General features: G+C 56.1%; 59 protein-coding genes (2 of these 59 cut by a window edge). 20 read left to right on the top strand and 39 right to left on the bottom strand.

Annotated elements, in window-relative coordinates; genetic code table 11:
- A protein-coding gene (gene cfa / locus M2422_RS05110) for a cyclopropane fatty acyl phospholipid synthase (RefSeq protein ID WP_023335428.1) crosses the window boundary here: on the bottom strand, nt 1–244 show its start. The gene continues 905 nt to the left of window position 1, outside the view; only the first 244 of its 1149 coding nucleotides appear in the window; its start codon is at nt 242–244; its stop codon lies beyond the left edge, outside the window.
- Nucleotides 245–542: 298 nt separating this feature from the next.
- Entirely contained in the window at nt 543–1742 is a 1200-nt protein-coding gene (gene punC, locus M2422_RS05105) for a purine nucleoside transporter PunC (protein WP_064672346.1), read from the bottom strand.
- A gap of 114 nt (nt 1743–1856) precedes the next feature.
- Here punC and punR point away from each other — a divergent pair, with 114 nt between their 5' ends.
- The gene (gene punR, locus M2422_RS05100) at nt 1857–2768 is read left to right on the top strand and encodes a DNA-binding transcriptional activator PunR (protein ID WP_064672347.1); all 912 of its coding nucleotides are present in this window, start codon (nt 1857–1859) and stop codon (nt 2766–2768) included.
- Nucleotides 2769–2785: 17 nt separating this feature from the next.
- Here punR and purR read toward each other — a convergent pair whose 3' ends face one another.
- Nucleotides 2786–3811 carry an HTH-type transcriptional repressor PurR gene (gene purR / locus M2422_RS05095; RefSeq protein ID WP_023335431.1) on the bottom strand — a complete coding sequence of 342 codons (1026 nt, stop codon included), beginning with the start codon at nt 3809–3811 and terminating at the stop codon, nt 2786–2788.
- Between the two features lie 297 nt (nt 3812–4108).
- On the opposite strand from purR, the gene M2422_RS05090 reads away from it, so the two are divergent.
- Together M2422_RS05090 and M2422_RS05085 are read left to right on the top strand one after the other, a co-directional pair.
- The gene (locus M2422_RS05090) at nt 4109–4198 is read left to right on the top strand and encodes a YnhF family membrane protein (protein ID WP_014883553.1); all 90 of its coding nucleotides are present in this window, start codon (nt 4109–4111) and stop codon (nt 4196–4198) included.
- Nucleotides 4199–4362: 164 nt separating this feature from the next.
- Complete coding sequence (locus tag M2422_RS05085; protein WP_047061656.1) at nt 4363–5529, top strand: MFS transporter; 1167 nt, start codon at nt 4363–4365, stop codon at nt 5527–5529.
- Between the two features lie 38 nt (nt 5530–5567).
- On the opposite strand, the gene sodB is transcribed toward M2422_RS05085, so the two are convergent.
- Both sodB and M2422_RS05075 read right to left on the bottom strand, forming a co-directional pair.
- Entirely contained in the window at nt 5568–6149 is a 582-nt protein-coding gene (gene sodB / locus M2422_RS05080) for a superoxide dismutase [Fe] (protein WP_064672348.1), read from the bottom strand.
- A gap of 122 nt (nt 6150–6271) precedes the next feature.
- On the bottom strand, nt 6272–7045 hold the full coding sequence (locus M2422_RS05075) for a C40 family peptidase (RefSeq protein WP_023311354.1): 774 nt from the start codon (nt 7043–7045) through the stop codon (nt 6272–6274).
- Between the two features lie 338 nt (nt 7046–7383).
- Here M2422_RS05075 and grxD point away from each other — a divergent pair, with 338 nt between their 5' ends.
- Nucleotides 7384–7731, top strand: coding sequence for a monothiol glutaredoxin 4 (gene grxD / locus M2422_RS05070; RefSeq protein ID WP_003832760.1), 348 nt, complete (start codon nt 7384–7386; stop codon nt 7729–7731).
- A 44-nt stretch (nt 7732–7775) separates the two neighbouring features.
- Here grxD and rnt read toward each other — a convergent pair whose 3' ends face one another.
- The 5 genes from rnt to eptA form a co-directional block, all read right to left on the bottom strand.
- The gene (gene rnt, locus M2422_RS05065) at nt 7776–8426 is read right to left on the bottom strand and encodes a ribonuclease T (protein WP_023311355.1); all 651 of its coding nucleotides are present in this window, start codon (nt 8424–8426) and stop codon (nt 7776–7778) included.
- A 95-nt stretch (nt 8427–8521) separates the two neighbouring features.
- Complete coding sequence (gene gloA, locus M2422_RS05060; RefSeq protein ID WP_013096923.1) at nt 8522–8929, bottom strand: lactoylglutathione lyase; 408 nt, start codon at nt 8927–8929, stop codon at nt 8522–8524.
- A 99-nt stretch (nt 8930–9028) separates the two neighbouring features.
- The gene (locus tag M2422_RS05055) at nt 9029–10126 is read right to left on the bottom strand and encodes an alkene reductase (RefSeq protein ID WP_064672349.1); all 1098 of its coding nucleotides are present in this window, start codon (nt 10124–10126) and stop codon (nt 9029–9031) included.
- Between the two features lie 53 nt (nt 10127–10179).
- Nucleotides 10180–10779, bottom strand: coding sequence for a TetR/AcrR family transcriptional regulator (locus M2422_RS05050; protein ID WP_047061657.1), 600 nt, complete (start codon nt 10777–10779; stop codon nt 10180–10182).
- Nucleotides 10780–10820: 41 nt separating this feature from the next.
- Nucleotides 10821–12446 (bottom strand): phosphoethanolamine transferase EptA, encoded by a 1626-nt coding sequence (eptA, locus tag M2422_RS05045; RefSeq protein WP_064672350.1) that lies wholly within the window; start codon nt 12444–12446, stop codon nt 10821–10823.
- Between the two features lie 148 nt (nt 12447–12594).
- Here eptA and M2422_RS05040 point away from each other — a divergent pair, with 148 nt between their 5' ends.
- From M2422_RS05040 to sodC, 3 genes are all read left to right on the top strand, one after another.
- On the top strand, nt 12595–12834 hold the full coding sequence (locus tag M2422_RS05040) for a DUF1289 domain-containing protein (RefSeq protein WP_064672351.1): 240 nt from the start codon (nt 12595–12597) through the stop codon (nt 12832–12834).
- A gap of 48 nt (nt 12835–12882) precedes the next feature.
- On the top strand, nt 12883–13779 hold the full coding sequence (locus tag M2422_RS05035) for an aldo/keto reductase family oxidoreductase (RefSeq protein ID WP_032657749.1): 897 nt from the start codon (nt 12883–12885) through the stop codon (nt 13777–13779).
- A gap of 81 nt (nt 13780–13860) precedes the next feature.
- A complete protein-coding gene (sodC, locus tag M2422_RS05030; protein WP_047061660.1) occupies nt 13861–14379 on the top strand; it encodes a superoxide dismutase [Cu-Zn] SodC in 519 nt (172 codons plus the stop codon).
- On the opposite strand, the gene M2422_RS05025 is transcribed toward sodC, so the two are convergent.
- The 3 genes from M2422_RS05025 to M2422_RS05015 are packed head-to-tail and all read right to left on the bottom strand — an operon-like array spanning nt 14358 to nt 17490.
- On the bottom strand, nt 14358–16391 hold the full coding sequence (locus tag M2422_RS05025) for an FUSC family protein (protein ID WP_064672352.1): 2034 nt from the start codon (nt 16389–16391) through the stop codon (nt 14358–14360). The genes sodC and M2422_RS05025 overlap by 22 nt on opposite strands.
- Nucleotides 16391–17251 (bottom strand): HlyD family secretion protein, encoded by an 861-nt coding sequence (locus M2422_RS05020; protein WP_064672353.1) that lies wholly within the window; start codon nt 17249–17251, stop codon nt 16391–16393. The genes M2422_RS05025 and M2422_RS05020 overlap by 1 nt, the downstream gene beginning before the upstream one ends.
- Nucleotides 17252–17253: 2 nt before the next feature.
- The gene (locus tag M2422_RS05015; RefSeq protein WP_032657739.1) at nt 17254–17490 is read right to left on the bottom strand and encodes a DUF1656 domain-containing protein; all 237 of its coding nucleotides are present in this window, start codon (nt 17488–17490) and stop codon (nt 17254–17256) included.
- Between the two features lie 186 nt (nt 17491–17676).
- On the opposite strand from M2422_RS05015, the gene slyA reads away from it, so the two are divergent.
- Nucleotides 17677–18117, top strand: a complete 441-nt coding sequence (gene slyA, locus M2422_RS05010; protein ID WP_033145325.1) for a transcriptional regulator SlyA — start codon at nt 17677–17679, stop codon at nt 18115–18117.
- A gap of 35 nt (nt 18118–18152) precedes the next feature.
- On the opposite strand, the gene M2422_RS05005 is transcribed toward slyA, so the two are convergent.
- Together M2422_RS05005 and slyB are read right to left on the bottom strand one after the other, a co-directional pair.
- Complete coding sequence (locus M2422_RS05005; RefSeq protein ID WP_064672354.1) at nt 18153–19514, bottom strand: GGDEF domain-containing protein; 1362 nt, start codon at nt 19512–19514, stop codon at nt 18153–18155.
- Nucleotides 19515–19713: 199 nt separating this feature from the next.
- The gene (gene slyB / locus M2422_RS05000) at nt 19714–20181 is read right to left on the bottom strand and encodes an outer membrane lipoprotein SlyB (RefSeq protein ID WP_023311367.1); all 468 of its coding nucleotides are present in this window, start codon (nt 20179–20181) and stop codon (nt 19714–19716) included.
- A gap of 255 nt (nt 20182–20436) precedes the next feature.
- Between slyB and anmK the strand changes: the two genes are divergently transcribed.
- The 5 genes from anmK to pdxY all read left to right on the top strand — a co-directional run bounded on the left by anmK (nt 20437) and on the right by pdxY (nt 25019).
- Nucleotides 20437–21561 (top strand): anhydro-N-acetylmuramic acid kinase, encoded by a 1125-nt coding sequence (anmK, locus tag M2422_RS04995; protein WP_064672355.1) that lies wholly within the window; start codon nt 20437–20439, stop codon nt 21559–21561.
- A gap of 93 nt (nt 21562–21654) precedes the next feature.
- Nucleotides 21655–21978, top strand: a complete 324-nt coding sequence (gene mliC, locus M2422_RS04990; protein WP_064672356.1) for a C-type lysozyme inhibitor — start codon at nt 21655–21657, stop codon at nt 21976–21978.
- A 57-nt stretch (nt 21979–22035) separates the two neighbouring features.
- A complete protein-coding gene (pdxH, locus tag M2422_RS04985; RefSeq protein WP_024909355.1) occupies nt 22036–22692 on the top strand; it encodes a pyridoxamine 5'-phosphate oxidase in 657 nt (218 codons plus the stop codon).
- A 125-nt stretch (nt 22693–22817) separates the two neighbouring features.
- Entirely contained in the window at nt 22818–24092 is a 1275-nt protein-coding gene (gene tyrS, locus M2422_RS04980; RefSeq protein WP_048977462.1) for a tyrosine--tRNA ligase, read from the top strand.
- Between the two features lie 66 nt (nt 24093–24158).
- Nucleotides 24159–25019: a pyridoxal kinase PdxY gene (gene pdxY / locus M2422_RS04975; protein WP_039262324.1), complete on the top strand. Its 861-nt coding sequence runs from the start codon at nt 24159–24161 to the stop codon at nt 25017–25019.
- 60 nt (nt 25020–25079) lie between these two features.
- On the opposite strand, the gene gstA is transcribed toward pdxY, so the two are convergent.
- The 12 genes from gstA to blr all read right to left on the bottom strand — a co-directional run bounded on the left by gstA (nt 25080) and on the right by blr (nt 35371).
- The gene (gene gstA, locus M2422_RS04970; RefSeq protein WP_048977464.1) at nt 25080–25685 is read right to left on the bottom strand and encodes a glutathione transferase GstA; all 606 of its coding nucleotides are present in this window, start codon (nt 25683–25685) and stop codon (nt 25080–25082) included.
- A gap of 105 nt (nt 25686–25790) precedes the next feature.
- On the bottom strand, nt 25791–27299 hold the full coding sequence (gene dtpA, locus M2422_RS04965) for a dipeptide/tripeptide permease DtpA (protein WP_033145330.1): 1509 nt from the start codon (nt 27297–27299) through the stop codon (nt 25791–25793).
- Nucleotides 27300–27890: 591 nt separating this feature from the next.
- Complete coding sequence (gene nth / locus M2422_RS04960; protein WP_008500570.1) at nt 27891–28526, bottom strand: endonuclease III; 636 nt, start codon at nt 28524–28526, stop codon at nt 27891–27893.
- Nucleotides 28523–29209 carry an electron transport complex subunit E gene (locus M2422_RS04955; protein ID WP_023617347.1) on the bottom strand — a complete coding sequence of 229 codons (687 nt, stop codon included), beginning with the start codon at nt 29207–29209 and terminating at the stop codon, nt 28523–28525. The genes nth and M2422_RS04955 overlap by 4 nt, the downstream gene beginning before the upstream one ends.
- A 2-nt stretch (nt 29210–29211) precedes the next feature.
- Nucleotides 29212–29832: an electron transport complex subunit RsxG gene (gene rsxG / locus M2422_RS04950; protein ID WP_064672357.1), complete on the bottom strand. Its 621-nt coding sequence runs from the start codon at nt 29830–29832 to the stop codon at nt 29212–29214.
- A 10-nt stretch (nt 29833–29842) separates the two neighbouring features.
- A complete protein-coding gene (gene rsxD, locus M2422_RS04945) occupies nt 29843–30895 on the bottom strand; it encodes an electron transport complex subunit RsxD (RefSeq protein ID WP_064672358.1) in 1053 nt (350 codons plus the stop codon).
- A complete protein-coding gene (gene rsxC / locus M2422_RS04940; RefSeq protein WP_064672359.1) occupies nt 30896–33043 on the bottom strand; it encodes an electron transport complex subunit RsxC in 2148 nt (715 codons plus the stop codon).
- Complete coding sequence (gene rsxB, locus M2422_RS04935; RefSeq protein ID WP_259140148.1) at nt 33036–33614, bottom strand: electron transport complex subunit RsxB; 579 nt, start codon at nt 33612–33614, stop codon at nt 33036–33038. The genes rsxC and rsxB overlap by 8 nt, the downstream gene beginning before the upstream one ends.
- The gene (gene rsxA, locus M2422_RS04930) at nt 33614–34195 is read right to left on the bottom strand and encodes an electron transport complex subunit RsxA (RefSeq protein ID WP_014883581.1); all 582 of its coding nucleotides are present in this window, start codon (nt 34193–34195) and stop codon (nt 33614–33616) included. The genes rsxB and rsxA overlap by 1 nt, the downstream gene beginning before the upstream one ends.
- A 76-nt stretch (nt 34196–34271) precedes the next feature.
- Complete coding sequence (locus M2422_RS04925) at nt 34272–34712, bottom strand: DUF2569 domain-containing protein (RefSeq protein WP_048977467.1); 441 nt, start codon at nt 34710–34712, stop codon at nt 34272–34274.
- An 86-nt stretch (nt 34713–34798) separates the two neighbouring features.
- Entirely contained in the window at nt 34799–35014 is a 216-nt protein-coding gene (ydgT, locus tag M2422_RS04920) for a transcription modulator YdgT (protein WP_013096896.1), read from the bottom strand.
- 231 nt (nt 35015–35245) lie between these two features.
- A complete protein-coding gene (gene blr / locus M2422_RS04915; RefSeq protein WP_170864498.1) occupies nt 35246–35371 on the bottom strand; it encodes a division septum protein Blr in 126 nt (41 codons plus the stop codon).
- 243 nt (nt 35372–35614) lie between these two features.
- Between blr and M2422_RS04910 the strand changes: the two genes are divergently transcribed.
- On the top strand, nt 35615–36655 hold the full coding sequence (locus M2422_RS04910) for an oxidoreductase (protein WP_033145336.1): 1041 nt from the start codon (nt 35615–35617) through the stop codon (nt 36653–36655).
- A gap of 53 nt (nt 36656–36708) precedes the next feature.
- Here M2422_RS04910 and add read toward each other — a convergent pair whose 3' ends face one another.
- The 3 genes from add to malX all read right to left on the bottom strand — a co-directional run bounded on the left by add (nt 36709) and on the right by malX (nt 40620).
- Nucleotides 36709–37710, bottom strand: coding sequence for an adenosine deaminase (gene add, locus M2422_RS04905; RefSeq protein WP_033145337.1), 1002 nt, complete (start codon nt 37708–37710; stop codon nt 36709–36711).
- A gap of 96 nt (nt 37711–37806) precedes the next feature.
- Nucleotides 37807–38979, bottom strand: coding sequence for a MalY/PatB family protein (locus M2422_RS04900; RefSeq protein ID WP_064672360.1), 1173 nt, complete (start codon nt 38977–38979; stop codon nt 37807–37809).
- A gap of 48 nt (nt 38980–39027) precedes the next feature.
- The gene (gene malX / locus M2422_RS04895) at nt 39028–40620 is read right to left on the bottom strand and encodes a maltose/glucose-specific PTS transporter subunit IIBC (RefSeq protein ID WP_029740306.1); all 1593 of its coding nucleotides are present in this window, start codon (nt 40618–40620) and stop codon (nt 39028–39030) included.
- A 177-nt stretch (nt 40621–40797) separates the two neighbouring features.
- Between malX and M2422_RS04890 the strand changes: the two genes are divergently transcribed.
- Nucleotides 40798–41826 (top strand): Mal regulon transcriptional regulator MalI, encoded by a 1029-nt coding sequence (locus tag M2422_RS04890; protein ID WP_259140140.1) that lies wholly within the window; start codon nt 40798–40800, stop codon nt 41824–41826.
- A 2-nt stretch (nt 41827–41828) separates the two neighbouring features.
- Here M2422_RS04890 and M2422_RS04885 read toward each other — a convergent pair whose 3' ends face one another.
- On the bottom strand, nt 41829–42725 hold the full coding sequence (locus M2422_RS04885) for a LysR family transcriptional regulator (protein ID WP_064672361.1): 897 nt from the start codon (nt 42723–42725) through the stop codon (nt 41829–41831).
- A 107-nt stretch (nt 42726–42832) separates the two neighbouring features.
- On the opposite strand from M2422_RS04885, the gene M2422_RS04880 reads away from it, so the two are divergent.
- On the top strand, nt 42833–43813 hold the full coding sequence (locus M2422_RS04880) for an MBL fold metallo-hydrolase (RefSeq protein ID WP_064672362.1): 981 nt from the start codon (nt 42833–42835) through the stop codon (nt 43811–43813).
- Between the two features lie 15 nt (nt 43814–43828).
- Nucleotides 43829–44683: an alpha/beta fold hydrolase gene (locus M2422_RS04875; protein ID WP_064672363.1), complete on the top strand. Its 855-nt coding sequence runs from the start codon at nt 43829–43831 to the stop codon at nt 44681–44683.
- A gap of 39 nt (nt 44684–44722) precedes the next feature.
- Here the strand turns inward: M2422_RS04875 and M2422_RS04870 are convergent, their stop codons facing one another.
- Together M2422_RS04870 and manA are read right to left on the bottom strand one after the other, a co-directional pair.
- A complete protein-coding gene (locus M2422_RS04870; RefSeq protein WP_064672364.1) occupies nt 44723–46255 on the bottom strand; it encodes a YdgA family protein in 1533 nt (510 codons plus the stop codon).
- 214 nt (nt 46256–46469) lie between these two features.
- Nucleotides 46470–47654 carry a mannose-6-phosphate isomerase gene (gene manA, locus M2422_RS04865; RefSeq protein ID WP_039262310.1) on the bottom strand — a complete coding sequence of 395 codons (1185 nt, stop codon included), beginning with the start codon at nt 47652–47654 and terminating at the stop codon, nt 46470–46472.
- Nucleotides 47655–47853: 199 nt separating this feature from the next.
- Here manA and fumA point away from each other — a divergent pair, with 199 nt between their 5' ends.
- Together fumA and fumC are read left to right on the top strand one after the other, a co-directional pair.
- On the top strand, nt 47854–49500 hold the full coding sequence (fumA, locus tag M2422_RS04860; RefSeq protein WP_039262309.1) for a class I fumarate hydratase FumA: 1647 nt from the start codon (nt 47854–47856) through the stop codon (nt 49498–49500).
- A 182-nt stretch (nt 49501–49682) separates the two neighbouring features.
- Nucleotides 49683–51077 (top strand): class II fumarate hydratase, encoded by a 1395-nt coding sequence (gene fumC, locus M2422_RS04855; RefSeq protein ID WP_064672365.1) that lies wholly within the window; start codon nt 49683–49685, stop codon nt 51075–51077.
- On the opposite strand, the gene tus is transcribed toward fumC, so the two are convergent.
- From tus to rstA, 4 genes are all read right to left on the bottom strand, one after another.
- Nucleotides 51078–52007, bottom strand: coding sequence for a DNA replication terminus site-binding protein (tus, locus tag M2422_RS04850; protein WP_064672366.1), 930 nt, complete (start codon nt 52005–52007; stop codon nt 51078–51080).
- Between the two features lie 73 nt (nt 52008–52080).
- Entirely contained in the window at nt 52081–53379 is a 1299-nt protein-coding gene (rstB, locus tag M2422_RS04845; protein WP_033145344.1) for a two-component system sensor histidine kinase RstB, read from the bottom strand.
- 75 nt (nt 53380–53454) lie between these two features.
- The gene (locus tag M2422_RS04840) at nt 53455–53715 is read right to left on the bottom strand and encodes a hypothetical protein (protein WP_033145345.1); all 261 of its coding nucleotides are present in this window, start codon (nt 53713–53715) and stop codon (nt 53455–53457) included.
- 252 nt (nt 53716–53967) lie between these two features.
- On the bottom strand, nt 53968–54684 hold the full coding sequence (rstA, locus tag M2422_RS04835; protein WP_064672367.1) for a two-component system response regulator RstA: 717 nt from the start codon (nt 54682–54684) through the stop codon (nt 53968–53970).
- 128 nt (nt 54685–54812) lie between these two features.
- On the opposite strand from rstA, the gene M2422_RS04830 reads away from it, so the two are divergent.
- Nucleotides 54813–55148, top strand: a complete 336-nt coding sequence (locus tag M2422_RS04830) for a GlpM family protein (protein WP_028017326.1) — start codon at nt 54813–54815, stop codon at nt 55146–55148.
- Here M2422_RS04830 and folM read toward each other — a convergent pair.
- Entirely contained in the window at nt 55145–55867 is a 723-nt protein-coding gene (gene folM, locus M2422_RS04825; protein ID WP_064672368.1) for a dihydromonapterin reductase, read from the bottom strand. The two genes, M2422_RS04830 and folM, sit on opposite strands and share 4 nt — an antisense overlap.
- A gap of 39 nt (nt 55868–55906) precedes the next feature.
- Nucleotides 55907–55927 carry the end of an amino acid permease gene (locus tag M2422_RS04820; RefSeq protein ID WP_029740292.1) on the bottom strand. 1362 nt of this gene lie beyond the right edge of the window, so only the last 21 of its 1383 coding nucleotides appear in the window; its start codon lies beyond the right edge, outside the window — the gene reads right to left on this strand; its stop codon occupies nt 55907–55909.

Here is a 55927-nt window from a genome sequence, read left to right as displayed (position 1 = left end):
CACGCAGCACGCTGGCGAAAAAGGTATCCAGACGTTCGCACTCCCACCAGCCGTCCATGTAGCTTTCTCCCAGGCCTAACGATCCCTCTCGCAGCACGCGTTTAAAAAAGTCGGGATGTTTAACCTGAGGATCGGATGGCGATGATCCATTGATAGTGATGCCTGCTCGACCTAACAGTTCACTGACGATCCGGGACCAGTTATCGTCCGGAACGCTGACTTCTTCTATACACGATGAACTCATAGCTTCTCCATCACCCTACTGTGATCAGAACCTTAAAACAGCGTAGACGCTTTTTTTGGTTTGTGAGAAATCTCACGGTAAATACCGCGAGGCTAATATCCGACGTAGAACAGAGGAAGGGAGATAACCCTTGCCGAAATGCCTTCCATGGTAAAACGGGAGCACTCCGGCTCCCGTTAACACTTAATATTTATCGTATTTAATCGAACCAAATTTAGTATAGGCCTCAAAATTTGGTGATTCAATAGAAAATTCTTAGCAACCTAATCACTGAAAATTAACATGATTTCTGGCGCAATCAGGCATGTGACGTTTCAACCTGAGCACTCTTTTCATGCTCACGCTGCGCGGAGGCCTGCATGCGATAGCCCAACACCGCCAGCGCAACGGTCACCAGCATCACGCTGGTGGTGGTCAGGAGCGGCGTGGCAATCAGCGCCGATACAACCAGGCTTGCCAGGAAGCACAGCCCCAGCTGCAGGGTGTTCTGCAGCGCGGCGGCGCGGCCTGTTGCCTGCGGGAAGGGACGCAGCGCCTGCGCTACAACGATAGGGTAAATCGCCCCGTTCGCAACGGCCATCACGCAGAATGGGATCAAAATTTCGGCCAGACCGGCGCCAGGAATAAAGCCAACGGCCCAGGTCCCGATGACGCTCAGCGCATACAGCACCAGCAGCCACGGCAGCATCTGCTGACCTTCCCACTTTTGCAGCGCCGCGCGACAGCCGTACCCGCCCACCAGGAATGCGATGGTCTGCGGAACATAGCTCAGGCCGATGGCTGCCGGGCTGTAGCCCATATCGTGCAGAATGAACGGCGAGCCGGTGAGCCACGCGAAGAAGCTTGCCGAGCAGGCGGCATAGATCAGGACATTCCCGCGATACGCTTTGGCGCTGAGCAGGGAAGTGAAGGTAATCGGCTTCGCGTCTGCATGCGCTTCTTTTTTATGCGCGGGCTTAAGGGCGAACGCCGGCAGCATCAGGACCAGGGTAATGGCAAACAGCGTGGCGAAAATGGCCTGCCAGTCGAAATGAGCGAGGATCCAGCTGCCCAGCAGTGGGGCGAGGGCAGGTGAGAGACCTACCAGCGGCATAATGGTGGCGAAAATACGGTTTGTGCGGTTAGCCGGATAGTAGTCGGTGACCAGCGCCTGCCAGGTCACGGCCGCGGCACAGACGCCCACGGCCTGAATAAAACGCAGCACCAGCAGCCAGCTGGCATCGCGTACCCATAGCATCCCCAGGCAGCCCACGGCAAAAATGGCCAGGCCCAGCAACAGCACCGGCTTACGACCAAAGCGATCCGAGAGCGGTCCCCAGAGCAGCTGTGCGAAGGCAAAGCCGGCGAGGAATAAGCTCAGGCTGGCGCTGATGGCGGCAGCCGGCGTTTGTAAATCTTCCTGCATGGCGGCAAACGCCGGCAGGTACATATCGGTGGCCAAAAAGCCCAGCACGCTTAAGCCGCCGAGCCAGACTAAAAAACCGTTCCTGGGTTGCATTATTTTATTCTCCTGAGGAGGCAGGTATACATTGGCGCTGAGTGTAGGGAGTGCAAAGCTGCTTGTGAAACGCTAATATTTGGCTGGTGCATTCAAAAAATTTGCAGGCAGAAAATGTGGTCAGATTATTCTCTTGAAGTGGTCGATGCTGTTGCGCGTAACGGCAGCTTCAGCGGTGCGGCGCAGGAGCTGCACCGCGTCCCTTCGGCAATAAGCTACACGGTGCGCCAGCTGGAGGAGTGGCTGGCGGTTCCGCTGTTTGAACGGCGGCATCGTGATGTGGAATTAACGCCCGCAGGCGCGTGGTTTTTGAAGGAAGGGCGTTCTGTTATCAAAAAAATGCAGATCACCCGCGAACAGTGTCAGCAGATCGCTAACGGCTGGCGGGGACATCTTTCCATCGCGGTGGATAACATCGTTAAGCCGGAACGCACCCGGCAGATGATCGTCGATTTCTACCGTCATTTCTCTGACGTCGAGCTGCGGGTCTCGCAGGAGGTGTTTAACGGCGTCTGGGATGCACTGGCGGACGGCAGGGCAGAGATGGCGATTGGGGCTACGCAGGCGATCCCGGTCGGGGGACGTTACGCTTTTCGCGATATGGGGATGCTGAGCTGGAAATGCGTGGTGGCAAGCGATCATCCGCTGGCGTCGATGGAAGGGCCGCTCAGCGATGACACGCTGCGCAACTGGCCGTCGCTGGTGCTGGAGGATACGTCCCGTTCATTGCCCAAGCGTATCACCTGGCTTCTGGACAACCAGCGGCGGGTGGTGGCCCCTGACTGGGAATCGTCGGCGACGTGCCTCAGCGCCGGGCTGTGCGTCGCGATGGTGCCCGTTCATTTCGCGCGTCCGCGCATCGATACCGGAGAGTGGGTTGAGCTGACGCTGGAGAATCCGTTCCCGGATGCGGCCTGCTGCCTCACCTGGCAGCAAAATGACGTCTCGCCTGCGATGGCCTGGCTGCTGGATTATCTGGGAGACAGCGAAACGCTGAACCGGGAATGGTTACGGGAGCCAGCGTAGCTGGCCCCGTAAAGCGATTAACGACGGTAGTCGCGGAACGGACCGTCCGCAACGGAACGGCGTTCGATAAGACGCGGGTGAACTTCAATAGACTGCGACTCTTCGCGCTTGTTGACGATCCTGTCCATCAGCATATTGAAGGCCGTTTCGCCCAGCGAATCTTTCGGCTGGTGAATGGTGGTCAGCGCCGGGGTGAAGAAACGCGCGTTACGCACGTTGTCATAGCCGATCACGGATATATCCTGCGGTACGCGCAGGCCCAGCTCGTCGGCAGCGCAGAGCGCGCCCATGGCCATGATGTCGCCCCCGCAGAACACGGCGGTCGGACGGTGCGGCTGGGAGACGATCTGCTGCATCGCGCGGTAGCCCGATTCCGGCTCAAAGTCGCCCTGCACAATCCAGTTTTCCGGCACGTTGATCAACGCTTCTTCCATCGCTTTCATAAAACCGGCCAGACGGCCCGCGCCGGTGTTGCGCTCCAGCGGACCGGGGATCACGCCAATCTCGCGGTGGCCGCGTTCGATCAGATAACGACCGGCCATATAGCCGCCTTCAAAGGCGTTATCGATAACGGAATCGGTAAAGTCTGCGCGCGCTTCGCCCCAGTCCATCACCACCATCGGAATATGGCGATACTCTTCCAGCATCGACAGCACGGATTCCGGGTACTCGGAACACATCACCAGCAGGCCATCAACGCGCTTTTGCGCCATCATCGACAGGTAGGCACGCTGTTTTTCAATGCTGTTCCACGCGTTGCCCAGAATCAGGGTATAGCCTTTCTGGAAGCAGTTCTTTTCGACCGCTTCAATGATCTCGGCAAAATAGGCCGCTTCACTGCTGGTCGCCAGCAATCCAATGGACTTGGTGTGATTAACCTTGAGGCTACGCGCAACCGCACTTGGCGAATAGTGCAGCTCTTTGATCGCTGCCCAGACGGCGTTGCGCGTCTCTTCCGCCACAAAGCGGGTTTTGTTAATTACATGTGATACGGTTGTAGTGGAAACGTTTGCGCGTTTTGCTACGTCTTTAATTGTTGCCATTAAATGTCACTCCAGACCATATCCTAAGCTCCTGAAAAACTTGAAGGTAAACGTTTGCCTTCTCTCACCCTTATCTCGCAATCTTGAATTGCGGCACGCCGGGAAAACGACACGGGACGTCAGGAGGGGGTCAATGGCCGGTACGCTAATAAATTTAGCGTGGAATTTTGTCCTATCTTGATGAAAAGGGGAAGAGGTAAAGTGGTTATCAGTATAAATCCAGGAAGATTTTTGACGTAATCTGTGCAAAAATGAGCAAGCTCACTTTTCGTGTGGGGATTAAAAGGAGAAAAATTGATGAGTTCCGATCTTAAGTTTTCGCTGTTCACCACCATTGTTGTGCTGGCTCTGATTGTTGCGGCCGGTCTGACGGCTGCGCTGCACTGATTTTACGCGGAGGGAGAGCCTTCTCCCTCCCGACTCCCCGGATTGTTACTTCTCTGGCAAAAATCTTTTGCCATTTTGTTAACTTCTCATTTTTTGTGATTGATGTCATGCTTTCCGCTTCTTTGTTCTGTGTCACCACATGACACGGCATCCGGAGTTGACGCATGAAAATCAATTTTCCCCTGCTGGCCCTGGCGATTGGCGCTTTTGGGATTGGCACCACTGAATTCTCCCCAATGGGGTTACTTCCTGTTATTGCCCGGGGCGTAGATGTCTCTATCCCTGCGGCAGGGATGTTAATCAGCGCCTACGCTATCGGCGTGATGGTAGGGGCGCCGCTGATGACCCTTCTTCTTTCGCACCGCGCGCGCCGCAATGCGCTGATTTTCCTGATGGCGATTTTCACCCTGGGCAACGTGCTTTCGGCCATTTCGCCGGACTACACCACATTGATGCTGTCGCGCATTCTGACCAGCCTTAACCACGGCGCGTTCTTTGGGCTGGGATCGGTTGTGGCTGCCAGCGTGGTGCCAAAACACAAGCAGGCGAGCGCCGTGGCAACCATGTTTATGGGGCTGACGATTGCCAATATCGGCGGGGTGCCTGCGGCAACCTGGCTGGGAGAAGCGATCGGCTGGCGTATGTCTTTCCTGGCGACGGCCGGGCTGGGCGTGATTGCGATGGTGGCGCTGTTCTTCTCCCTGCCGAAAGGAAGCGCCGGAGAACGTCCGGAAGTGCGTAAAGAGCTGGCGGTGCTGATGCGTCCGCAGGTGCTCTCCGCGCTGCTCACCACCGTGCTGGGGGCAGGGGCGATGTTTACCCTCTACACCTATATTTCACCGGTACTGCATGATATCACCCACGCAACGCCTCTCTTCGTTACCGCGATGCTGGTGCTGATTGGCGTGGGCTTCTCGATCGGTAACTATCTCGGCGGGAAATTTGCCGACCGTTCCGTGAGCGGGACGCTGAAGGGCTTCTTAACCCTGCTGATTGTCATCATGGTTGCCATTCCGTGGCTGGCGCGTAATGAGTTCGGGGCCGCGATTGCGATGGTCGTCTGGGGAGCCGCCACTTTCGCCGTGGTGCCGCCGCTGCAGATGCGCGTAATGCGTGTCGCGCACGAGGCGCCGGGACTTTCATCTTCCGTGAATATCGGTGCGTTTAACCTGGGTAATGCCCTGGGCGCCGCGGCCGGTGGGGCCGTGATTTCAGGTGGTCTGGGATACGGCTTTGTGCCGGTGATGGGGGCGATTATTGCCGCGCTCGGCCTGCTGCTGGTGATGATGTCGGGTCGTAAACAGCCTGAAGCAGCCTGCGCTGCGGAATAAACCAAAAACGCAGAAGGGCGAACCCTTCTGCGTGTCTCTTACGCGGCGAAGTTCTTCGCGACAAAGTCCCAGTTAACCAGTGCCCAGAAGTGCTCCAGGTAGTTCGGACGCGCGTTGCGGTAATCAATGTAGTAAGCGTGTTCCCACACGTCCACGGTCATCAGCGGCTTAGCGCTGGTGGTCAGCGGGGTGCCCGCGTTAGAGGTGGACACGATAGCCAGTTTGCCATCCGCCTCTTTAACCAGCCACGTCCAGCCAGAACCGAAGTTCTTGATGGCTGCATCGGTAAATTTCGCTTTGAAATCCGCGAAGCTGCCAAATGCGGCGTTGATAGCGGTAGCCAGTTCACCGACAGGTTCACCGCCGGCATTCGGCGCCAGGCAGTGCCAGTAGAAGGTGTGGTTCCACACCTGAGCCGCGTTGTTAAAGACGCCACCCTCTGAGCTGCGGACGATCTCTTCCAGCTTTTTGCTTTCAAAATCGGTGCCCTTGATCAGATTGTTCAGGTTGGTGACGTACGTCTGGTGATGCTTGCCGTAATGATATTCCAGGGTTTCCGCAGAAATGTGCGGAGCCAGGGCGTCTTTTGCATACGGTAGTGCAGGTAATTCGAACGACATTGCTTCTCTCCTTATTGTATTTTGCGTTGCCAATAACCACACAGACAACATGGACAGGATAGCAAATTGAAAGGGTATGCAAAAGAGGAACTTACCCTGCCACGGATGCGGCAGGGCAGGGATTAGCGAATGGTTTTTGGCGTCATCACGCGACGCGCGCCGACGTAGTGGCGTACCCAGTAGTCTTCACTGAGAGAAGTGATCTGAATATCCTGGCCGCTACGTGGAGACTGGATGAATTTCCCGTTGCCGACATACACGCCGACGTGGTCAGCCGTGCCGCGACCCTGGGTGCGGAAGAACACCAGGTCGCCGTTTTCCAGCTCACCGCGGTCAACCGGTGAGGCATCGCGCAGGTGGTACATCTCATTGGCGGTACGAGGAATGCGGAATTTGACCAGATCTTTATAGGCGTAATAGACGAGGCCGCTGCAGTCAAACCCGGTACGCGGCGAGCTGCCACCCCAGTGATAAGGTTTGCCAATCTGCCCCATCAGTTTGTTCATCGCGGTTTTTTGCGCTTTCTGTACGCGCACTTTATGCACTTCCGCTATTTTCGTGACCTTCGTGCATTTCGCCTTGTGGCCTTTACGCGTGATGCATTTTTCAGTAACGAGGTTAGCGGCGGTTTGCGAAGCTTTACTTTTAGCGGAGTGGGCAGTGCGGGAAGGTTTTGTTTTCGTCTTGCTGGAAGCGGTCTGTTTCGTCTGAGCCGGTGTTTTTTTCTTGTCGTTCTTAGCGGTGGTTTTTTTCTTACGTTCTGTGGCTTTCACCAGATGGTTTTTTTGTACAGCAGAATGCCGCGCCTGCTGAGAGGCGTTTGCCACTGGCGTGAAAGTGAGTGAAGTAAACAGTAAAGCACAGAGCGTGATCGAGATTTTATTTATCCGCGCCACTGGGCAGTCCCCTGATAAATGCAGGTCATCAATAATACCCGCGTGTGATTTACAAAGCCCGTCGATTCTAATCTATAAAAACCCAGAAAGTTAATAGCATTTTTCAATCTACAATCGTGTTTCGTTAGCAAGTGCAAAAAAATTCATCGTTCTGTCGCACATTTGCCCACTCCCTAAGCAAAACCCTGACCGCCGCAGGGGTAAACACCATTTGCAATGCAACTTTTCGTGACTCGGGGTAGAATGTATAAACGTGACAAAAATGTTATTTTCCGATGCCAGTCTGAACCGCTACAATGTCAGACGAATGCCGTAACAGAAGTTAAAGGAAGCAAGACATGAGCACCACTATTGAAAAAATCCAGCGCCAGATCGCTGAAAACCCGATTCTGCTATATATGAAAGGTTCTCCGAAGCTGCCAAGCTGCGGCTTCTCCGCACAAGCGGTTCAGGCGCTGTCAGCCTGTGGTGAGCGTTTTGCTTACGTTGATATCCTGCAGAACCCGGACATCCGCGCTGAGCTGCCTAAGTACGCTAACTGGCCGACTTTCCCACAGCTGTGGGTTGACGGTGAGCTGGTTGGCGGCTGCGATATCCTGATTGAAATGTATCAGCGCGGCGAACTGCAGCAGCTGATCAAAGAGACGGCGGCGAAGTACAAAACCGAAGAGCCGGACGCAGAGTAATTTTCTGCGCAAATAAAAAAGCGACCTGACAAGGTCGCTTTTTTTTATTCTTCGCTGTCGCCCATCGGCAGCGGCCAGCCGCCAAGACGCTTCCAGCGGTTGACGATCTCACAGAACAGCTCTGCGGTGCGCTCCGTGTCGTATAAAGCGGAATGCGCCTGCGTACCGTCAAAAGGTATACCCGCCGTGATGCAGGCTTTAGATAACACCGTTTGTCCCAGAGCCAGGCCGCTCAGCGCGGCGGTGTCGAAGGTCACAAAAGGATGGAAGGGGTTGCGTTTGAGCGCGGCGCGCTCCGCGGCGGCCATGGTAAAGCTGTGATCGAAGGTGGCGTTATGGGCCACCATGATGGCGCGGCTGCAGTTACTCTCTTTCATGCCTTTACGCACCATTTTAAAAATGGCGTGCAGCGCATCATATTCACTGACTGCGCCACGCAGCGGGTTGTGCGGATCGATACCGTTAAATGCCAGCGCTTCCGGCTGTAAGTTTGCCCCTTCGAAAGGTTCAACGTGGAAATGCAGCGTGGTGTCCGGTGTAAGCCAGCCCTGTTCATCCATCTTCAGCGTGATGGCGGCAATTTCGAGCAGCGCATCGGTTTTAGCGTTAAATCCGGCTGTTTCTACATCAATGACAACGGGATAAAAACCACGAAAACGGTCGCACAGACCGCTAAATTGAGCGTTATCGGACATCAGGGTCTCTTACAAGGGGAAAAAGCAGAGCGCATTATGGCAAATTTTGCAGGGTGATGCAGTAAAACTACGGGCGCATGTTGCGCCCTGAGGGATCAGTTGCCCAGACCGCGACCCGCGTCTTTGGCTTCAATCAGTTCGATTTTGTAACCGTCGGGATCTTCCACGAACGCAATCACGGTGGTACCACCTTTTACCGGACCCGCTTCGCGCGTAACGTTACCGCCGTTGCTGCGAATGCGTTCACACGCTTCGGCCGCGTTGTCCACTTCCAGCGCGATGTGGCCATAGGCGGTACCCAGCTCATAGCTGTCTACGCCCCAGTTGTAGGTCAGCTCGATCACCGCTTCATCCGTTTCCGGGCCGTAACCCACGAACGCCAGCGAGTATTTGTATTCCGGGTTTTCGCTGGTGCGCAGCAGCTTCATGCCCAGGACGTTAGTGTAGAAATCAATGGAACGTTGCAGGTCGCCAACGCGCAGCATGGTGTGAAGTAGGCGCATAATTTCCTCATTAACCAATGGAATAGACTGTCTTTTGAACAGAAACGATGTTTTAGTATAGCGGCGAAGTATCGCCGCTATCAATGAACAACGGCGAGATTACAGAGAAGGGTAGTCGGTGTAGCCTTCCGCGCCGCCGCCGTAGAAGCTTTCCGGGCGCTGCGGATTCAGGACCGCTTTTTTCTGCAGGCGGGCAACCAGATCCGGGTTGGCGATGTAGTCGCGGCCAAACGCGACGGCATCGATCAGCCCTTTGCCGATCAGGTCTTCGGCTTTCTCCGGGGTATAAGCCCCCGCACCGATGATCACCCCGTGGAAACGCTCGCGCACTTTCTGACGGAAAGCGTCCGTGTAAGGTTTACCGCCAGCCCAGTCCGGTTCGGACATATGCAGATAGGCGATGCCACGCTTAGCCAGTTCTTCGATCAGGTACAGGGCATCGGCTTCTTCGTTCGGACCGTTGTCGACGTTCTGGAAAGAACCGATTGGGGAGACGCGGATCCCGATACGATCCGGGCTCCACTCCTGGCATACGGCGTCAACCACTTCCAGCACCAGGCGAGCGCGGTTTTCGACGCTGCCGCCGTACTGGTCGGTGCGGTGGTTGGACGACGGTGACAGGAACTGGTGCAGCAGGTAGCCATGGGCGGAGTGCAGCTCAATCAGGTCAAAACCGGCTTCACGAGCGTTGGCCACGGCCTGGCGGAAGTCGTTCACGATACCCGGAATTTCATCCAGCTCAAGCGCGCGCGGCATAGAGGTATCCACGCGGATCGCATTGCCGTTTTCATCACGCAGGGACGTACGGGTATTTGCGCTCAGGGCCGAAGCGGAGACCGGAGCCTGGCCGCCAGGCTGAATGCTGCTGTGAGAGATACGACCGGTATGCCACAGCTGGACCGCAATGCGACCCTCTTCAGCGTGAACGCCCGCGGTGATTTTCTGCCATGCGGCGATCTGTTCCGGGCTGTGAAGACCCGGCGCACCCGCATAACCTTTAGCCTGAGCGGAAATCTGCGTGGCTTCCGTAATGATCAGGCCAGAGCTTGCGCGCTGACGATAGTATTCACCCATCAGTGGGGTTGGGATGTCGCCCGGCTCAATGCTGCGCAGGCGGGTAAGCGGAGCCATAAACACGCGGTTTGGCGCAGTGACGGCACCCACTTTTAAGGGGGTAAATAATTTTTCAGCTGACATAAAGACTCCTGAGTAGACCAGTCGACTAGTAGTTGGGTAAATAAAAACGCCTGTTAAATGCCAGGCGCAGTAATGCTGTTTTTCACATGTGCCAGCGCGCTTTCCAGCGGCACGGCACTGCGCGAAATTTTTGCCTGCAGGTTAGCGCCTAGCCAGAGCGCATATAACACCTGCGCCTGGGTTAACGGCTCGCCGGAAAAGGCCAGCGTTTTTTCATCGCGGCCTTTCTCCAGCGCCTGGGCCAGCAGGGCGATAACGCCGCGGGCACCTTTATCCATCGCCGTGCGCATATCTTCAGAAAGATCGCACACTTCTGCAGACAGCTTAACGGTCAGGCATCCGCTGATAATGCCCTGCTGACAGAACTGGTTCAGCGTTTCCTGATAGTAGTTCAGAACACGATCCCGGTAGTTACCTTCACCCGAAGCAAAGTGGGTCGCCAGACGCTGGTGGTAGCCAGCATAATGACGCTCCAGCATCGCTACGCCAAAAGCCTCCTTGGACCGGAAGTAGTGATAAAACGACCCCTTCGGTACCTCAGCGGTTTTTAAAAGCTCGCTCAACCCCATACCGGTAAACCCGCGATGCATGCAAAGCTGCTCGCCGGTTGCCAGTAAATGTTCGCGGGTATCGTGTTCAGTATTTCTGCTCATGGCCGCACTCTAATAGACCGTTCGGTCTAATGCAAGCGAGTTTACTGGCGACAGGCGCTCAGTATATCCAGCTGCGGTTGATAAACGGTTGATTTCACGTCCATCATACCCAATACGGTTGAGAATAAATTGTCCTGGGAAACCGCATTTTTTGCTGCATGGTCACGCAAACACTGTTCGTTGATGCCAAAGTTTTTCGCGTAATCCGGTGACAGCCAGAACATAAACGGAATATGCGTTTGCTGCTCCGGTGCCAGCATGTACGGCGTGCCGTGCAGATAAATACCGCTTTCGCCCAGCGATTCACCGTGATCTGAGAGATAAATCAGCGCGGTGTTCATGCTCGACTGGCGCGCTTTCAGCGCATCAATGGTTTTACTGACCATGCTGTCGGTATAGAGGATAGTGTTGTCATAGGTATTGATCAGCGCCTGATGGTCGCAATCCTGAATTTCATTAGTGTCGCAGGTTGGGGTGAATTTACGGAAGTTGTCCGGGTAACGGCGATAGTATGCCGGACCGTGGCTCCCCATCAGGTGGATAACCAGCACCGTATCTTGCTTCACGCCATCCAGCACGTTGTCCAGACGATAAAAGTTCACATCGTCAATACAGGATTTGTCTTTGCAGAACTGATCCAGCTGCCACTGCGTCATGTCGGTATGGGGCACGCGATCGCAGGCACCTTTACAGCCGCCGTCGTTGTCGCGCCACAGCAGGTTGATACCCGCATGCTTAAGCACGTCGAGTAGCCCCTCGCGATGGTGAGCCAGGTCGGCATCGTATTTGCTGCGCGTCATGCCGGAGAACATGCACGGAACGGAAACCGCGGTTTCGGTACCACACGAGGAGGCCTGCGGGAAGTTAATCACGTCCTGCTTTTTCAGCTCCGGGTTGGTTTCGCGTTCGTAACCGTTCAGGGAGTAGTTTGCCGCGCGAGAGGCTTCGCCGACGACAAGCACCAGAACGGTTTTCTTTTGTTGACCGGTAATCAGTGACCCTTTGTGGGCATCTTCACCAATGCGCACCAGCGTTTGATCGCCGGCAAACCAGCGCATTTTGCTGTACTTCACCACGGCGCTAACATAGTTCGCCGGGGTGACCATTTTGACGATGCTTTTGTTATTGCGGAACAGCGACGCGTAGTCTTTATAAAACAGCGCGGCAATCAGGATAATCACCAGCAGAGCGCCGAGCATCGCGGCAACGCGCGTCAGCAGTGCGTACCACCATTTTCCGGTACGAATCCGGGTCAATGCCAGCACCACGGAAGGCACGAGGCCGGCTATGACAATCCACAGAATCATCTGCGGGGTCACCAGGGCGGTCGCTTCCTGAGAGTTGGTTTCGAACACGTTCACGATCATGTTCTGATCGATCACCGCGCCGTAGGTATACATGAAATAGGTCGCCGCGGCGCATCCGATCGTCAGTACAATCAGCAGTGGCTTGCGGAGATACGGGATGTTAAGCAGGCTAAAGACAATCACCCAGCCGCAAAACAGCACCAGCGGGACGGAGGCGGCAAAGAGGAAGTCGTGCAGATGCACTGGGCCGATAATGGCCCAGCTGCGCTGGATAAACAGCCCGTTCAGCAGAGTAAAAAAGAGTGCACAGCCCAGAGTAAATTTAATGTCGTTACATTGTAACTTTCTGATTAACCACATCGATCGGTAAACCTGTTATTGTCATGATGGGCCGAGTATAGAGAGGGAAGATTAGTGAAACCTTAATGCCACAAATCTGTGATACGGCCTTGCACGCGGCGCGATTAACGTCTTCACTGTAGGTGAGAGTAGCTATCGGGAGGTGAGTGTGGCAGAGCAGCTGGAGTTTTTCCCCATCCAGAGCCCGTGCCGGGGTATTTGTCAGGTCGATGAACGCGGATATTGCCGCGGGTGCATGCGTACCCGCGATGAGCGTTTTAACTGGCAAAACTTTAGCGACACGCAAAAGCAGGAGGTGTTACGCCTCTGCCGACAGCGTCTTATGCGCAAAATACGCGCAAACAAAGCGGGTGAAACCGAAGAACCCCAGCAACCTTCACTTTTTTAACACGGTAATTGCGTATACTCATGACATTACGTCCTTGAGGAAAATGTTATGGTTCAGCGAATTACCCTTGCCCCCCAGGGGCCAGAATTCTCCCGTTTTGTGATGGGCTACTGGCGTCTGATGGACTGGAATATGTCCCCGCTCCAGCTGGCGAGCTTTATTGAAGAGCACCTCGATTTAGGCATCACCACGGTTGATCATGCGGATATTTACGGTGGCTACCAGTGCGAGGCCGCGTTCGGCGAGGCGCTTAAGCTGGTTCCGGCCCTGCGCGACCGCATGGAGATCGTCACGAAGTGTGGGATTGCCACCACGGCAAAACCTGAACATGCCCTCGGTCATTACATCACCGACAGCGCGCATATCATCAAGAGCGCCGAGCAGTCGCTGGTCAATCTGGCGACCGATCGTATCGACCTGCTGTTAATCCACCGCCCCGACCCGCTGATGGATGCCGATGAGGTAGCGGAAGCCTTCCTGAACCTGCATCAGAGTGGAAAAGTGCGTCACTTCGGCGTGTCTAACTTTACCCCGGCACAGTTTGCGCTGCTTCAGTCTCGTCTGCCGTTCACCCTCGCCACCAACCAGGTTGAGATCTCCCCGGTACACCAGCCGCTGCTGCTGGATGGTACCCTCGACCAGCTGCAGCAGCTGCGCATTCGCCCGATGGCGTGGTCCTGCCTGGGGGGCGGACGTCTGTTTAATGATGAGGAATTCCAGCCGCTGCGCAACGAGCTTGAAACCATCGCCCGCGAACTGAACGCGGAGAGCATCGAACAGGTGGTTTACGCATGGATCCTGCGCCTGCCGTCAAAACCGCTGCCCATTATCGGCTCCGGCAAAATAGAACGCGTGCGTTCTGCGCTGGCCGCTGAAGAGCTGCAGATGACCCGTCAGCAGTGGTTCCGCATCCGTAAGGCCGCGCTGGGTTACGACGTACCATAAACCGCCTGAAGGTGGCTTTCCGGTGAAATCTTTGCCCCTGGTATACACTTAAGGGGCAAAAAATAACCCGCGGAGGTCACTATGAAGCGTTTTGCTCTGGCACTGGTCACGCTGGTTGTTTGCGCAGGGGCGCAGGCAGCCAGTGACGAAGTGGAAATGAATCTCGTCACCCCACAGGGTGTGGGTCAGTCCATCGGAACGGTGAAAATCACTGAAACCGATAAAGGGCTGGAGTTCGCCCCCAACCTCAAAGCCCTCCCTCCCGGTGAACATGGTTTCCATGTTCATGCCAAAGGCAGCTGTCAGCCCGCTTTAAAAGAAGGTAAACCGTCTGCGGCGGAAGCGGCAGGAGGGCACCTCGATCCGCAGCATTCCGGCAAGCATGAAGGCCCTGAAGGAATGGGGCATTTAGGCGATCTGCCTGTGCTGGTGGTGAATAACGACGGTAAAGCCACCGATCCCGTCGTCGCGCCGCGACTGAAAAAGCTGGATGAGGTGAAAGGCAAGGCGCTGATGATCCATGTCGGCGGCGACAATATGTCCGATCGGCCTAAACCACTTGGCGGCGGCGGAGCACGCTATGCGTGCGGCGTGATCTGATCTCCAATCGTTCCCGGTGGCGGTGCCTGTTCCAGCTGCGACAGCGAGCAGTGCAGGCGCCAGATTATCGAGGCCAAATCACGGGCTGCGGGCAGATGATGCTGTGCAAGCGTATCGCAGATCCGCTGCAGTTCATTCAGCGTGGCTTCCAGCGGCCGCTGCTGGACACCGCTCTCACTCATTACATCGCGCAGCAGGGAGATGCAAACATCACGAACCTGCGACAGCGGATCGGAACGCGTTTCCCACGCGCGCAGCTGCCAGACCACGTGCGAGCAGTTCAACAGCACCACGCCCCAGCGCAGCAGCCAGCGCCGGGACAGCGCGTCCTGGCTGTTATTCAGCTGGCTGACGTGATGATAGACCAGCGACTCATATTCGTTTTCGCTCAGATGCGGTTTACGGCTGAGCTGATCGACAAACCCTCTGCGTAGCTCCCGGATATGCCTGCGGCTCTTGCGTGCATCGGAGCCGGGACGTAACACCGCGAAAGCCAGCCACGCCAGCCCCACGCCCAGGATCTTCGCCAGGTTGTCATTGAGAAAATCGGCGTAATCATAAACAGGTGGATTCGTCACGGAGATAAACGAGCCCATAAAGACAATCAGCTGTCCCCAGAGGCCCGCCAGCTTAGGCATTTGCAGCTTCAGAAGCTGCATGGTGGTCAACAGGGGAAACAGGAACAGCAGGAACTGCCATAGATCGCTTATCTGCACCATCAGGCCAAACTTCACCACGAAGCTGAACAGCGACAGCAGCACCAGCGTGCGCAGCAGCAGCGTAAGCGAGTTGAACGGCGAGGCCGCGACGGAATAAAGCACGCAGCTGATGGCGGCAAGCGTAAGGGCCGCCGTACCGGACTCCCACTGCGTGGTAATGCTCCACGCCCCCACCAGCATCAGCGCACAGAAGGTGCGAAAACCGCTCCACAGCGCTTCCAGATAGTCGGTATGGCGCGCAAGTGCCGGGCTGCCGGGGACGTTGAACTCCGTCAATGGGGTCGCGTTTTCGACGGCCGTAATCCAGCGGCTGCTGCGCAGGTACAGCCGACAAAAGTAATTCAGGCGCTGCCAGAAAGCGCGATGGCGATAGTCGTATTCATCAACCGGGGCGAGCGGGGCGATAATCCGCGCTACGGTGTAAATGTCCGCATCCGGGCGCGCAAGGGCCGCGAGCAGCGCTTCAATCACGGCCCGGATATTTTCAGGCGGCGTCGGCCAGTTGAGCAGCATCCGGCGCAGGCTGGAGATGGCGCTGGTCATGCGCAGCTGCTGGTGCAGCAGATAGTTAAGCAGTGTGTTCTGGCGGCGAAAGCGGTAGTGGCTCCAGAACGCCTGAATGCGCAACAGATTCATCGTCAGGATCTGCCCGATCACCTTTTCATGCGCGAGGCGGATATCGTCGCTGGTATCCGGTTGCCACAGCAGGCTCGCGTGTTCCAGCAACCGGGTGTGCATGGTTTTGAGCGCGGTGATAAGCGCGGTGCCGTCGGATGTGCTGGGGAGGATCATCATCATGAAGCCGCCGCTGAGGATCCCGACAATCACTTCACAGACGCGCGCCTGCGCAATATCCCACAGCTCGGTGGTGTCGAGCACGTTAACCACCGGAAAGGCGATGATGGCGGCGGTATAGCCAGCCAGCTGAAACGCGTAGGCGACGTTATTGGTAAAATGGGCGCAGGCCCAGGTACAGCATCCCAGCCATGCCGCCATGCTCAGCAGGAACAGCCACGGATCGTTCAGCGTATGGCCCGCGATAATCAACGCCGCGGTGGCGCCGAGCAGGCTGCCTGCTATACGGCCAAGGCTTTTACTGATCACCCCGCCTACCGTCGGAAAACTGACCACCGCCGCAGACGTCATCGCCCAGTAGGGCTCATCCAGGTTCAGGTAATAAGCCACAGTCAGCGCAAGACACATGGCAATGCCGTTACGCAGCGCGTAGCGCCACTGGGGACGCGTTGCTTTCATCCACGGCGTGTTTTGCCAGGAGAGACCCTGCAGCTTCATCACCGGTTTCCGATGGAGACAGTGCAGGTAGTGCCGGACACCAGGGTAATGTCCTCCGGCAAGCGGTCAAACTCCACGCGAACCGGAACGCGCTGGGCCAGGCGCACCCAGGGAACGTTCGGCTTTATGTCCGGCACCAGGCCTGAATCCGTTTCAACACTCTGATCGTAAATGGCGCGGCCAATGCTGGACACGTGACCCTGTAACTTTTGAGAGCCGCTGTAAAGCGTTATTGCGGCTGGCGAACCCTCGCGAATATGCCGAAGCTTGGTCTCTTCGAAATAGCCCACGACGTAGAAGGAGTGGCTGTCGACGAGGGCAAATATCGGTTGTCCCGTGGTGGCATAATTCCCCACGCGGGCCGAGAGGTTGGTCACCCATCCATCAACAGGTGCCGTAATCACGGTTTGGGTCAGTTGCCACTGCGCCTGCTTCAGCGTCGCCTCCGCCACGTTAACGTTAGCCTGCATCGCCTTGACGTTGATATTGGCGGTGTCTAAATCTTCCGCTGAGATGTAGTTTTGTGACAGGTGGCGGCGGCGGTTGGCCTCGTTGTTTGCCTTAGCCAGATCCGACTGGGCTTTCGCCAGCTGCGCCTGGGCGTTCAGGATCGCAATGTGGTACGGGGTATCGTCGATGCGGAATAAAATGTCTCCCTTTTTGACGAACTGGTTATCCTTAACCAACAGCGTCGTAATACTTCCCGACACCTGAGGGGTAATGCTGACCTGCTCGGCGCGGACTTTGCCGTCACGCGTCCAGGGCGACTGCATATAAAAATTCCACATCCACCAGCCCGCAACCAGCGCGAGGGCAAGGACTAACAGGGTGGAAAAGTACTTTAGCGTTTTCAGGAACATATTCACCACACAGTCAAAACGGCAAGGCCCAGGCATACGGAAAGGGCAAACAGGGAAAGATCCATCAGCATGGGATGCCAGATTTCGCCGGAGTACATCCAGTCGCGAAGCAGACGATGCGCGATGAGCCAGAGGATAAAGCCCACCAGAACGGCCTTAAACAGGGGAGGAAAGTAGACTGACGCACCGAAGATCAGGTCCTGAAGGGGTAAACCCTCTGAGCGATGAAAAAACGTCACGGGCAGAAATCCTTTGCAGTGAACAGAATGCCGCGTTGGCTTGTCTTAGTATGATGAAGCATCACAATTCAGTGTAAGTCATACTTTTAAGTTCGATGAATGCAGTATTGCATTTGTTTTGGCAATACAAATGCTGCACACTATTCTAAAATCAGTATAATAACTTAGCAAGCTAATTATAAGGAGATGAAATTGGAATCGCCATTAGGTTCTGATCTGGCAAGGTTGGTACGCGTCTGGCGTGCTCTGATTGACCATCGCCTGAAACCTCTGGAACTCACACAGACGCATTGGGTCACGCTGCACAACATTCATCAGCTGCCGCCCGAACAGTCGCAAATTCAACTGGCAAAAGCGATAGGGATTGAGCAACCGTCGCTGGTGCGCACGCTTGACCAGCTGGAAGAGAAGGGGTTGATCTCGCGGCAAACCTGCGCCAGCGATCGTCGCGCCAAGCGGATTAAACTCACCGAGAAAGCGGCGCCTATCATCACGGAAATGGAAGCCGTGATCACCAAGACGCGTGGTGAAATCCTGTCAGGCGTTTCACCGGCGGAGCTGGAAATGCTCATCAGCCTCATTGGGCGCCTTGAGCAAAACATCCATGAGCTACAGTCGCGCGACTGACAAACAACAAGGCCTTGCAGCAGCAAGGCCTTTTTTTACTTAAAGACGACCACGCGGTTACGGCCCGTCTCCTTCGCTTCATACATCGCTTTGTCAGCATTTTCCACGCACGTTTCTGCGGCTATTGCGGGTGACGTTGCCGTATATACCCCCATGCTAATCGTGATTGGCTCCGGTAGTTGACCGCCGCTGCTGGCGTTATCGAAGCTGCTCAGATTTAACCGTATGCGTTCCGCCACCTGATACGCCGCGTCTGATGAGGTGTTGGCCAGCATCAGAACAAACTCCTCACCACCGATACGGGCCGCGATGTCCTGGGGGCGCACGGAATCCATCAGCAGATTAGCAACAAACTGCAGGACCTTGTCGCCCTGAAGATGCCCGTAGGTGTCGTTGATACGCTTGAAGCGATCGAGATCGCTGACGATGACGGAAACCGGACGGCTGGGTTTGGCGATATCCAGCGCCTGCTTTAATGTTTCATAAAAATAACTGCGGTTATACAGGCGCGTCAGCGGGTCGCGAATGGAGTTCTGGTAAGACTGCTGATACTTAACGTGCGAGTCGCGATACAGCCTGAAAACATCGTAGAGCAGAACAAAAATGATCATCAGCGTGGCGACGGTTTCAAATAAGCGAGCGCGATACCAGGAGACATCTTCAACATGTCCACCCACTAACAGCATTGAGAGCGTGACGATATAGCAGACGCACAGAAAATTACCGCCCACCCAGAATAAGTTGCGTATACGCGTAATAAACATCAGCGTGGCTAATGTGACCACCCAGAGTGCAATCAATGCAATATTAATAAAGTGGCTCCAGAGAACCATAAACTCACGGGTTTCATTATCAACAAGATCAATGGATAAAAAGGAAGAATGACTGGAATACATCCAGGCCAAACCTACTGCAAAGACGGTAAACAGAAACTCGCCGCTCACAATAGCGATATGTGCCAGCCGCGAAAGGGGACAATTGCGCGTGGTATAGAGTATTGACGAAACGATTATTAGCACCGCCATTAAGAGATGGCGGAACATATAGAAAATCATCGCATCGTTGTAGTTCACCGCGTTGAACTGATAGAGGTCCAGCCAGGCGGGAAAGCTGCACAGCGTTCCGACCATCAGCGATGCCGACCCGGCAAAGGCAAAAGCGAGCGATACCAGATACAACCGTTTTCGGTCACACCAGTATTTCATTGCCATAAAACAGGCAATAAACAGATCAAACACCAGTAAAAAAATGGTGAGCGTAGGGAACAAGTGAGACGAAAAGGTAGGAACCCATTCGGCAATTTTTGAAAACAGGGCGTGTAAGATGCCGAGAACAGCAATACAACCTAGACAGAACGAGATATAACGGCCCTTTACAGAACGGCGATTCGCAAACATATATGGTTTTGATGACTTTATAATGAATTAAGGTGAGGGTATTGCGAAGAGTATAATCAATTAGCACGCTAAATACTTTGCGCAGAAACAATATATGACGTGGTTAATAATGGGTGGGGTGAATGTATTTTGTAAATATATTTGTGGGAGTGATAAATAATGTAAATGGATGTGGCCTGATGACCACATCCATTTTTAATTAACGTGGAGAAACGGTCACCTGACTTCCGTTGCTTGCCAGAACAACGCGCTGGCCTGCAGAGAAGCGAGTGCTGCCTTGTTTCTGAACAACCATGATCGTGCTGCCGTCGTCTTTACGAATTTCCAGCTCTACGCCCTGGGTTTTGTTCATCGCACCCTGAACGCCCTGGCCGGCTACGCCACCCGCAACGGCGCCTGCGGCCGTTGCCAGCGAGCGGCCAGTGCCGCCGCCGACGGTATTACCGAGGAAACCACCCAGCACGGCACCGCCGATTGCGCCCATCACATTGCTTTCATCACCACCCTGGATCTGTACAGGGCGTGCGTTAACAACGGTACCGTAAGTCACGTTCTGAACCTGTTTCGCTTCAGAAGCGCTGTAAACGTCGCCAGAAAGTGAACTGTCATTCACACAGCCAGCCAGAGTTAAACCAATCAGCGAAACGCCCAGTACACGTAAAATCATTTGAATCTCCTGTTCACCAAAAACGCCCGATTGGGGGCATCCGTTATGGCTAAATTATATGGCATAAGGGGCCATAGTTCATATCTTTGCACTAACAATAAGAAAATTGTACTTGAATTTGACTTAACGAGACATAAACAGGATCCGCCCGTGTTACCCGTCTGACATTGTTAAAAAATATTATCGCCGGATGGCAAAGCTGCGCCGTTTATGGTTGAGTGGATATCCTTAGCCCACGCAACGTAAGGAAAGCGCATGAAATCGGGTCGCTACATTGGTGTGATGTCAGGCACCAGTCTGGATGGGGTAGATGTCGTTCTGGCCGCCATTGACGAAAACATGGTGGCGCAGCAGGCAAGCCTGACCTGGCCAATCCCCATTTCACTGAAAGAGGATATTCTGAGTATCTGTCAGGGGCAGCAGCTGACCCTCTCCCAGCTTGGACAGCTTGATGTTCGCCTGGGGGCGCTGTTTGCGGATGCAGTGCAGGCTTTGATGCAAAAAGAACATCTTCGCCCGCAGGATGTGGTGGCCATCGGCTGTCACGGACAAACGGTCTGGCATGAGCCCGGCGGAGATGCCCCGCATACCCTGCAAATCGGCGATAACAACCAGATTGTGGCGAAAACGGGCGTGACTGTGGTAGGCGATTTCCGTCGTCGCGATATCGCCCTTGGCGGGCAGGGCGCGCCGCTGGTACCCGCGTTCCATCAGGCGTTACTGGCGCACCCTACAGAACGTCGCATGGTGCTCAATATTGGTGGGATTGCCAACCTGTCGATGCTCATCCCGGGGCAGCCCGTCCGCGGCTACGATACCGGCCCGGGCAATATGTTAATGGATGCCTGGATCTGGCGGCAGTGCGGACAACCGTATGATAAAAACGCGGAGTGGGCGAGCGGGGGAAAAGTGATTATTCCGCTGCTGCAGTCGATGCTAAGCGATCCTTATTTTGCCCTGCCGGCCCCTAAGAGCACGGGGCGTGAATACTTCAACCTGGGCTGGCTTGAACGTCAGCTGGCGCCATTCCCGGCGCTCGCGCCGCAGGATGTCCAGGCGACGCTTGCCGAGCTGACGGCCGTGTCGATCTCCGAACAGGTTCTGCTCAGCGGCGGATGTGAACGCCTGCTGGTGTGCGGCGGAGGAAGCCGAAACCCGCTGGTGATGGCGCGTCTTGCGTGGCTCCTGCCGGGTACCGAAGTGACCACGACCGATGAGGCCGGCATCAGCGGGGATGATATGGAGGCGCTGGCCTTCGCCTGGCTTGCCTGGCGCACCATTGCCGGACTGCCGGGCAACTTGCCGTCGGTGACCGGCGCGCGTGAGGCGAGCGTCCTCGGGGCGATTTTCCCGGCAAATCCTCGTCATAATCAGAGTTAACTGAAATTCAGCGCGGCGCGTCATCGTTAGAATGGAACGAAACAGGAGGGCAGCCATGCCCTTCAGTACCAGGAAAGTCTTCGGAATACGCCCATGAAAAAACTTCTTCTTATTGCCGCGCCTTTATTGCTGTCAGGATGCAGCGTCTATAACCAACTCCTTGACCGCATGCAGACCGATACGCTGGAGTATCGCTGCGACGAAAAACCGCTGACCGTGAAGCTGAATAACCCACGCCAGGAGGCCAGCTTTGTTTACGACAATAAACTGCTGACGCTGAAGCAGGGGATGTCAGCCTCCGGCGCGCGATATACCGACGGTATCTACGTCTTCTGGTCAAAAGGCGAAAGCGCCACGGTCTACAAACGCGACCGCATTGTGCTGAACAATTGCCAGCTCGAAAATCCGAAGCGTTGAGATTTTTACAGGGGCGGCGCACAATAGCGCCACCCACTCTCAATGTCAGCTAACGCCATGTCAGATAACGACGAACTGCAGCAAATTGCGCATCTGCGCCGTGAATACACTAAAGGCGGCCTGCGTCGCCAGGATCTCCCCGCTGAACCCCTCGTGCTTTTTGAACGCTGGCTGAAACAGGCCTGCGAAGCGAAACTCGCCGACCCAACCGCCATGGTTGTCGCGACGGTGGATGAAAACGGCCAACCGTATCAGCGCATCGTATTGCTCAAGCATTATGACGAGAAAGGGCTGGTGTTCTATACCAACCTTGGCAGCCGCAAGGCGCACCATTTAGAAAACAATCCGCGTATCAGCCTGCTATTCCCCTGGCACATGCTGGAACGTCAGGTAATGGTCACCGGCAAGGCGGAACGTCTCTCGACGCTGGAAGTGGTGAAGTATTTTCACAGCCGCCCCCGTGACAGCCAGATTGGCGCCTGGGTATCAAAACAGTCCAGCCGAATTTCTGCCCGCGGCGTGCTGGAAAGTAAATTCCTGGAGCTGAAACAGAAGTTCCAGCAGGGTGAAATTCCTCTGCCAAGCTTCTGGGGCGGTTTCCGCATCCCGATTGAGCAGATGGAGTTCTGGCAGGGGGGCGAACATCGCCTGCACGACCGCTTTTTATACCAGCGCGAGAATGGCGGTTGGAAAATCGACAGACTGGCACCGTAATCCCCGAAATTTGTTGATTTAAGCGCTAGCGCACACCGCGCTTGCGCTTTATTCTATGGTCCTTTCGCATCAGGCGAAAAGTCGTGTACCGGCAAAGGTGCAGTCGTTTATACATGGAGAATTTGATGGCAAGCAGTAACTTGATTAAACAATTGCAAGAGCGGGGCCTCGTGGCCCAGGTGACGGACGAGGAAGCGTTAGCAGAGCGACTGGCGCAAGGCCCGATCGCGCTCTATTGCGGCTTCGATCCCACCGCTGACAGCTTGCATTTGGGGCATCTTGTTCCATTGTTATGCCTGAAACGCTTCCAGATGGCGGGCCATAAGCCTGTTGCGCTGGTGGGCGGCGCGACCGGCCTGATTGGTGACCCAAGCTTTAAAGCCGCTGAGCGTAAACTGAACACCGAAGATACCGTGCAGGAGTGGGTGGATAAGATCCGCAAACAGGTTGCACCGTTCCTCGACTTCAACTGTGGTGATAACTCTGCCATTGCCGCGAACAACTACGACTGGTTTGGCAGCATGAACGTGCTGACCTTCCTGCGCGACATCGGAAAGCACTTCTCTGTTAACCAGATGATTAACAAAGAGGCCGTGAAGCAGCGTCTGAACCGTGACGACCAGGGTATCTCCTTTACCGAGTTCTCCTACAACCTGCTGCAGGGTTATGACTTTGCCTGCCTGAACAAGCTGCACGGCGTTTCCCTGCAGATTGGCGGTTCCGATCAGTGGGGTAACATCACCTCCGGTATCGACCTGACCCGTCGTCTGCACCAGAACCAGGTCTTCGGTCTGACCGTTCCGCTGATCACCAAGGCAGACGGCACCAAATTTGGGAAAACCGAAGGCGGCGCGGTATGGCTCGATCCGAAGAAAACCAGCCCGTACAAATTCTACCAGTTCTGGATCAACACGGCGGATGCCGATGTTTACCGCTTCCTGAAGTTCTTCACCTTTATGGACATCGAAGACATCAACGCGCTGGAAGAAGAAGACAAAAACAGCGGTAAAGCACCGCGCGCCCAGTATGTGCTGGCGGACGAAGTGACCAAACTGGTTCACGGTGAAGAAGGTCTGGCCGCGGCAAAACGTATTACCGCAAGCCTGTTCAACGGTACCCTGAGCGATCTGAGCGAGGCGGACTTCGAACAGCTGGCGCAGGACGGCGTGCCGATGGTTGAGATGGAAAAAGGGGCTGACCTGATGCAGGCGCTGGTGGACTCTGAGCTCCAGCCTTCGCGCGGTCAGGCGCGTAAAACCATCGCGTCTAACGCTATCACCATCAACGGTGAGAAACAGGCCGATCCGGAATACACCTTCGTTGACGGTGACCGTCTGTATGGTCGCTACACGCTGCTGCGTCGCGGTAAGAAAAACTACTGCCTTGTCTGCTGGAAATAAATAACAGTCTCCAGGGGCGTGGGAAACCACGCCCCTTTTGTTTTTTCAGGGTTTGGTAAGAAAAAAATGAAGAACATCCTCGCCATTCAGTCCCACGTTGTTTTTGGACACGCGGGCAATAGCGCCGCGGAATTCCCGATGCGTCGCCTCGGCGTCAACGTCTGGCCCCTTAATACCGTGCAGTTCTCTAACCACACGCAATACGGCAAATGGACCGGCTGCGTAATGCCGCCTTCGCACCTCACCGAGGTTGTGCAGGGGATTGCCGATATCGACCAGCTCAGACGCTGTGACGCCGTGCTGAGCGGCTACCTCGGCTCAGCGGAGCAGGGGGAGCATATCCTCGGCATCGTACGTCAGGTGAAAGCCGCAAACCCGGCGGCAAAATACTTCTGCGACCCCGTTATGGGCCATCCGGAGAAAGGCTGCATCGTGGCGCCAGGCGTCGCAGAGTTTCACGTCCGCCACGCGCTGCCCGCCAGCGATATCATTGCGCCAAACCTGGTCGAGCTCGAAATTCTCTGCGAGCGTCCGGTTAACAGCGTAGAAGAGGCGGTAAGCGCGTCTCGCGAACTGATCGCTCAGGGGCCTGAGGTGGTGCTGGTAAAACATCTCGCCCGCGCAGGGCTGAGTCAGGACCGTTTTGAGATGCTTCTGGTGACGAAAGATGACGCCTGGCATATTAGCCGTCCGCTGGTGGATTTCGGCCTGCGCCAGCCGGTTGGCGTCGGGGATGTCACCAGCGGTCTGCTGCTGGTGAAATTGCTGCAAGGGGCGACGATACGCGACGCGCTGGAGCACGTTACCGCGGCGGTGTACGAAATCATGATTGCGACGAAAGAGATGCAGGAATATGAACTGCAGGTGGTTGCGGCACAGGATCGTATCGCGAAGCCGGAGCACTATTTCAGCGCAACCCGGTTATAGCCGGCCAAAACGTATAGGCCGGGTAAGCGTTAGCGCCACCCGGCAACACAGGCCGCTCGGTTAATTCAAACCTTCCGCTTTCAGCGCCGCAGCCACTGCAGGACGCTCCGCCACGCGTTTCATATACGATGCGATATGGTCTAACCCTTCCAGGTTCAGCTTAACCGCGCGCGCCCAGCGCAGCACGGTAAACAGATACGCATCGGCAATCGTGAAGCGCGAACCACAAATCCACTGTTCGTCTTTCAGCGATTCGTTAACATACTGCAGCTTTTTCTCAAGAAGCGCACGCAGGGTCGGTTTGAACTCCTCTGGCGTATCCGGGCGGAACAACGGCGTAAATCCTTTGTGCAGTTCGGTCGCAATGTAGTTCAGCCATTCCAGCGTCTTATAGCGAGAAATGGTACTGACCGGAGCCAGCAGCTGGCGATCGGGTACGCTATCGGCCAGGAACTGCATAATCGCGACGCCTTCGGTCAGCAGAGTACCGTCATCCAGCAAGAGCGCCGGAACTTGTCCCTTGGGGTTAATGGCAAGAAAATCATCGCCATTTTCCAGACGCTTTTTCATCAGATCAACGCCATCCAGCGTGAAATCTTTGCCGCTCTCGCGCAGGGTGATATGGGAAGCAAGAGAGCACGCGCCCGGTTTGTAGAACAGTTTCATCGGTAACTCCTTTTTGCTGAGGTTTCAGCTATGTTAGTGCGCCAACGGACAAAAAAAAAGCCGCTAATACACTAGCGGCTTCTGTTCTGTCGTTTCTCAATAATCTTACGCGGTAGCGGTTTTGGTCGCTTCAGCCGTCTTGTCGTCGTCCTGAGTCATACGATTCAGTTTCGGCGCGGTCAGCAGCATCAGAACTGCAATAACCGCAGTAGCGATACCAATCTGCATGAACACGGTACCGTAGACGTTCAGGGAGACCAGTGGGTCAGTGACGTTTTCCGGTACAGCCATCAGGTTCGCAATTTTACCCGCAATGATTGCCGCACCGGCAGTCGTCAGGAACCAGCTACCCATAATGAAGCCCATCAGACGCTGTGGCACCAGCTGCGCAACCATCGCCAGACCCAGACCGGAGATCATCAGTTCACCGATAGACTGCAGCGCGTAGCTCAGGATCAGCCAGTTAACGGACACGATACCCGCGTCGGTGGCAAATTTGGTACCCAGCGGCAGCACCAGGAACGCGCCGGAGCACAGCACCATACCGATAGCAAACTTGTGCGGCATTGGCAGACGGTCACCCATCTTGTTATAGATAGCTGCCAGAATCGGGCTACCAATCATGATCCAGAACGGGTTCAGCGCCTGATACTGTTCCGGCTCGAACGCGATGCCCAGAATTGAGTGCTCAACGTTACGAATGGCGAAGAAGTTCAGTGAGGTTGGCATCTGGCTGTACAGTACGAAGAAGATAATCGCTTCCAGCATCAGGATGAACGCCACAATCATCTTGCGACGGGCAGCACCCTGCATGGCGAACGCTTCTTTCGCAAAGATAACCACGATACCCAGCGCGACCACGCCCAGAACGGCACGGGCGATACCCTGGTTGTGCAGCAGCCAGGTGGCGATTGCCGCGAGGACAACAACGCCCACGATGGTGGCCAGCAGTTTGCCCATATGCACAGGCTCGAAGTCAGGTTTTGAACCGTAGTCTTTAACCCAGCTGCGGCAGAACAGGAAGTTGACCACGGTGATCAGCATGCCCACGAAGCTCAGCGCAAACGCCACGCTCCAGCCGAACTTCGCCGCAAGCCATGGGGTTGCCAGCATCGAGAAGAACGAACCGATGTTGATGGACATGTAGTACATGGTAAATGCACCGTCCAGGCGCGGATCGTCTTTGTTGTAGCAGGTAGAAAGCAGGGAGGACGGGTTCGCTTTGAACAGACCGTTACCGACGGCAATCGTCGCCATACCCATATACACGACAGCGGCATCATGCCCTGACCATGCAACCAGACCATAGCCAATCGCCAGGACAATGGCGCCCAGCATGATGACACGTTTAGTCCCGAGGACTTTATCACCCAGCCAGCCGCCAATAGCGACCAGACCGTACACCAGAGCACTAAAGGAAGAGAACAGCGTGATGGAATCGGCTTCGGACATACCCAGCTGTTTTACCAGGTAAACCGCCATGATCCCTTGCAGGCCGTAATAACCAAAACGCTCCCATAACTCGATAGAGAAGATGAGATAGAACGCTTTAGGCTGTTTAAAAGCGTTAAGACTCACGCTTTCATCTGTTGGTTTATTGTTTGCAGTAGACACATATACCTCTTTTTTTACATCCCATATTAACGGGGGTGTTCATAGCGCGATGGCCGTAGTCCATACGCCTTATAGTTATATTGGGAGGAGAAACGGCGGGTAATGTTCACTATCCTGCCCCATCTGGCAATACGTTTGTAATAATCTGTTACATATATCTGAAGTGGTATAATCGTCGGTTCATATAAATGTTATTCAGCGTTAAATTTCATACGATGAGTAAAGGTAGTTTTTTCGACTGGCGATAACCCACCCTGACCGGCTTTTGGCGATATGTTCTGCTATTTTCCGCTTAATGCAGTGATATGGGCCATATTCTGAAAAATAGCTGGTCTTATCTTCGGTGATGGAAGGAGAGTATCTTGTCAGACAAAGGGTTTAGGCGGATTTTGACAACAAAAATTCAACATGAAGTTATCAGGGTGATCGCGATCACAGATGTATAGAAATTTTTGGCTATGAAAAAAGTATTAACCTGTTTGAGCGTTAAACAACCGAACAAGTGACAGGTCAGGGGGAATGAAAGACGGACAAATAACGGCCAAAAGAAGGGTGCCTGGTAGCCCTTCTTTTGGTAAGGGATTGTGACGATCAGGGATATACTTTTTCTTTGTATTCGCAGAGATCTTCAATAATGCACGAGCCGCATCGAGGCTTACGGGCAATACAGGTATAGCGGCCGTGCAGAATCAGCCAGTGATGGCAGTCAACCTTAAATTCGGCCGGAACCACCTTTAACAGCTTCTCTTCGACCTGCTCAACATTTTTCCCCGGCGCGAAGTTAGTCCTGTTAGAGACGCGGAAAATATGCGTATCCACGGCGATGGTCGGCCAGCCAAACGCGGTGTTGAGCACCACGTTCGCGGTCTTACGCCCCACGCCCGGTAAGGCTTCCAGCGCGGCGCGATCTTCCGGTACTTCGCCTCCGTGCTGTTCCAGCAGGATCCGGCAGGTCTTAATGACGTTCTCGGCTTTGCTGTTAAACAGGCCGATGGTTTTGATATAGGACTTCACGCCTTCCACGCCCAGCTCCAGCATGGCTTTTGGCGTATTGGCGACTGGATAGAGCAGGGCAGTGGCTTTATTGACGCTCACATCGGTCGCCTGTGCAGAGAGCAACACCGCGATCAGCAGCTCAAACGGGGAGGTAAAATTCAGCTCCGTCGTCGGGTGCGGGTTCTCGTCCCGCAGACGGGTCAGGATCGCAATGCGCTTTTCTTTATTCATGAAGCCTTCTCGGGTGTCCCTTCCAGAACGCTACGCTCAGCCGCGCGGCGCTTACGTTTCTCATCAATCAGGTATTTTATCGCCAGCATCATGCCAAGGCCAATAAACGCGCCAGGGGGCAGCATTGCCAGCAGGAATGGCGTATCGGTGTGGAACACTTCAACGCGCAGCGCTTTGGCCCAGCCGCCCAGCAGCGCATCTGCGCCGTCAAACAGCGTACCGTTACCGAGGATCTCGCGCAGCGAGCCCAGCACGAACATGGCGCAGGTGGCGCCCATGCCAATGGAAAAACCATCCAGCGCCGACATGGCGGGGCTGTTTTTCACCGCGAACGCTTCCGCACGGCCAACGACGATACAGTTGGTGACGATAAGGGGAATAAAGATCCCGAGCGACTGGTACAGGCCAAACGCGTAGGCGTTAATCAGCATCTGGACGATACTGACCACCGACGCAATGATCATGACGTAAATCGGAATACGAATTTCCGACGGCGTCCAGCGGCGCAGGGCGGAGATGGAGAGGTTGGTCAGCGTCAGCACCAGCGTGGTTGCCAGACCCAGACCGAGCGCATTGGTGGCGGTGGACGTTACCGCCAGCAGGGGACACATCCCCAGAAGCTGGACCAGCGCGGAGTTGTTCTTCCACAACCCCTGGACAATAACCTCTTTAACCTGGCTCATGATTACTCCCCACAGGCCGGAAGATTGTTGATTTGCGCGGGCAGCGTTTCAGCATACAGCCCGGCTCGTTTTACGGCGTTCACCACGGCGCGCGGCGTGATGGTCGCGCCGGTGAATTGATCGAACTCGCCGCCATCTTTCTTCACCGCAAACGCGGTATCCCCTTCGCCATGGATAACTTTACCGGCGAAGTGCAAAATCCAGTCGCTCAGACGGGTTTCAATTTTATCGCCCAGGCCCGGCGTTTCATGATGTTCCGTCACGCGAGTACCCAGAATAGTGCCGGAGAAATCGCTGCCAACAAGCAGCTGAATGGCGCCGGAATAGCCGTCGGGCGCCGTCGCTTCCATCACCGCGCCTACCGGTTTATCCCCTTTGCGGGCAATAAAGAGGCGGTGTGGGCCTTTCCCAAGCTGCGGCGCGTCTACCACAAAGCAGCTCTTTTGCAGGTCATTATCGTAGAAATCTGACGGGATCACCTGATCGAACAGCGCCTTTTGCTGCTTTGAAGCCTGCTCTTCGATGGTCGTTTTGGTTAACGTGTTAACCAGGGCCGTCAGCCCGGTGAGAACCGCGGCGAAGACAGCCAGCGTGACGCCGTGCTTTTGCATCGTATTTAACATGGCGAAACCCTTAGCGATGGCCGTACACGCGCGGACGCGTGTAATAGTCGATGAGCGGAACGGTAATGTTGGCAAGCAGGACGGCAAACGCGACGCCGTCCGGGTAACCGCCAAAGCTGCGGATGAGCCATACCAGCAGGCCCGCCAGCGCGCCGAAGATCAGGCGGCCGCGGTTAGTCGTTGACGCCGTGACCGGATCCGTCAGGATAAAGAAGGCACCCAGCATGGTCGCACCGGAGAGCAAATGCATCTGCGGGCTGGCGAGTGATTCAGGAGAGAATACCCAACCCAGCGTGGCGCAAACCGCCAGCGTCACGAGGAAGCTGACCGGAATATGCCAGCGAATGGCTTTCTGCTGCAGCAGGAACAGGCCGCCCAGCAGATACGCCAGGTTGACCCACTGCCAGCCTGCACCCGCCAGCATGCCGCTGTAAATCGCGGATTTCATGATCTGCTCAACGCTTTGCCCGGCGTGCAGGGACGTTTTAAAGGTATCGAGAGGCGTCGCCTGGCTGATGCCGTCCACGCCCATTCGCAGCGCGTTCATATCAGCGCCGAGCGCCGTATGGCCGGTAAAGATAACGTGCAGGGCATCCATAAAGCCCGGGACCGTGGCCGCAATCTCGTGTGGTGGCAGCCAGCTGGTCATCTGCACCGGGAAGGAGATTAGCAGCACCACGTAGCCAATCATCGCCGGGTTAAACGGGTTATGGCCGAGCCCGCCGTACAGCTGTTTGGCAATGATCACGGCAAACACGGTACCGAGCACGACCATCCACCACGGGGCAAACGGCGGAATACTGATGGCGAGCAGCAGGCCGGTCAGCAGCGCGGAGTTGTCAGCCAGAATGCGTGACACCGCCATCTTACGCAGCTTCAGGACGAGTGCTTCCGCCGCGACGGCGCTGGCGCAGCCCAGGGCTATCTGGAACAGGGTTCCCCAGCCGAAAAACCAGCACTGAACGGCAATGCCCGGCAGCGCGGCCAGGCAGACCAGCATCATAATGCGCGATGTCTGACGCTGGTTGTGGGTGTAGGGGGAACTTGCGATTCTGAAAACCATTTAATCCTCGTTAACGGCTTGCTGTGCGGCTTTCTTCGCCTGAACGCGCGCAATGGCGGCGGCGACGGCGGCCTTGCGCGGGTCATCGTTGGCGGCCTGCGACTGCTCTTCCTGCTGCGCAGCCTTACGGGCTTTGGCTCGGGCAATCGCTGCTTCGACGGCGGCTTTACGCGGGTCGACCGGTGGTGCTTCTACTTCTGACACTGCTTCTGACACTGCCTCTGGCGCCTGCTGCGCAGCCTTGCGGGCTTTGGCGCGGGCAATCGCTGCTTCGACGGCGGCTTTACGCGGGTCGATCGGTGGTGCTTCTGCTTCTGATACTGCCTCTGGCGCCTGCTGCGCAGCCTTACGGGCTTTGGCGCGAGCAATCGCCGCTTCAACGGCGGCTTTGCGTGGGTCGACCGCTTCTTGCTCGACGACTACCTGCTGCTCTCCAGCTTTGCGGGCCTTGGCCCGGGCTATCGCCGCTTCAACGGCCGCTTTACGCGGGTCGATCTCAGTATCTGCCTGAACCGTTTGCGCTTTTTCCGCCTGACGCGCGCGAGCCGCAGCCTTTCGCGCTTCGCGGGCGGCAATCGCTTCGCTGTTATCCGGTTTTTCCCCGGCCTGGATCACCACCGTCTGGGCGGCATCGGCTTTTTTCTCGCGAACGCGCGCCAGCGCGGCGTTGATCGCATCCTGATCTTTCCCGGCAGGCTGAACGGCGGCCTGCTTATGGCGTTCCTGACGGGCGATTTTTTCGCGCTCCAGTCGCGCCTGACGCGCTTCGAAACGTGCCTTGGCTTCCGCGGCGCGTTTTTCTTCCATGGAGATGGCATAAATCTCGGCCTTCTCCTGACGGAAGTATTGCACCAGCGGAATGTTGCTTGGGCAGACCCAGGCGCAGGCGCCGCATTCAATGCAGTCGGCCAGGTTATGGGATTTTGCCTTGTCGTGCAGCTGGCCTTTGCTGTACCAGTACAGCTGCTGTGGGAGGAGATCCGCCGGGCAGGCATCGGCACAGGCGCTGCAGCGAATGCAACCTTTCTCTTCCTGCTCTTCACCCATTTCGGTGGGGGAAGGGGCGAGCAGACAGTTAGTGATTTTCACTACCGGAACGTCCAGCCACGGCAGCGTAAAGCCCATCAGCGGGCCACCCATGATCACCATCTGGTCGCTGGCCGGGCAAAATTCAGCCTGTTCCAGCAGATGGCGCACCGGCGTACCCAGACGCGCCCAGACGTTGCCCGGACGGGAAATCGATTCCCCTGTCAGCGTCACCACGCGCTCGGTCAACGGCTCGCCGTCAATCACCGCGCGCTTCACCGCATAGGCGGTGCCAACGTTTTGCATCAGCACGCCGATATCCGATGAGCGTCCGCCGTGCGGCACCTGCTTGCCGGTCAGAATTTGCGTCAGCTGTTTTGCGCCGCCAGAAGGGTACTTGGTCGGGATAACGCGCAGGCTAATATCATGACTGCCCGCCAGCACGGCGCGCAGCATCGAGATGGCCTGCGGTTTATTGTCTTCGATACCAATCAGCACTTCCCGCGGCTTCAGAATGTATGCCAGGATGCGGATGCCTTCCACCACCTGAGCGGCGCAATCCTGCATCAGACGATCGTCTGCGGTGATATACGGCTCGCACTCGGCGGCATTGATAATCAACGTCTGGATGTTATCGCCACCGCCGCGCAGCTTAACGCCGGTAGGGAAGCCCGCGCCGCCCAGCCCGGCGACGCCGAACTGATGAATTCGCTCGATAAGCGCTTCGCGGCTCTGGCTGCGGTAATCGCTCCAGCCGTCACGATCGATCCAGCGGTCTTCGCCGTCGGCTTCAATGATCACGCTCAGTTCCGACAGCGCAGACGGATGAGCCACCGTATGCGGGGCAATCGCCACCACTTTACCGGAGGTGGGGGCATGTATCGGCAGCATTCGCCCACGGCCAAAGGTCAGCGGCTGACCGCGAAGAACCCTATCGCCTTCTTTCACGCACAGCTCGCCCTCAGCGCCAATATGCTGCTTGAGCGGCATGACGTAACGCGTTGCCAGCGGAATTTGACGCAGCGGCGTGCCGTTGGACTGGGTTTTCATCTCTGGCGGATGGATACCGCCGTCAAAGTCCCAAATCTTCTCTTTTCTGAAAGCAGAAAATAACTTAAGCATGTTGTTCCACAGGAATGATGCGAACCGGAATGGTTTGAAGATCCCACTTCCAGCTTTCGGTAGTCGTTTCAACCGGGCGCAGCTCGATACATTGCGTCGGGCAGGGGGCCACGCAGAGGTTACAGCCGGTGCACAGATCCGCCACGACGGTGTGCATGGCGCGGGTGGCGCCGACAATGGCGTCAACCGGGCAGGCCTGAATACATTTGGTGCAGCCGATGCAGTTGGCTTCGTCGATCACGGCCAGGGCGCGAACCGGCTCCTGCACCTCCGCATCGCCATCAACGGGCTGCGGATCGACGTTAAGCAGGGCCGCGATTTTCAGCATCACCGCTTCGCCGCCGGGGGCGCAGCGGTTAATTTGTTCACCCTGAATCCCTACCGCTTCGGCATAGGGGCGGCAGCCCGGGTAGCCGCACTGCCCGCACTGGCTTTGCGGCAAAAGCTCATCAATTTTTTCAACAACGGGATCGTCCTCTACCGCGAAACGGCGGGAGGCGTAACCCAGGATAAGGCCAAACACCAACCCCAGGACGCTGATAGAGGCGATGGCAATCCAGATAGCATTCATTACAACTTCACCAGACCACTAAAGCCCATAAAGGCCAGAGACATTAAACCCGCGGTAACCAGCGCAATCGCGTTACCGCGGAAGGGCGCAGGGATATCCGCTGCCGCCAGACGCTCGCGAATCGACGCGAACAGGACCATAACAAATGAGAAACCGACGGCGGCGGAAAAACCGTACAGCGCCGACTGCATAAAGTTATGGCCAAGGTTGATGTTCAGCAGCGCAACGCCGAGAACGGCACAGTTGGTGGTGATCAGCGGCAGGAAGATACCCAGCAGGCGATAGAGGGCCGGGCTGGTTTTACGCACCACCATTTCAGTAAATTGCACAACAACCGCAATGACCAGAATAAAAGCCAGCGTGCGAAGATAGATTAACCCCAGCGGGATGAGGATCCAGGTATCAATCAACCACGCGCAGATGGACGCCATCGTCATGACGAAGGTTGTCGCCAGCCCCATGCCCATCGCCGTTTCCAGCTTTTTGGACACGCCCATAAACGGGCACAGGCCAAGGAACTTCACCAGAACGAAGTTGTTAACCAGCACGGTGCCGACAAAGAGCAGTAAGTAATCGGTCATTATTTAGCCTGAAATAAAAAAGCCGCCTATTATCGGACAAACTCACGCAGGCGACAACAGGTTATCTGTAAGGTTATTACGGGTTCACGAAGGTGTTTTTTACCCGCGTCGAACGTTTGAAATAGGGGACCAGCAGCGCGGCCGCCAGTAACGGGAAAAGCAGCTGACGAACGGCCAGAGCGTCTGATACGGGCGAAAAAGCAAAGGCTTTAACCGCCAGCAGAACCGAAATCAGCAGCCAGATAATGTAGTGTTTAGGTACACTTTTGCGGCGCTTAAAGAAGGCGATGGTCAACCACAGAGTGTAGTACCACATACCAATCGCGAAAACGAACGACACAAACCACATCGCAATACTCAGCACGCTTTGCGACATCAGGGTCTGGATGGCGTGAGGAGTAATCAGTGCGGTGGTATACAGCAGCAGCGCAAGTGATGCGCTTAATAAGGCAACCAGCAGCCATGCCAGTGGGGCGATTAACCAGCCTCCAATGCGTTCTCCAGGCGTTGCGGTCATGAACTCTCCCATAATCTGCGCGAAATGTTGTACAGCCAGTTTGCAGGGCGGAGAGTATATAACATTTCGCGCGGATGGCTACTTTCTTATAAAACGTAACGCCATACGGACTTAGGCACTTCACCCACGTTGAACAAACGACCTCCGGAAACCAGCTCCGCACGGCGATGGTCAGCGGCGCGATACATATTAATGATGTCCTGATTATCCGACAGGGTGTAGTTCAGATGGTCAAACAGTTTTTCCAGGCTCTCAAGCGAATTGATCTTGCGAAATTTTAATAAATAGTCCTGAACTGTCATATTAATAAGTTTCCATATAAAAGTGAGTAATACCAGTTAAGGTAATTCGTTCGAATAATAAACGGATTAATAAAGACGTAAACAGCCCACTCAGGTAACGCGACGAAATTAGGAGTTTTCTTTGCTGAAATTCAGGCATCAGACGATGCCTGGAAGAGAAGGTTAACCGTGTTCACCAGGGCTGGCAATAAGTAACTGACATATTATGTCACTCTTTATTGCAGTAACCGGTTACTTAGGTTGGGCGACTGCGACAGGCTCCGGCGGCTGGTAGTTATCGATATGGCTGGCAACGCCCAGCAAAATGACCGAAACCCCAAGGACAATCCATCCCGCTAATTCAATGATTCGATTAATAATTGACGTCATGATTCGTAGTTGTACTTTATCCATAAATACAGGTCGCAAATGTTACAGCGACGTTTCCCCGACGGCAAGCGCTTTGGGAACGGTTCCCTTAAACAAAATCAGTGGGTTAATACTATGTAACAAAAACAACCCCTACGACCTGCTATTTTAAGTCATATGGCACATTATTAATCTGTGGTAATGCCAGGCTAGCCAGTGTGAAATAAGAACGTCATAAAAGAGGACGGCACTATGAGTGATAATATCCGCGTTGGGCTTATCGGCTACGGGTATGCAAGCAAAACGTTTCATGCGCCTCTGATAGCCGGGACGCCGGGGATGACCCTGGCTGCGGTATCCAGCAGCGATGCCGCTAAAGTCCATGCCGACTGGCCTTCCGTGCCGGTTGTCTCTGAGCCAAAACACCTTTTTAACGATCCAAATATTGATTTAATCGTTATCCCCACCCCGAACGACACCCACTTCCCGCTGGCAAAGGCCGCGCTTGAAGCCGGTAAGCACGTGGTTGTCGATAAGCCCTTTACCGTCACGTTGTCTCAGGCTCGCGAGCTGGATGCGCTGGCAAAAAGTCTGGGCAGGCTGCTGTCGGTATTCCATAACCGCCGCTGGGACAGCGACTTTCTGACGGTAAAAAGGCTTCTCAGTGAAGGCACGCTAGGGGAGATCCTCTTTTTTGAATCGCACTTTGACCGCTTCCGTCCGCAGGTACGAAACCGCTGGCGCGAGCAGGTCGGTCCGGGCAGCGGTATCTGGTACGATTTAGCCCCGCATCTGCTGGATCAGGCCGTCAATCTTTTTGGTCTGCCGGTGAGCATGACGGTCGATCTGGCCCAGCTCCGGCCCGGAGCGCAGACGACCGATTACTTCCACGCGGTGCTCAGCTACCCGCAGCGGCGGATTGTGCTGCACGGCACGATGGTCGCGGCCGCGGAATCGGCCCGCTACATCATTCACGGCACGCGCGGGAGCTACGTGAAGTTTGGCCTCGATCCGCAGGAGGACCGGCTGAAAAGCGGTGAACGTTTGCCGCAGGAAGACTGGGGCTATGATATGCGGGACGGCGTGGTCACGCGGGTGGAAGGTGAGGAACTGGTAGAGGAAACCTTGCTGACGATCCCGGGCAACTATCCGGCCTATTATGCGGGCATTCGCGATGCGCTGAACGGCACGGGCGAAAATCCGGTTCCGGCCAGCCAGGCGATTCAGATTATGGAGTTGATTGAGCTGGGTATTGAATCTGCCAAACATCGCGCCACGCTCTGTCTGGCATAAGTTTTAAGGGCTGTTGTAGGCCGGGTAAGGCGTAGCCGCTACCCGGCAAATGCTCAACCGCGAGCCACTTTATCTTTAAGCGCCTGCTTCTCTTCAGGCGTCAGGAAGGCGATCTCCAGCCCGTTGATCTGCGCCTGACGGATCTGCTCGCGGCTCAGACCCGCCTGCGGTGCGGCGATGTTGTATTCGTGGATGATATCCACGCCCTGAACCGCCGGGTCGTCAGTGTTCAGCGAGGCCAGCACGCCGTGCTCGAGGAACGTTTTCAGCGGATGATGCGCCAGCGTTGCCACGGTGCTGGTCTGAATATTAGACGTCAGGCACGACTCAATCCCGATACGCTGCTCCGCCAGGAAATCCATCAGGGCGCGATCTTCTACCGCCTTCACGCCGTGGCCGATACGCTCGGCGCCCAGCTCGCGGATGGCCTGCCAGATGCTTTCCGGGCCAGCCGCTTCACCCGCATGCACGGTAATGTGCCAGCCGGCATCGCGCGCGCGGTTGAAGTGGGAGAGGAACAGACTGCCCGGGAAGCCCAGCTCGTCACCGGCCAGATCGACGGCGGTGATGGCATCGCGATGGGCCAGCAGCGCTTCAAGCTCCTGCAGGCAGGCGGCTTCGCCGAACGTACGGCTCATAATGCCAATCAGACGGGCCTGAACGTCGAAGGTTTTACACCCTTCGCGCACGCCTTCAATCACGGCTTCCACCACGCCTGCAACGGGCAGGCTGTGGGTCATCGCCATATAGCCCGGCGAGAAGCGCAGCTCGACGTAATGCAGGCCATTACGGGCCGCATCTTCAATGTTCTCAAACGCCACGCGGCGGCAGGCATCCAGCGAGGCCAGCATCTTCACGCCCCAGTCGAGTTTGCTCAGGAAGCTGACCAGGTCCGGTTCATTGGAGGTTACCTGTACGTGAGGGATCAGCGACTCAAGCGTCTGCGCAGGAAGCGTTAAATTGAACTGGCGGCCAAGATCGAGGATGGTTTGGGCACGAATGTTACCGTCAAGGTGACGATGAATATCAGTTAAAGGCAGGCGTGTATCAATCATGGTCGCACTCTTTTCTGGTTAAAGTGCGCCATATTATAAAAACAAAACGGGGTAAAAAGCTATTTGCGCAAGGGAATATTCCGTTGCGCAAATTGATTACAGGAGCGTGTTAATCCCGGCAATGAGACGTTGCACCCCTTGTTCAAGCTTGCTGCGCGGACAGCCGGCGTTCAGGCGAACAAAGCCGTTTCCCTCTTTGCCGTAGGTATATCCCGGCATGATGGCGACTTTTTGCTGCTCGATCAGCACTTTTTGCAGCGCCCGATCGTCAATGTTCAGGGGGCGCAGGTCAATCCAGGCCAGGTAGGTCGCTTCGGGCGGCTGCCAGTTCAGTTTCGGAAAGGCGCGGTTTACTTCCTGCGCGATATACAACAGATTCTCTTCCAGATACCCCCGCAGGGCATCCAGCCACGGCGCTCCCTGCTGATAGGCGGCAATATGCGCCGTCAGCGCCAGCACGGAAGGGGAAGAGAGTCCGTCCCGGCCTTTTAGTGCGCTGAGATAACCGTTACGGCTCGCTTCATCGCCGATCAGGCCGTAAGCGCCCGTCAGCGCCGGAATATTAAAGCTTTTCGAGCCGGAGGTGAGAAGCGCCCATTTACCGCGCGCCACCGCGTTCCAGGGCGTGTGGCGATGCTCTCCCCACACCATATCCATATGGATTTCATCGCTGATAACCGCCACGTCATAGCGTGCGCACAGTTCAGCCATCTGCGCCAGCTCGTCCCGCGTCCAGACCTTGCCGGTCGGGTTTTGCGGGCTGCACAGCAGCAAAATTTTGTTTTCAGGTTTCGCCAGGGCCACTTCCAGCGCCGCCATATTTCCCTGCCAGCCTGCGGCATGCTTTTCCATCTCCACGGGCACCACATGACGCGCATTCCCTTCAATAGCTTTGTAAAACGCGTCGTATGCCGGGGTGTGAACCACTACGCCATCGCCGGGGTGTGACCAGAGACGAATCAGCTCTGACACCATGTAGATAACGGAAGGACCATAAACGACGGTTTCCGTATCAATCGTGCTGTTAAAGCGCTGCTGGAACCAGTGCGCGACGGCGGCGAGAAACTCATCATTCTTCCAGCGGCTGTAGCCCAGCACGCCGTGATTAATGCGCTGATGCAGCGCGTCGGTAACGCAGGGCGCGGTGGCGAAATCCATATCCGAGATGGTGAAGGGCAGCAGATCGGCCGCGCCAAAGCGGTCGGCGACGTAGTCCCACTGCGTACACCAGGTGCCGTGTCGATCCACGACGGTAGAAAAATCAAACATGACGTGAGTCCTTAAAGTAAAACCCCCTCAAGAGAGGGGGCTGAGGCATCAGGCTTCAACTGTTCGCATCAGGGTTGCCAGCTCATCCTTCACCGACTGGACCTGCGGGCCGATAACCACCTGCAAATTGTGCTGATTTAACTGTACCACGCCGATGGCCCGGTTGGCTTTCAGGGCGTTGGTATCCACTTTTGACATATCCGCCACCGACAGACGCAGGCGGGTGATGCAGTTATCCAGCGAGGTGATGTTATCCGCGCCGCCCAGCGCCGCCAGAATGGCCGGTGTGTTGTAGCCGGATTTGCCCACGGTCCCGGCAACCGCCTGTTCAACGCTGCTCGCCGTATCGGTATCGCGGCCAGGCGTTTTCAGGTTAAAGCGGGTGATGGCGAAGCGGAAGATGCCGTAGTAAACCGCAAACCAGATAGCCGCCACAACTGGTACCAGGTACCACTTGGTGGACAGGCCGTGCAGGATCCCGAACACCACGAAGTCGATCACGTTGCCGTCGGTGTTGCCGATGGTCACGCCCAGCACCGCCATCACGGTAAAGCCCAGACCGGTCAGCACCGCGTGGATGAGGTACAGCACCGGTGCGACGAACAGGAACAGGAATTCGATTGGTTCGGTGGTACCGCCCACGACGCAGGCGATCACGCCGGAAATCAGCAGGCCTTTAATTTTATGACGGTTTTCCGGGCGAGCGCAGTGGTACATCGCCAGCGCGGCACCCGGCAGGCCGCCGAGGAAGGCAGGCATTTTACCCTGAGACAGGAAGCGGGTGGCACTTTCCGAGAAGCCGTGGGTAGTCGGGCAGCTCAGCTGCGCCTGGAAGATGGTCAGCGCGCCGCTCACGTCGTGACCGCACACCTCCATCGTACCGCCCGCTTCGGTGAAGCGAATCAGGGCCACCAGGATATGCTGCAGGCCAAACGGCAGCAGCAGACGCTCGCCGGTACCGAAGATCATCGGACCGAAATCTCCCGCGCCGTTGATGATGCGGCCAATACCGTTGATGCCCATCGCAAAGACCGGCCAGATCAGCGGAATGATTAAACCGAACAGACCCATCACCACCAGGGTAACAATCGGCACAAAGCGGGTACCGCCGAAGAAGGCCAGGGCATCCGGCAGCCGGATATTATGGAAGCGCTCGTGCAGCATCCAGATAATCACACCCGCGATCACTGCCCCGAGGATCCCGGTATCAATAGACTGGATACCGATCACGCTCTGAATGTTGTTGGCTTTCAGTACGGCGGCGTCGGTGGTCGGCAAAATGCCTTTCGCGGTCAGCCAGAAGTTAACCGCCAGGTTCATCACGGCGTAGCCCACAAACCCGGCAAATGCCGCGACGCCTTTGTTCTCGCGCGCCAGGCCCAGCGGGATAGCGATACAGAACATCACGGGCAGGAAGCTAAACGCAAAGGAGCCGACTTTACTCATCCAGATGAAGATCGCCTGCAGCACAGGGGTACCGAGGAACGGGATCAGCGTGATGACGTCTTTACTGCTCAGCGAGCTGCCGATCCCGAGCATGATCCCGCAGAACGAGAGGAGTGCCACGGGCAGCATAAAGGTTTTACCCAGTTGCTGGAAAAATTCCCACAGCGATATTTTTTGTGCTGCTTTCGCCGTCATAAAACGACTCCTTTATTGTTAAAATCAGTTTGCCTGCTTCAATGCTGCGAGAAGATAAAACGTTTTATCAAAGTTTAGTGCGCGCTAAATCACATTCTCAGGCTTTGACTGGTAGTATAAAGATAACGTATTGATAAAACGTTTTACCGATCTCATTTCAGGGAGTCACGCCAACACATGGCTGTAGCGAAAAAAATCACCATCAACGATGTCGCGCTGGCGGCGGGCGTTTCCGTCAGCACCGTTTCTCTGGTGCTAAGCGGAAAAGGGCGCATCTCTCCTGCGACCGGTCAACGGGTTAACGAGGCGGTTGAGCAGCTGGGTTTTGTGCGTAACCGTCAGGCGTCGGCGCTGCGCGGCGGGCAAAGCGGGGTGATTGGCCTGATTGTCCGCGACCTGACGTCACCTTTCTATGCGGAGCTGACCGCAGGGTTAACCGAAGCGCTTGAAGCGCAGGGGCGGATGGTCTTTCTTCTGCACGGCGGTCGCGAGCCCGATCAGCTTCTCTCCCGGCTCGATATGCTGCTGAATCAGGGTGTTGACGGGGTGATCGTCGCCGGGGCGTCGGGCGTGGGCAGCGAGCTGTGCGAGCGCGCCGCCGAAAAAGGCGTGCCGCTGGTGTTTGCTTCGCGCGCCAGCTACCTGGACGAGGCCGATACGCTGCGCCCGGATAATATGCAGGCCGCGCAAATGCTGACCGAGCATCTTATTCGACGCGGACACCAGCGCATTGCGTGGCTCGGCGGGAAAAGTTCGTCCCTGACCCGCGCCGAGCGGGTCGGCGGCTACTGCGCGACGCTGATTAAATACGGCCTGCCGTTCCACAGCGAATGGGTCGTGGAGTGTGAATCCAGCCAGAAGAAAGCGGCGGAAGCGATAGGCGCGCTGCTGCGCAGCAGTCCGACGATCAGCGCCGTGATTTGTTACAACGATGTGATTGCTATGGGCGCCTGGTTTGGCCTGATCCGCGTCGGGCGTCAGAGCGGCGAGGGCGGGGTGGAAACCTTCTTCGGCCATCAGGTGGCGCTGGGGGCGTTCGCCGACGTCGGTGAAAACGCGCTCGACGATCTGCCGATCGTCTGGGCCACCACCCCCGCGCGGGAGATGGGCTACACGCTGGCGGACAGGATCATGCAGCGCATCGACAACACGGACGTTCAGGCCGGACACCAGATTGTGGCGGCGCGGCTGGTGACGGTGAAATAATATCAGGTGGGTTGCGTCAGCGGATTGAGCAACAGTTCGGCTTCCAGCGCTTCCACAAATTTTCTCACTTTTGCCGGGATCAGCCGTGAGGTCGGGTAGACCGCCCAAACGGCCAGCGATTCCGGCTGGGCGTCTTCAAGGACGATCCGCTCGAGTTTACCCTCACTGAACGCCGGCTCTACGTACCAGCTAGATAAATTGGCGATCCCCAACCCTCCGAGGCAGGCTTCGAAAATGGCCTCAACGGAGTTCGCGGAGAATCGGCCCGACACCTTTTGTTTGTAGCGCTGTTCACCCTGTTCGAATGACCAGTGGACGGTATCTGACGTGGTCAGACAGCTGTGTGCCGCCAGATCGTTAAACGATTTTGGATAGCCATTCGCGGCAAGATACGCCGCGCTGGCGCAGAGATCGCGAGGGTTGTGACACAGGCGATGGGCAACCAGCCGGTTATCGCGCAGCGGCGCAATGCGTAACGCCACGTCTATGCCTTTTCCGACAATATCAACCTGTTCGTCGGTGGCGAGTAAATCGACCTGCAGGGCGGGATGTTGCTGCATGAACCGGGTCAGCATGGGAGCAACGATCTTACGGCCAAACCCCGCTGAGGCGGTAATACGCAGGCGTCCGGAAAGGTGCGTCCCTTCGGGAAACAGATCGGCAAGCGCGTTATTTTTATCTTCCAGCAAAGCCTGCGCATGGGGCAAAAAAACGGCCCCATCGCTGGTGGGTGACAGGGAACGCGTGGTGCGGTGCACCAGCCTGACCCCCAGTTCAGCCTCAAGATTATTAAGAGACCGTGACGCCGCCATGGCGCTCACAGAGAGCCGACGCGCGGCGCCCGCCAGACTACCCGCCTTGACGGCTTCGACAAACACTTCAACATCTTCCAGTTTCATTGCATCGATTTTCGTTATGCTGACTTATCAAAGTACATATCTACATTATTTATCGTTACGCTGCCATAGTCTCTTCACAACCTGAAAAATATCAATCTGGAGTGAAGATGAAAAAGTTGAAAACGGTTCTGGCGCTCAGCGGCCTGCTCCTGGCAAGCACATCGTGGGCAGATGCCCCGGCACAGGTGAAACAGCAGGTTCCGGGCTATTATCGTCTGGCGGTCGGGGAATATGAGGTAACGGCGCTGTTCGACGGCTATAACGATCTTTCGCCTGCCTTACTACACGGGCTCTCAGGCGACAAGGTTCGCGAACTGCTGGCTCAACACAAAGTTGATGCCGAACGCATGCCTACCGCCTTTAACGCCTTTCTGGTGAATACCGGTAAACACCTGGTCATGATTGACAGCGGGGGGGGCCACTGCATGGCGGAAACGGCCGGCCAGTTGGTCAGCAATATGAACGCATCAGGGTACCGTCCCGAGCAGGTTGATACCATTTTCCTGACCCACCTGCATCTTGACCACGTATGCGGCCTGAGCGATGCAGAGGGTAAGGCGTTGTTCCCCAATGCTACCGTCTACGTACCGCAGGGGGAGGCCGACTACTGGCTTGACCCCGCAAAAGAAGCGAGCGCGCCGGCTAATGCGAGGGAGTATTTCGCTATCGCCAGGAATGCGCTGTCTGCGTATAAAGCCGCCGGGCACCTTAAAACCTTCGTCCCGCCAGCTTCGCCTGTCCCGGAAGTCCAGACGGCATATGCCATCGGGCATACGCCTGGCAGTACCGTTTATCGCTTCGCGTCGCAGGGGACGGCTATCAACTTCATTGGGGATTTGATTCATGCTCCTGCCGTCCAGTTCCCGCACCCTGAAGTGTCTATTCGCTTTGATGTCGATCCGAAAAAAGCCATCTCATCCCGGGCGCAGGAGTTTAACGCGCTGGCGAAAGACGGTGAGTGGATGGCTGCGGCACATCTGCCTTTCCCCGGTATCGGGCATATCACCGCCTGGCAGCAGGGCTATAGCTGGAATCCTGTCAATTACGGTCCTTATCAACGTGCGGCCAACGTGCCTCTGCTGAAATAAAGTGAGGTGACGAGCATGAAAAGTTACACCGTAATGGCAAACGGTATCCGTCAGTTTGTGGTTGAAGAGGGTGAAGGCGCACCGGTTATTCTCCTGCATGGTTTTCCTGAAACAAACTATGCCTGGCGCTACCAGATACCCGTACTGTCCCGGCACTACCGCGTGATTGCACCGGATTTACGCGGGTATGGCGAAACGGATAAACCTGCTTCTGGCTATGATAAGCGCAACATGGCGCGGGACATCCGGGAACTGATGCGTGTGCTGGGTTTACAGAAAGTGGTGCTGGTAGGGCACGATCGCGGCGCGCGCGTCGCGACGCGGTTTGCAAAAGATTACCCTGAGCTGGTGGATCGACTGGTGGTGATGGATAACGTGCCAACGCGTATTGTGGCGCGCGATCTAAATGCGTCGATTGCGCGTGCGTACTGGTTCTTCCTGTTTCATCTTGTGCCAGACCTGCCGGAAGCGCTGATTGCGGGTCGGGAGCATATCTGGCTGCGCCACTTTTTCTCGGACTGGACCTACAATCCCTCGACCATCAGCGGCGAGGCGTTTGACACCTATGTTCGGGCGTATCAGGCGCCGGGTGCCGTGCGTGGCGCAATGGCTGACTATCGCGCCAACGCAGAGGATGTGGCGCAGGATATGGCAGACGCTGAGGTGAAAATCACCTGCCCGGTAATGTCGCTGTGGGGGAATGATTTTCATGCGGTCGGCAAGCTTTTCGATATGGAAAGCGTCTGGGCCGAAATGGCGGAGAACCTGCGGGCGCAGGGTATTGATGAGTGCGGCCATCTGCCGCAGGAGGAGCAGCCAGAGAAAGTGAACGCGCTTCTGCTGGATTTCCTGGCTGGATGGAAAAATTAGCGGGCAATATAAAACCCCTCATGCGAGGGGTTTTGCCGTTTACTGCTGCGGTGCCGTCGGTTCGGTTGGCGCTGCCGGTTCAGCCGGTTCCGGCATCCCCAGCGTCGGCATACCAAACATGCCGACGAAGTCTTCCAGCGGCATCTTGTCGCCGTTCAGCGTTACCTGGCCGTTGGCGTACTGCAGGCTGGTGGAAATCGTGTTGTTTTCCACTTTAGTGATGCGGAACATCTGGCCCATTGCCGCCAGACCTTTCACCTGCTGGTTAGCCAGCTTGCCGGCGTCTTCATCGCCGTAGCCTTCCAGCTTCGCAATCTGGGTCATAAACTCGGTCGCCATATCCATCGGGATGGTCAGCTTGCTGTCGAGCGACTTCACGCTGCGATCCACTTCCTGCGCCAGCGTCTGCGGTTCACCCGTTGCGGTTGCCGGATCTTTCAGGAACAGCGACAGGTTAAAGCTGGTTTCGCCTTTGCTGTTTTTCCAGCTCAGCGGCGCAACGGTGATCACCGGCTCGCCTTTCAGCAGGACAGGCAGGTTGTTGAATAGTACCGCCATCGCCTGCTGCTGGTACACTTCAGGGTTCTGCTGGAGTGCGGCATCGGTCAGCAGCGCCTGGCTCTCTTTGCTGTATTTCTGGCTAAACTCGTGCCACGCCTGGCCGTCGATATTGCCGATCTTCAGTGACAGCTTGCCGGTGCCCAGGTCCTGATTCTGCACCTTCAGGCTCTTCAGCGTGTAATCCAGCTGCGTGTTGATGCTTTTACCGTCTTTGGAAACGTCGGATTTGCCGTTGACGTCCATACCTTCCAGCACGGCCATCTCTTTTCCTTCAACCGCAATGGCAACCTTGTCGAGAGACAGTTTTTGATCGCCGATACGCTCCTGGAAATCGGTCATTCGGCTGTTGCCGTCGGCCTTCAGGTTGTTGAAGGTGAGCTGAACCTTTTGGTTATATTCGTTCACGGCATTGACCAGGCCGCTTTCCGCTTCACCCGTCAGGGAGAACACGTTTCCGTCGCGGTCAGCGTCAAGTTTGAAGTGACCGCCGCTGAAGGCGACTTTCTCATTCTCTTTCTCGTAGTTCAGCGCTTTCAGAGCAATATCGGAGCTCGTGTCACCGGCATAGCTAATTCGGGTATTAATATCGAAAGGCGATTCATTCTTCGCCAGGTCAAACAGCGGTTTGGTGACGTCGTTATTCACCAGCACGGTATGAACGGACGCCATCGACGGGATCAGGTTAAAGGACTTCAGCTGCGCCAGCGGCAGCGGACCGTGGCTCACCACCTCGTCCAGCACCACGCTCTGACCCGGTTTCAGCCAGCCGTTTTCAGCACCGGCCACTGGCTTTACCACCAGCTGCATACGGCTGGTAAACACGCCGCGATGATAATTCTGGTAGCTCAGCTCCAGGCCCGCCTCCGGCGCGCTGCGCTTAATCTCTCCGTTAGCCTGCGCCACCATCTCAGCCAGACGGCCTTCCAGCTGTTTCCCGGTAAACCAGGAGGCACCCGTCCAGACCACGCCTAACGCTACAATCACTCCAACCGCTACGACCGATTTTTTCATTGCGACTATCCCTAAAATGAAACCAGGCGGTAAAAACCGCCTGGAGATATTAAGCCTGCAACTAGCTTAGCAAGAGTTGTTAAAAAAATCAGTAAGTCCCTAATACCCGTCATACTTCAAGTTGCCTGTGCGTTGGCTTTCCTCGCTCACCCCAGTCACGTACTTATGTACGCTCCTGGGGATTCGCTGCGTCGCCGCCTTCATGCAACTCGAATTATTTAGGGTATAGCTTATTGAAAACGCGCGCCAGACGACCGGTGCCGCTTACGCTGACCGGTGATTCACTGGCTGCAACGAATGCTGACTCACCGGGCTTAAGCACCAGACGCTGTTCACCTTTGCGCAGCGTCGCTTCGCCCTCGGCGCAGAACAGAATCGCCGCGCTTTCCTGCGCGATGGCAGTTTCGGCCTGGCTCAGGTCGTGCAGGGAGAAGGCAAAATCCTCAACCGGAATCGGGAAGTCCAGCTCTGCGCCGTTTTTCACCGGCTGAGTCAGCAGCTCCGCGGCAGGTTTCGCCACAAACTTCACGTTGGCAACCAGCTCAGGAATATCGATATATTTCGGCGTCAGGCCCGCGCGCAGCACGTTATCGGAATTGGCCATCACCTCCAGCGCCACGCCCTGAAGGTAGGCGTGCGGGGTTTCAGCAAACAGGAACATCGCTTCGCCCGGGTTCAGCTTCACCACGTTCAGCAGCAGAGGGGAGAACAGGCCGCTGTCGTCCGGGTAGAATTCGGAGATCAGACGGATGGTCTCCCAAGGTTCACCCTGCTGGCTGCCCAGGGCCGCTTTCAGCACCGCCAGCGCGTGAGATTTCTCTTCACCCTGCATATTCAGCAGGCTGGCAAACAGCTGGCTCAGCGCGTCCGCGTTCGGGTTTTCAAGGAAGTGGGCGATAGCCTTGTGGGCACCCGCGACCGGTTGCAGCAGAGAAACGATCTCTGAAAACTCGCGGAACGCGTTCATCGCCAGGAACGGGGTCAGCGCAAAGACCAGCTCCGGCTTGTGGTTAGGATCTTTGTAGTTACGCTCGGCGGCGTCTAACGGAATACCCGCCGCGTTCTCTTTCGCAAAGCCGATTTCAGAGGCTTTCTTGTTCGGGTGAACCTGGATGGAGAGCGGCTGGTCGGCGCACAGCACCTTGAACAGGAACGGCAGTTCGCCGAAGCGCTGAGCCACCTTGTCGCCAAGCAGCGCGGCTTTATCGGCGTCAATCACGTCACGCAGGCTGCGAACCTGGCCGCTGGCGTCTTCAATTTTTGAGCTGCTCTTCGGGTGCGCCCCCATCCACAGTTCTGCCATCGGCAGGTTGTTCGGGTTCGCGATACCGTAGAGATCCGTTAACGCAGTTTTACTTCCCCAGGCGTAGTTTTGCACTGAGTTAATGAGTTTTTGCATTATCAAGCCCTGATTCAATTGTGGAATTAACTCCGGGTATTAAAGCAATAAACCTCATGGAAGTAACCTGTGGATGTAAAAAGTCGTATTAGTCTCAGTTTTTGTTAAAAAATTGTGTAGGATAAGCTGACTCGCTTTTAAGCCGGGCAGCGGAACATCTGCCCTGAATAAACAGACCGAAGCAGTAAGTGAGAGACCAATGTCGAATAAACCCTTCCATTATCAGGATCCTTTCCCCCTCAGTAAGGATCGGACCGAGTATTACCTGTTAACCCGCGATCACGTCTCCGTCTCTGAGTTTGAAGGACAAGAGATCCTCAAGGTGGATCCGCAGGCGCTGACGCTGCTGGCGCAGCACGCTTTCCACGACGCCTCGTTTATGCTCCGCCCAGCGCACCAGCAGCAGGTTGCCGATATTCTCAGCGACCCGCAGGCCAGCGAAAACGATAAATACGTTGCCCTGCAGTTCCTGCGTAACTCAGACATCGCCGCGAAAGGTGTTCTGCCTACCTGTCAGGACACCGGCACGGCGATCATCGTCGGTAAAAAAGGCCAGCGCGTCTGGACCGGCGGCGGTGACGAAGCAGCCCTGGCGCACGGCGTCTACAACACGTACACCGAAGATAACCTGCGCTACTCGCAAAACGCGGCGCTGGATATGTACAAAGAGGTCAACACCGGCACCAACCTGCCGGCACAGATCGATCTCTACAGCGTCGACGGTGACGAGTACAAATTCCTCTGTATCGCCAAGGGCGGCGGTTCAGCCAACAAAACCTATCTTTACCAGGAAACCAAGGCGCTGCTCACCCCGGGCAAGCTGAAAAATTACCTGGTTGAGAAGATGCGCACCCTCGGCACCGCGGCGTGCCCGCCGTACCATATCGCGTTTGTGATTGGCGGTACGTCGGCGGAAAGCACGCTGAAAACCGTCAAGCTGGCCTCAACCAAATATTATGACGGCCTGCCTACCGAAGGTAACGAGCACGGCCAGGCGTTCCGCGACGTGCAGCTTGAGCAGGAACTGCTGGAAGAGGCGCGTAACCTGGGCCTCGGCGCGCAGTTTGGCGGCAAATACTTTGCCCACGACGTGCGCGTGATCCGTCTGCCGCGTCACGGCGCATCCTGTCCGGTCGGTATGGGCGTGTCCTGCTCCGCGGATCGCAACATCAAGGCGAAGATCAACCGCGACGGCATCTGGATCGAAAAACTGGAAAACAATCCGGGCAAATACATTCCGGAAGAGCTGCGCAAAGCGGGTGAGGGTGAAGCGGTTCGCGTCGACCTGAACCGTCCGATGAAAGAGATTCTGGCGCAGCTTTCGCAGTATCCGGTCTCGACCCGTCTCTCGCTGAACGGCACGATCATCGTGGGCCGCGACATCGCGCACGCGAAGCTGAAAGAGCGTCTGGACAACGGCGAAGGGCTGCCGCAGTACATTAAAGATCACCCGATCTACTACGCTGGCCCGGCGAAAACGCCTGAAGGCTACGCGTCCGGCTCGTTAGGCCCAACCACGGCAGGGCGTATGGACTCGTACGTTGACCAGCTGCAGGCTAACGGCGGCAGCATGATCATGCTGGCGAAAGGCAACCGCAGCCAGCAGGTGACGGACGCCTGCCACAAGCACGGCGGCTTCTACCTGGGCAGCATCGGCGGTCCGGCCGCCGTGCTGGCGCAGGGCAGCATTAAGAGCCTGGAGTGCGTGGAGTACCCGGAACTGGGTATGGAAGCGATCTGGAAAATTGAAGTGGAAGACTTCCCGGCGTTTATCCTCGTGGATGACAAAGGCAACGACTTCTTCAAGCAGATCCAGTCGTCCCAGTGTTCGGCATGCGTGAAGTAATTCTGTAAATTGCCGGGTGGCGCTGACGCTTACCCGGCCTATATTCTCGTAGGTCGGATAAGACGCGGCTGCAACCCGACACCAAAAAGAGCGCACAAAGCGCCATATCGTTTCTCAGAAGTCATCAATACTTATCCCTTAGGCATGTGAGCAATCCCTCTTTTGTTATCAAGGAGAAAGTAATGACCACGGTACGCCATGAGAAAGACTCGATGGGCGCCATCGACGTCCCGGCCGACAAGCTTTGGGGCGCACAAACCCAGCGTTCGCTGGAGCACTTCCGTATTTCGACCGAAAAAATACCCGTCTCGCTGATTCAGGCGCTGGCGCTCACCAAACGCGCCGCCGCGAAAGTGAACCAGGATTTAGGCCTGCTGACGGCAGACAAAGCGACCGCCATCATCAACGCCGCCGACGAAGTGCTGGCGGGCAAGCATCCCGACGAATTCCCCCTCGCCATCTGGCAGACCGGTTCCGGCACCCAGAGCAACATGAACATGAATGAAGTGCTGGCGAACCGGGCCAGCGAACTGCTTGGCGGCGTGCGCGGCATGGAGCGTAAGGTCCATCCGAACGATGACGTCAACAAAAGCCAGAGTTCCAACGACGTCTTCCCGACGGCGATGCACGTGGCGGCGATCATCGCTATCCGCGAGCAGCTTATCCCGCAGCTTAACGTCCTGAAAGCCACGCTCAACGAGAAAGCGCAGGCCTTCCGCGACATCGTCAAAATTGGCCGTACGCACCTGCAGGACGCCACGCCGCTGACGCTCGGCCAGGAGATTTCCGGCTGGGTGGCGATGCTGGAACATAACCTGAAGCACATTGAATACAGCCTGCCGCACCTGGCGGAGCTGGCGCTCGGCGGGACGGCGGTCGGGACCGGGTTAAACACCCATCCAGAATACGCGGTGCGCGTGGCGGAGGAGCTGGCAAACATCACCGGGCAGCCGTTCGTCACGGCGCCCAACAAGTTCGAAGCGCTGGCGACCTGCGATGCGCTGGTCCACACCCACGGCGCGCTGAAAGGGCTGGCAGCCTCGCTGATGAAAATCGCCAACGACGTGCGCTGGCTGGCCTCGGGTCCGCGCTGCGGCATCGGTGAGATCAGCATTCCGGAAAACGAGCCGGGCAGCTCCATCATGCCGGGTAAAGTGAACCCGACCCAGTGCGAAGCCATGACCATGCTCTGCTGTCAGGTGTTGGGCAACGACGTGGCCGTTAACCTGGGCGGTGCGTCCGGCAACTTTGAGCTGAACGTCTATCGCCCGATGGTGATCCACAACGTTCTGCAATCGATTCGTCTGCTGGCGGACGGGATGGAGAGCTTTAACGAGCACTGTGCGGTAGGGATTGAGCCGAATCGCGAGCGTATCAGCCAGTTGCTCAATGAATCCCTGATGCTGGTGACGGCGCTGAATACCCATATCGGCTACGACAAGGCCGCCGAGATCGCTAAAAAAGCGCACAAAGAGGGGCTGACGCTGAAAGCCTCCGCCCTGGCGCTGGGCTATCTGACGGAGGCGGAGTTCGACGCCTGGGTTCGCCCGGAAGCGATGGTCGGCAGCCTGAAATAGTCATCCCGCCACGTACAGGTGCAGCCGCGGAATAATTAGCTGCAGCGGCTGCGCCTGAGGTCTGTAACGGTGCTGGACATTGTCCGCATCGTAATTCAAAAGCTCACCAATATCCGGCACGATGGCCCCCCGATCGGCATCATAGAGCGCAATCAGCGGCGTAGGGCAGGCATACTGAACCTGTTTTTGCTGGCCGGAATACCAGACGCGGGCGATAGGCTGTACCTTCACCGGACGCTTTATCTTGAGGCGCGCGTCCGCCGGCAGCGAGGCGATGCTGTGGTACTCCTGCTCCAGGCGCTCAATCCACTGCTCGCGCGACCACGGTGCGACGGTGCGCGGCGTCTTCAGGCTTTTTTCCAGCTGCGCCAGAATTTCATCCCGGGTGAAGTTTTTAATGATGTGCTTATTCGCCCAGCCGAAGCGCAGCGTGGCGGGGTGACGCAGTACCGTCAGCGTGCGATAGGCGTTCAGGGTAATCAGCCCCGGAAGCTGACGGTGCACCCATTCAAACCGGGCGGCAGGGGCGAGGCCGGACTCTTCGGTAACGATCTTTTCAAAGGCCGCTTTCAGGGTGTTGATGTGGGTAATCTGGCTTTCCAGCGCGTCGCGCGTTGTCGCATCGGTTTGCAGGCAGATCACGCCGGGCAGACGCACGGCGGCCTTACTGCTGCGGTTTTCTGACTGCTGCTGGATAAACAGGCGACGATAGTGCTTCAGCGCCAGCTCAAGGGCGGCGCTGCCGATGTGCTGTTCAACCGCGATGGTGTCCAGCGGGTCGTGCTCGGCCCCTTTAGTCACCTCGGGCAGGGTAAAGACGCGCGCGGCCAGCAGACGGCAGCTGTACAAACGTTCGGTCAGGGTCAGGAGCTCGTGTTCTATTTCCCGAAACGTGCTGTTCAGCCGTTCGAGGAGATCGTAGGTCGCCATAAGCACTCTCGTTAGTTACAACATACTTATCATATAGCACAGCACGCCGGGTCAGGCCAGCGTGCGGTTGAGGTCAGGCAGGGACGGGAAGGGCGATGTTATGGTATACCGGCCAGCTAAAGCAGAAGCGCGCGCCGCCGAGCTCGCTCTCTTCGCAATGCACCGTGCCGCCCATCGCCTGCGCGATAGAGTAAACAATCGCCAGCCCCAGGCCGCATCCGCCGGTGGCGCGATCGCGACTGGGGTCGAGTCGGACAAACGGTTCAAACACGGTTTCTCGCGCTTCCGGGGCAATCCCCGGACCGTCATCCTCCACCGTCAGGCTGGCCTGATTGCCCTGCAAATCCAGCCCAATCTGTAGCGTGCTTTCGCTGTAGCGCATGGCGTTGTTCATCAGATTGTCCAGCACGCGCTCCATCAGGCGCATATCGAGCGCGCCGTAATCACCCGGCGTGACGCGCGTTAACAGCGTGCGCTGCGGGTTCACGCTCTGAACGTCATCGATGTGGGTTTGCAGCCAGGCAGGCAGGTCCGGCGTGCTGAGGTTCAGTTCGTTTTGCGGACGATCGAGTCGTGCGTAGGTCAGCAGCTCCTCAATCAGCGCCTCAAGCTGGCCGATATCGCGGTTAAGCGCCTGAGACTCCGCTTCCGTCAGATTCTCGCTCATCTCCAGACGATAGCGCAGGCGAACCAGCGGCGTGCGCAGCTCGTGCGCAATCCCGTCGATCAGCTGCTTTTTACTGGCGATCAGGGCATTGATGTTATCGGCCATCTGGTTAAAGGCCACGCCCAGACGTTCAAAACTGGAACCGCTGTCGAAGTGGATGCGTTCGGTAAAATGCCCTTCGCCAAAACGCTGCGCGGCGGATTCCAGCTTCAGCATGTCCTGCCAGTGCGGGCGCATCCAGATAAAGACCGGAAACGCGAGCGAAATGGCGATAAAGGCCATCAGCGCCATGTCCAGCAGACGCATCTGGTGCAGATAATAGAGATAGGGTACCGGCCCGACGGCCAGCACGTAATGGCTGCGCGGAATACGCTGGATAAAGGTGTATTTCTCGTCCAGCGCGACGATGTCCCCGTCGCGCAGACGCTGCATGGCGGGCGGATCCAGCTCAAAATCTTTTAACGGCTCGATGCGTAAATCGAATGACAGGTTCAGATCCAGCTCTTTGAGGGTTTTCGCCCAGTCGTGCGGCGGGATCTCTCTCAGCTCGCTGCGCATCAGATAGAGCGAGCTTTTCATCAGATCGTCCAGCGACTGCCTGCCCGCACGTTCGGCGGTGAATTTATAGACCAGCCCGACCAGCATGGTCATGACCAGGAAGCAGACAAACAGCAAAAGATAAAACTGCACAAACAGCTTTTTCATTGGATCTCACCGAAGAAACGCTTTGTGCAGAATATACATGAAAACCTGTCGATATTTTCATGTCTGTGGAGCGCGTTACATGGCAATTGCGCTGTTTTTCACCTTGGCGATGAGTGTTTCCGTTACGGCCAGTCCTTCCGCAATGTGCATATCAATCACATCGGTACCGAATTCGTTAATCAAATCCAGAAGTATTTCGTAAGTCTGGATGAGCTCAAGGAGATCAAAGAGCGCTTTTTGATCGGCGCGTGAGGGGGAGGAATGGCTAAGCGCAGCCTGATTAACAATCCATTCAAGATTGGTTTTGATGGCCTCTACCTGACTGTAGCTATACATATTTCATGGGCTTAAATCCTCATTTCAAGATTTTATGGGAGAGGTATCGTGAGAGCTTCACGGTGAAAAAGAGTCTGCATGTCGCCGGGGCAGTGCTGGCTGTAGAAAGGATGGCTGAAGATTTAATTATGGGATAGTTCGCGTGCTTAGCAAGTTAATTGTTGCGCAAACGTAAAAATAAACGCGCGAAAGGGAGGACATCGCGGTGTAATGCCTTCATTTCGCGCACGTTATGCTAGCCAGATAACGGAATCAGGTTTCCCAGGCGTGCGGGGCAAACAGATAACCCTTGTTACGCACGGTTTTAATGCGGTAGGGCTCGGTAGCGTTATCCTGCAGCTTTTTGCGCAGACGCGAAATCGCCACGTCAACGCTGCGGTCCATTCCGTCATAGCTCACGCCACGCAGGTTTTTCAGCAGCGCGTCGCGGTCCATGATTTGCCCGGCGTGCGTTGCCAGCTCCCACAGCAGGTCAAAGTCTGCGGTGGAGAGGGCGATAAGCTCGCCGGAGAGCAGCACCTGGCGGTTAATGGGGTCAATAGACAGCGTACCGAAGCGTATCGCTTTGTGCGGCGTCAGAGACGGCGCGGGCGCTTCGCGTTCGATGCTGGCGTGCTGGCGCAAATGAAGGCGCAGGCGGGCAAGCAGGACGGCAGGCGGTGTGGTTTTCAGAATGTAGTCATTGGCGCCCATCTCCAGCGACAAAATGTGGTTCATATCGCTGTCCAGTGAGGTGAGCAGGACGATAGGGCCCTCCCACCGGGCGCGCAGGTCACGGCAGAGCGTCATGCCGTCTTTGCCTGGCAACATAATATCCAGCAGTACCAGATCCGGGTTTTCACGGACGACCACCTCTTCGGCACGATCGCCGCGAGGTTCAACAATGACGTCCATATCATGTTTACCCAGATAGGCGGCGATCAGTTGCCCGACCTCGGGTTCGTCTTCAACATAAACAATCTTATTCATACAGCGTCTGTTTTCGTGAAAAAAACCAACATACACCGCGGAACCTTAACCTTCCATTAATCTTTCAAAATTAACGCCGGTTCCGTTATTCTGGCTCTTATTGTTATTTGATTGTTATAGGGAAAAGTATGGGGCTGGTGATCAAAGCCGCACTGGGCGCGCTGGTGGTGTTACTGATTGGCATTCTGGCAAAAACGAAAAACTACTACATTGCCGGGTTAATCCCGCTGTTCCCGACCTTTGCGCTAATTGCTCACTATATTGTGGCTTCTGAGCGGGGTACGGAAGCGTTACGCACGACCATCGTGTTTGGCATGTGGTCTATCATTCCGTATTTTCTCTACCTGCTTTCGCTGTGGTATTTCACCGGTTTTCTGCGTCTTCCCCTGGCGCTGAGCGGGGCGGTGGTTTGCTGGGGACTCAGCGCCTGGGTGCTAATTTTCTTCTGGAGCCGTTTTCACTAGCGCAGCGGGCGGCCGCCGTCCACGGCAAAGGTTCTGCCCGTGACGTAGCAGCTGGTGAGCAGGTAATCCACGAGGTCGATTACCTCTTTCTCGCCCGGCGCGATTTTCATGAGCGACTTATTCAGCGCCTGCTGGCGATACTCCGCATCATCGTTTTCGTTAAACAAAATCATCGCCGGGGCGATGGCGTTTACCTTCACCTCGGGCGCGAGCTTGCGGGCAAACGAACGCGTCATATTATCCAGTGCGGCTTTACTGGCCGCGTAGGCGATGTGCTTGTCGCTGCCGCGCTCCACCACATAATCGGTGAAGTGAATAATATCGCCGGCCGCGTGCCCATGGCCGCGCAGCAGATCCTGCAGAGCGTGGTTAAGCAGATAAGGGGCATTGACGTGGATCTGCAGCATGGCGGAGAGCGTTTCGCTGAGTGACGTACCGGGTTTTTCGGCTCGCCATGCGCTGGCGTTATGGATCACGGCGCGCAGTCCCGTCGTGGTGGCTTTTACCTTTTCCGTGAAAGCCAGAATGCCTTCATCGGTCGAAAAATCAGCCTGAATGCAGACCGCCCCGGCTTTGCGTAACCCTTCAATCGACGGGTATTCCGTACGGTAGCTGACAATGACCGGATGGCGAAGGTTGAGAAAGTGATGGGCGAGGGCGAGGCCGATACGGCGGCCTCCACCGGTAATCAGTATTGGGCGAAGCGGTGCATTTCCCATCGTATTCTCCTTTACAGTTCAATAATGGGAAAGGCGATGCTATCCCATTAACATCCAGGT

It is taken from the genome of Enterobacter sp. SLBN-59 (genome assembly GCF_024807915.1).
GTDB classification, from domain to species: domain Bacteria; phylum Pseudomonadota; class Gammaproteobacteria; order Enterobacterales; family Enterobacteriaceae; genus Enterobacter; species Enterobacter asburiae_B.
The sequence above is the reverse complement of the archived record's forward strand: the minus strand, read 5'-3'. Positions and strand labels throughout refer to the sequence as shown.

Excerpts from the sequence above, each read along its gene's own strand:
- punC (WP_064672346.1), bottom strand. The coding sequence starts at position 1,742 with ATGCAACCCAGGAACGGTTTTTTAGTCTGGCTCGGCGGCTTAAGCGTG.
- punR (WP_064672347.1), top strand. The coding sequence starts at position 1,857 with ATGTGGTCAGATTATTCTCTTGAAGTGGTCGATGCTGTTGCGCGTAAC.
- purR (WP_023335431.1), bottom strand. The coding sequence starts at position 3,811 with ATGGCAACAATTAAAGACGTAGCAAAACGCGCAAACGTTTCCACTACA.
- M2422_RS05090 (WP_014883553.1), top strand. The coding sequence starts at position 4,109 with ATGAGTTCCGATCTTAAGTTTTCGCTGTTCACCACCATTGTTGTGCTG.
- M2422_RS05085 (WP_047061656.1), top strand. The coding sequence starts at position 4,363 with ATGAAAATCAATTTTCCCCTGCTGGCCCTGGCGATTGGCGCTTTTGGG.
- sodB (WP_064672348.1), bottom strand. The coding sequence starts at position 6,149 with ATGTCGTTCGAATTACCTGCACTACCGTATGCAAAAGACGCCCTGGCT.
- grxD (WP_003832760.1), top strand. The coding sequence starts at position 7,384 with ATGAGCACCACTATTGAAAAAATCCAGCGCCAGATCGCTGAAAACCCG.
- rnt (WP_023311355.1), bottom strand. The coding sequence starts at position 8,426 with ATGTCCGATAACGCTCAATTTAGCGGTCTGTGCGACCGTTTTCGTGGT.
- gloA (WP_013096923.1), bottom strand. The coding sequence starts at position 8,929 with ATGCGCCTACTTCACACCATGCTGCGCGTTGGCGACCTGCAACGTTCC.
- M2422_RS05055 (WP_064672349.1), bottom strand. The coding sequence starts at position 10,126 with ATGTCAGCTGAAAAATTATTTACCCCCTTAAAAGTGGGTGCCGTCACT.
- M2422_RS05050 (WP_047061657.1), bottom strand. The coding sequence starts at position 10,779 with ATGAGCAGAAATACTGAACACGATACCCGCGAACATTTACTGGCAACC.
- eptA (WP_064672350.1), bottom strand. The coding sequence starts at position 12,446 with ATGTGGTTAATCAGAAAGTTACAATGTAACGACATTAAATTTACTCTG.
- M2422_RS05035 (WP_032657749.1), top strand. The coding sequence starts at position 12,883 with ATGGTTCAGCGAATTACCCTTGCCCCCCAGGGGCCAGAATTCTCCCGT.
- sodC (WP_047061660.1), top strand. The coding sequence starts at position 13,861 with ATGAAGCGTTTTGCTCTGGCACTGGTCACGCTGGTTGTTTGCGCAGGG.
- M2422_RS05025 (WP_064672352.1), bottom strand. The coding sequence starts at position 16,391 with ATGAAGCTGCAGGGTCTCTCCTGGCAAAACACGCCGTGGATGAAAGCA.
- M2422_RS05020 (WP_064672353.1), bottom strand. The coding sequence starts at position 17,251 with ATGTTCCTGAAAACGCTAAAGTACTTTTCCACCCTGTTAGTCCTTGCC.
- slyA (WP_033145325.1), top strand. The coding sequence starts at position 17,677 with ATGAAATTGGAATCGCCATTAGGTTCTGATCTGGCAAGGTTGGTACGC.
- M2422_RS05005 (WP_064672354.1), bottom strand. The coding sequence starts at position 19,514 with ATGTTTGCGAATCGCCGTTCTGTAAAGGGCCGTTATATCTCGTTCTGT.
- slyB (WP_023311367.1), bottom strand. The coding sequence starts at position 20,181 with ATGATTTTACGTGTACTGGGCGTTTCGCTGATTGGTTTAACTCTGGCT.
- anmK (WP_064672355.1), top strand. The coding sequence starts at position 20,437 with ATGAAATCGGGTCGCTACATTGGTGTGATGTCAGGCACCAGTCTGGAT.
- mliC (WP_064672356.1), top strand. The coding sequence starts at position 21,655 with ATGAAAAAACTTCTTCTTATTGCCGCGCCTTTATTGCTGTCAGGATGC.
- pdxH (WP_024909355.1), top strand. The coding sequence starts at position 22,036 with ATGTCAGATAACGACGAACTGCAGCAAATTGCGCATCTGCGCCGTGAA.
- tyrS (WP_048977462.1), top strand. The coding sequence starts at position 22,818 with ATGGCAAGCAGTAACTTGATTAAACAATTGCAAGAGCGGGGCCTCGTG.
- pdxY (WP_039262324.1), top strand. The coding sequence starts at position 24,159 with ATGAAGAACATCCTCGCCATTCAGTCCCACGTTGTTTTTGGACACGCG.
- gstA (WP_048977464.1), bottom strand. The coding sequence starts at position 25,685 with ATGAAACTGTTCTACAAACCGGGCGCGTGCTCTCTTGCTTCCCATATC.
- nth (WP_008500570.1), bottom strand. The coding sequence starts at position 28,526 with ATGAATAAAGAAAAGCGCATTGCGATCCTGACCCGTCTGCGGGACGAG.
- M2422_RS04955 (WP_023617347.1), bottom strand. The coding sequence starts at position 29,209 with ATGAGCCAGGTTAAAGAGGTTATTGTCCAGGGGTTGTGGAAGAACAAC.
- rsxG (WP_064672357.1), bottom strand. The coding sequence starts at position 29,832 with ATGTTAAATACGATGCAAAAGCACGGCGTCACGCTGGCTGTCTTCGCC.
- rsxD (WP_064672358.1), bottom strand. The coding sequence starts at position 30,895 with ATGGTTTTCAGAATCGCAAGTTCCCCCTACACCCACAACCAGCGTCAG.
- rsxC (WP_064672359.1), bottom strand. The coding sequence starts at position 33,043 with ATGCTTAAGTTATTTTCTGCTTTCAGAAAAGAGAAGATTTGGGACTTT.
- rsxB (WP_259140148.1), bottom strand. The coding sequence starts at position 33,614 with ATGAATGCTATCTGGATTGCCATCGCCTCTATCAGCGTCCTGGGGTTG.
- rsxA (WP_014883581.1), bottom strand. The coding sequence starts at position 34,195 with ATGACCGATTACTTACTGCTCTTTGTCGGCACCGTGCTGGTTAACAAC.
- M2422_RS04925 (WP_048977467.1), bottom strand. The coding sequence starts at position 34,712 with ATGACCGCAACGCCTGGAGAACGCATTGGAGGCTGGTTAATCGCCCCA.
- ydgT (WP_013096896.1), bottom strand. The coding sequence starts at position 35,014 with ATGACAGTTCAGGACTATTTATTAAAATTTCGCAAGATCAATTCGCTT.
- M2422_RS04910 (WP_033145336.1), top strand. The coding sequence starts at position 35,615 with ATGAGTGATAATATCCGCGTTGGGCTTATCGGCTACGGGTATGCAAGC.
- add (WP_033145337.1), bottom strand. The coding sequence starts at position 37,710 with ATGATTGATACACGCCTGCCTTTAACTGATATTCATCGTCACCTTGAC.
- M2422_RS04900 (WP_064672360.1), bottom strand. The coding sequence starts at position 38,979 with ATGTTTGATTTTTCTACCGTCGTGGATCGACACGGCACCTGGTGTACG.
- malX (WP_029740306.1), bottom strand. The coding sequence starts at position 40,620 with ATGACGGCGAAAGCAGCACAAAAAATATCGCTGTGGGAATTTTTCCAG.
- M2422_RS04890 (WP_259140140.1), top strand. The coding sequence starts at position 40,798 with ATGGCTGTAGCGAAAAAAATCACCATCAACGATGTCGCGCTGGCGGCG.
- M2422_RS04885 (WP_064672361.1), bottom strand. The coding sequence starts at position 42,725 with ATGAAACTGGAAGATGTTGAAGTGTTTGTCGAAGCCGTCAAGGCGGGT.
- M2422_RS04880 (WP_064672362.1), top strand. The coding sequence starts at position 42,833 with ATGAAAAAGTTGAAAACGGTTCTGGCGCTCAGCGGCCTGCTCCTGGCA.
- M2422_RS04875 (WP_064672363.1), top strand. The coding sequence starts at position 43,829 with ATGAAAAGTTACACCGTAATGGCAAACGGTATCCGTCAGTTTGTGGTT.
- M2422_RS04870 (WP_064672364.1), bottom strand. The coding sequence starts at position 46,255 with ATGAAAAAATCGGTCGTAGCGGTTGGAGTGATTGTAGCGTTAGGCGTG.
- manA (WP_039262310.1), bottom strand. The coding sequence starts at position 47,654 with ATGCAAAAACTCATTAACTCAGTGCAAAACTACGCCTGGGGAAGTAAA.
- fumA (WP_039262309.1), top strand. The coding sequence starts at position 47,854 with ATGTCGAATAAACCCTTCCATTATCAGGATCCTTTCCCCCTCAGTAAG.
- fumC (WP_064672365.1), top strand. The coding sequence starts at position 49,683 with ATGACCACGGTACGCCATGAGAAAGACTCGATGGGCGCCATCGACGTC.
- tus (WP_064672366.1), bottom strand. The coding sequence starts at position 52,007 with ATGGCGACCTACGATCTCCTCGAACGGCTGAACAGCACGTTTCGGGAA.
- rstB (WP_033145344.1), bottom strand. The coding sequence starts at position 53,379 with ATGAAAAAGCTGTTTGTGCAGTTTTATCTTTTGCTGTTTGTCTGCTTC.
- M2422_RS04840 (WP_033145345.1), bottom strand. The coding sequence starts at position 53,715 with ATGTATAGCTACAGTCAGGTAGAGGCCATCAAAACCAATCTTGAATGG.
- rstA (WP_064672367.1), bottom strand. The coding sequence starts at position 54,684 with ATGAATAAGATTGTTTATGTTGAAGACGAACCCGAGGTCGGGCAACTG.
- M2422_RS04830 (WP_028017326.1), top strand. The coding sequence starts at position 54,813 with ATGGGGCTGGTGATCAAAGCCGCACTGGGCGCGCTGGTGGTGTTACTG.
- folM (WP_064672368.1), bottom strand. The coding sequence starts at position 55,867 with ATGGGAAATGCACCGCTTCGCCCAATACTGATTACCGGTGGAGGCCGC.